Consider the following 57671-nt stretch of genomic DNA (forward strand, 5'->3'; position numbering starts at 1 on the left):
AGTGCGGCGCCGATGTAGCGCTTCTCGATCGCCGCACCGATGACGGCCTTGCCACCACTGCCAGCCATATCCGGGCTGCCGGCCGCCGCTCGATCGAGATTGCCGCCGATGTCACCAGCAAGTCGTCTCTGGCGGATGCGGTCGCCCGCACTGAAGCCGATTTCGGGGCTCTCTCGCTTGCCGTCAATGCGGCCGGAATCGCCAACGCCAATCCCGCCGAGGAGATGGAAGAGGGCCAGTATCAGACGCTGATGGACATCAACCTGAAGGGTGTCTTCCTGTCCTGCCAGGCCGAAGCGCGGGCCATGTTGAAGAATGGCCGCGGGTCGATCGTCAACATCGCCTCCATGTCGGGCGTTATAGTCAATCGCGGTTTGAGCCAGGCCCACTACAATGCCTCGAAAGCGGGCGTGATCCATATGTCGAAGTCGTTCGCCATGGAGTGGGTCGGGCGCGGCATCCGCGTCAACACGATTTCGCCGGGCTATACCGCAACGCCGATGAACACCCGGCCGGAGATGGTACATCAGACCAAGCTCTTCGAAGAGCAGACGCCGATGCAGCGCATGGCCGGTGTCGATGAGATGGTCGGTCCGGCGGTCTTCCTGCTTTCGAATGCCGCAAGTTTCGTGACGGGCGTCGATCTGCTCGTCGACGGCGGCTTCTGCTGCTGGTGATACGATGCGCAAGCTGATCGCAGGCAACTGGAAAATGAACGGTCTCATCTCCTCCCAAGCTGAGATCGAGGCGCTGAAGGGACTAACGGGCGGTGCGACGTGCGATATCGTCGTCTGCCCGCCCCTCACGCTGATCGATCGCGCGGTGGAGCGGGTCAGGGATTCGAACCTGGCCATCGGCGCACAGGATTGCCATGCGCAGCAGTCAGGTGCGCATACGGGCGATGTCTCTGCTGAAATGCTTGCCGATGTCGGCGCGCGCTATGTCATCCTCGGGCATTCCGAGCGCCGTGTGTCTCACGGCGAAGATGATGAAATTGTCCTTGCAAAGGCGGTTGCCGCTCATCGGGCGGGCCTGATCGCGATCGTGTGCGTCGGTGAAACGCGGCACGAGCGTGATGAAGGGCGGGCGATCGAAGTTGTTGGCGGACAGCTCAGAGAATCCGTTCCCGAGGGAGCAACGAGCGCCAATCTCGTCATCGCCTACGAACCCGTATGGGCGATAGGAACCGGGCTGGTGCCGACCAACGAACAGATTGAGGAGGTCCATGCCGCGATCCGGCAGATGCTCGAAGAGCGGCTGGGCGATGACGGCCATTCGGTCAGGATCCTCTATGGCGGTTCGGTCAAGGCATCCAATGCCGAGGCGATTTTCGGGCTTCGCAATGTGGATGGAGCGCTGGTCGGCGGTGCTTCGCTGAAGGCATCGGAATTTGCCGGGATCATTTCTGCAGCCGTTTGAAGTCTGGTGAGGAGGCAAGTGTCGCCGGTTTGCAAAACGGCGCTCACGCGGGCTCCAGTGAAAGGATAAAGAGAATGCAACGCTTCGAAAACAAGACCGTGGTCATTACGGGTGCAAGCCGCGGTATCGGTGCGGCGATTGCCAAACGCTTCGCGCGCGAGGGCGCCAATCTCGTGGTCTCCGCCAACGAGGAAAGTGTGCATGGCGTTGCCGAGCAGATCAAGGCCGACGGCGGAAAGGCGATCTCCTTTGTTGGCGACGTTACCGACAAGGCAAGCGTCAAAGCTCTCTATGACGCCGCTGAGGAGGCCTTCGGCGCTGTCGACGTCTCAATCCAGAATGCCGGTGTCATCACCATCGCCCGCATCGAGGACATGACCGAGGGCGAGTGGGACAAGGTCATGGCGGTCAATACCAAGGGCGTGTTCCTCTGTGCCCAGGAAGCGATCGCTCGCATGCGCAAACATGGTCGCGGCGGACGTATCATCAACACGGCTTCCGGCCAGGCACGCGATGGCTTCATCTATACGCCGCATTATGCTGCCTCGAAGATGGGCGTCGTCGGCATCACCCAAAGCCTTGCCAAGGAAGTCGCGACCGACGGCATCACCGTCAACGCCTTCTGCCCGGGCATAATCGAAACCGACATGTGGGCCTATAACGACCAGGCATGGGGCAAGCTGCTCGGCAACTACGCACCCGGCGAGCTCATGAAAGAATGGGTCGAAGGCATCCCGATGAAGCGCGCCGGATCGGGCGAAGACGTCGCCGGCCTAGTCACTTTTCTTGCAAGCGATGACGCGGCCTATATCACCGGCCAGACCATCAATGTCGATGGCGGGCTGATCATGTCCTAGCGCTGTTCGACAATAGGAAACGGTGCTTTCATCACCGAGAGGCAATTCTCGCGACGTGATCTGTACCCAACCTCTTGCAGAACAAGCCATTCGTCATTTACATAAGCAGTGTTCTCAGGGCGGGGTGCAATTCCCCACCGGCGGTATCGAGGCAACTCGGAGCCCGCGAGCGCCTTCGTGAAAGCGAAGGGTCAGCAGATCCGGTGAGATGCCGGAGCCGACGGTCACAGTCCGGATGGAAGAGAGCAACGCAGAGGACGCCGCTCGGCATGCGGCGTTTCATATGCTTGTTCGCCCAAGGGATAATGGTGGCTTTTGACAGGCCATGAATGCCGCTCACGCGGCTAACCCTTGAAAGGCAGAGAAATGGCAATTTCCAAGATAGAAGATGCGATCGCCGCGATTGCGCGGGGCGAGATCGTGGTTGTCGTCGACGACCGCGATCGGGAAAACGAGGGCGACCTCGTCATTGCATCCGAAGCGATCACCCCGCAGGCAATCGCCTTCATGATGAATTATGCCCGTGGCCTCATCTGCGTGGCCATGGAAGGTGAGCGGTTGGACGAACTGCAGATCCCGCAGATGGTCCCCAACAATACCGAACTCCTGAAGACGGCGTTCACCGTCTCGGTTGACTATATCCCTGAAACGACAACCGGTATTTCAGCCGCTGACCGCGCCGCAACCGTTCGCGCGCTCATCGGCGAGGATTCCCGCCCTGAGGATTTTGCGCGGCCCGGTCATATCTTCCCGCTGCGTGCGCATCCGAACGGCGTGCTTTCGCGTCCGGGCCATACGGAGGCGGCTGTGGACCTCGCAAGGCTGGCTGGCCTGTCACCCTCGGGTGTCATCTGTGAAGTGGCCAATGATGATGGCACGATGGCGCGTCTGCCGGAGCTTGAGCAGTTTGCCGAGCGGCACGGCCTTCACTTGATCACCATCGAGGATCTCATTGCCTATCGGGGCGTGAGCGCGGCTGGTAGGGCTGCCTAGCTGCCGGTTGAGCAGTAAGCAGAGCGAGCTCAGTCGGCTCAAGGAAGGCCCGAACATTCGGGCCTTCGATATTTTCCAACCCGTCAGACGACGAGTGCCAGCACCGGCCCCTGATCGTCCGCCTTGCCTTCCGGTTCCTGGTCAGCCGTGGCTTGCTGCGTGTCAGAGGCCAGCAGATTGAGCTCCCGACGTTCTTTCTCCGATACGATCGCGAGATCGATGACCTTCTGCAGATTGGCGGCGTGGCGGAAGGTGGGATCGTCCTGCTTGCCGGTCCTGACGGCTTCTGCAAAGCGCTGATAATTGGTCAGCACTGCCGGCACTTCGATATCACGCCAGGTGGCGCTTTCAATGTCGTCGCCGAAGCAGCCGCGAAGATCCGAACCATCCGGGCGGTGGATGACTTCGAGGCTGCCTTTTTCGCCATAGATGCGCAGCTTCAGCTCGTTCAGATGGCCGGTCGCCCAGCGGGTCGCATGAATGACGCCGAGCGCGCCATTGGTGAAATCGACCGACATGGTGAAGCTGTCATTGGCATCGAGCATGTACTCGCCAATCTGCCCGCCGGGTGCCTTGTTGAAGGTCTTCAGCCGCGCAAAGACGTGATCGATGTCAGTCGCCGCACCATAGGCGGCAAAATCCAGGATATGGATGCCGACATCCCCGAGCACGCCGTTCGATCCGTGGCCGGTAGACAAACGCCAGAGCCAGCGCGATTCCGTGCGCCAGTCGCCCCAGGCCCGCGATACCAGCCAGCTTTGCAGATAGGACGCTTCCACATGACGAATAGTGCCGAGTTCGCCGGCCAGTACCATCTCGCGGGCGCGCTGCAGCGGTGCGACATTGCGATAGGTAAGGTTCACCATGTTGATGACGCCGGCGGCCTCCGCGGCTTCCGTCATTTCCAAGGCATGCGCATAGTTTTCCGCCAGCGGCTTCTCGCAAAAGACGTGCTTGCCGGCGGCGATCAGCGCGAGGCTTGTCGCGTGGTGGACGCGGTCAGGCGTTACATTTGTGGCTGCGTCGAATTCGCCCCAGGCGATCGCCTCGTCGAGCGTGCTGAGGCGTTTTTCGATGTTGAAATGATCGGCGAACTCATCGAGCCGCGCCCGATCCGTATCGACGGCGCCGACCACCTCGACACCGTCGATGGCGAGGAAGTTGGCAACCTGGTTTTTGGCCATCATGCCCGTACCAAGAACGAGTAGACGCATTTCTATTCTCCTCAGCGGTAACCGGCTTCGCCGGCCTGATGCAGTCTCGGGCCGCGTTCGACGATCGGCTCCAGTGCTTTTTCTACCGGCACATTTGGAGCATCGGTGATGCTCTTCAGATCGCCTTGCGGGTTATAGGCCCACTTCACGCCATTGATCAGCACCTTCTGCACCGTTGCATCGTGATAGGTCGGGTAGGTTTCGTGGCCAGGACGGAAATAGAAGATATTGCCGGCGCCACGCCGCCAGGTCAGGCCCGAGCGGAAGACTTCGCCGCCCTGGAACCAGGAGATGAACACCGTCTCCAGCGGCTCCGGCACGGAAAACTGCTCGCCGTACATTTCCTCGTTTTCAAGTTCGAAATGCTCGCCGATACCGGCTGCGATCGGATGGCGCTGGTTGATCGTCCACAACCGCTCGCGTTCACCGGCCTCGCGCCACTTGAGTGCGCAGGGAGTGCCCATCAGCCGCTTGAAGATCTTCGAGAAATGGCCGGAATGCAGCACCAAAAGGCCCATGCCTTCCCAGACCCGCTTGGCGACGCGCTCCACGACGACGTCGGAGACAGCACCATGATCCTTGTGACCCCACCAGGTCAGGACATCGGTCTCGGCAAGCCGGGCTTCGGTGAGGCCATGCTCGGGCTCCTGGAGTGTCGCCGTCGTCGCCGAAATCGCCGGATCCGTGTTCAGCGCCTTGGCGATGGTCGTGTGCATGCCTTCAGGGTAGATGCCCCGGACGATCTCATTGGTTGTCTCATGGATGTTCTCTCCCCATACGACGGTGCGAATGGCCATGACTATGCTCCTTTGCAGCATGTAGCGGACCGGAACCGATGGGAGGCGGTCAGATCCTGTTGGTTTGATGGGTTGTTCAGGCAGCGCCCTTGAAAGGAACCCTTTCGAGCGCGCGTCCGGATTGGTCGAAGCTGTGAATGCGGCCGTTGATCGGCGATACGCCCAATTGTTGGCCGGGCTGATGGCTGGACACGCCGGTTTCTCGAACGATGAGCGGCTCTGCAGAGCCGATGTCGAGGTAGACGAAACTGTCCGAGCCGAGGATTTCGGAATGGATGACGGTACCGGTCCACGCTGGGGCCTGATCGGCGAATTCGATATGTTCGGCCCTGACCCCGATCGTGTGGGCATTATAGGGTGCTGCAAACGGACCGGAGAGAAAGTTCATCTTCGGCGAGCCGATGAAACCGGCAACGAAGATCGAATTCGGGGTCTCGTAGAGTTCGATCGGTGTTCCGACCTGTTCGACAACGCCATCGCGCAAGACACAGATCCGGTCGGCCAAGGTCATGGCCTCGACCTGATCATGGGTGACATAGATCATCGTCGTGTCATGCATGCCGCGGTGAAGCTTGGCGATCTCCAACCTTGTGGCAACGCGCAATGCAGCATCGAGGTTCGACAATGGCTCATCGAAGAGGAAGACCTTCGGGTCACGAACGATCGCGCGGCCGATGGCGACGCGCTGGCGCTGACCGCCCGAAAGCTGGCGCGGCAGCCGCTCCAGATAGGGTGAGAGCTGCAGCATGCCGGCCGCCTGTTCGACGCGCGCCTTGCATTCTTCCCTGGTCCGGCCGGAGAGCTTCATGCCGAAGGCCATGTTCTCGTAGACCGACATGTGCGGATAGAGCGCGTAGGACTGGAAGACCATGGCGATGCCGCGCTTCGACGGGGAAAGACGATTGACCGGCTCGCCATCGAAGGAGAGCGTGCCTGACGTTATGTCCTCAAGTCCCGAGATCAGGCGCAGCAAGGTGGACTTGCCGCAGCCGGACGGGCCGACGAAGACCATGAATTCGCCCTTGCGAATGTCCATGCTGACGCCCTTGATGACTTCAAACGCGCCGAAGCTCTTGCGGATATTATCGAGTCTAATCTGTGCCATGTCGCGCTTTCCTCAGCCTTTGACGCCGCCGGCCGTCAGCCCGGAAATGATCCGGCGTTGAAAAATAAGAACAAGGATGACGACGGGCACGGTGACGATGACCGATGCCGCCATGATATTGCCCCAGGGGATTTCGAACTGACTGCCGCCTGAAAGCAGAGCGATCGCCACCGGCACTGTCCGCTGCGCATCCGATGAGGTGAAAGTCAGAGCGAACAGAAACTCGTTCCAGGCCGTGATGAAGGCGAGCAGGCCGGTGGTGACGAGCGCTGGCCACATCAGTGGCATGAACACCTGCGTGATGATGACCCAGGGGGAGGCGCCATCGACGATGGCCGCCTCTTCGATCTCGATCGGCAGATCCCGCATGAAGGTCGTCAGCACCCAGACCGTGAAAGGCAGCGTGAAGATCATGTAGGAGAAGATCAATGCGAAGGGGGTATTGAAGATGCCGATCCAGCGGATGAGCTCGAAAAGCCCCGCCAGGACGGCGATCTGCGGAAACATCGAGACGGACAGGATGGTCAGCATCAGGAGCGCTCGGCCCCGGAAATGCACACGGGCAAGTGCGTAGGATGCGGTCACGGCGAGCAGCAGAGAGGCGGCAACCACGAGGCAGGCAATGAGCAGCGAATTGCCGAGGCTGCGGATGAAGCTTCCCGTCGTCAGCACGCCTGCATAGTTTTCCAGCGAGATCGAACTTGGCCAGTAGGTGACCTCGAAAAGGGCGGTGCCGGCTTTGAAGCTCGTCAGGATCGCATAGTAGAACGGGAAGACTGCGATGACGACGATGACGGCGACCAGCAGATAGAACAGGGTATTCTTGGTGGCTGTGAGCAGCATCAGTGTTCGCGCCCCCCGAGTTTGACGCGGCCGAGCCATATGTAGAGCACGGTGACCGAGGCAATGATGAGAAACAGAACGGTGGAGGCGGTCGCGCCATAGGCGAACTTGTCGAAATCGAAGAGGTTCTCGCGCGCCATCACCGACATGGTCTTGGTCTGGGCGTTGTTCGGCGTCAGCACGTAGATGAGATCGAAGATGCGCATGGCGTCGAGCATGCGGAAGATTACGGCAACCATGATGGCCGGACGTATCAGCGGCAGGGTCAGACGCCAGAACACTTTGACGGGATTGATGCCGTCGATCTTGGCAGCCTCGTAGATGTCGGCTGGAACCATTTGCAGGGCTGCGAGGATCAACAACGCCATGAACGGCGTCGTCTTCCAGACGTCGACGATCAGCACGGCAATCATCGCGGTATTGGGATCCGCCGTCCAAGCGATTTTCTGACTGATGAGCCCGAGGCCGAGAAACATGTCGTTGAGGATGCCGAACTGGTCGTTGAGCATCCAGGCCCACATCTTGGCGGAAACGATGGTCGGGATCGCCCAAGGGATGAGGATGGCGGCGCGCACGATGCCGCGGCCAACGAATTGTGCGTTCAACACAAGAGCGACGATGAGGCCGAGCGCGGTTTCGATCGTCACCGACAGCAGCGTGAATTTTGCCGTGTTCCAGACCGCGCCCCACCAGGCGGGATCGGCCAGCAGTCCTCTATAGATCGTGCGGCCGCTCTTCAGGGTGACCCAGGAAAGATAGTTGTCGAAGCCGATGAACTTGGCATCGCCGAGGTTCGTCAGCGACGCGTCGGTGAAGCTGAAGTATATGGTGCGGAACAGCGGCCAGCCGGCAACGATGGCCAGGATCAGCAGGGTCGGAGCCAGGAAGATCCAGGCGGACCGGACGCGTTCTGCGCTCAGATCCGAAGAGATCGCTTTTGTGTGCGCGCCCGTGCTCAGATTTTGGGAGACTGCAACTTCACTCATGGAATATCCGCTTCACGAGACAATCGACGACGGCGTTATCGGAAGCGGCAGCGGCGGGAAATCCGACGCTGCCGCCTCGATCGGTTACCAGCCGCTGCCTTGCAGCGTCGTCAGATCGGCTTCGAGAAGCTCTAGGTTTTCTTCGGCTGTCCCGCTGCCGGAGAGCGTATTGTGGACGGCAGTCCAGAACTTGGCGGAAACCTCGTTATACTTGACCTTGGCAACAGCCGACGGCCGCGGCACGGCGTTCTCGAAGATCGGCTTCCAGTTCGGCATGAAAGGCTGCGCGGCGGCAATATCCTTGTCGTCATAGAGCGCCGATAGGGTCGGCAGGTTTGAAAGTTCGATAGCGCGCTGCTTCTGGCTATCCTTCGAGGTCAGGAACTTGACGAGTTCGATCGCCGCATCCGGGTTCTTCGAATATTTCGAGACGGCGAGGTTCCAGCCGCCGAGCGTCGAGGAGGGCTTGTCGCCTTCTGCGGCAACGGGAAGCGTCGTCACGTCGAACTTCCCTTTGACCGGGCTGTCGGCGCCGTTGCCCAGCGCATAGGCGTAGGGCCAGTTACGCATGAAGACGGAGTTGCCGGTCTGCCAGACGCCGCGGGATTCTTCTTCCTGATAGGCAAGCACGCCGCTCGGCGAAATCGTGCCGATCCAGCCCTTGGCGCGATTGAGTGCTGCCGCAGCCTTCTCGTTGTTGATTGAAATCGTGCCGTCGGTCTCGATGATCTGGCCGCCGCCCGAGGACTTGACCCATTCCAGTGCATCGCAGGTCAGGCCTTCATAGGCATTGCCCTGGAAGACATAGCCCCACAGGTCCTTCTGACCGGCGGCGCGTTCCTTTTCCTGGATTTCCTTGGCGGTTGCCTCCATCTCGTCCCAGGTCTTCGGCGGCTGTTTGCCGTATTTTTCAAGAAGATCCTTGCGGTAGAAGAGGGCCGGCGCGTCCGTGTAAAGCGGCATTGCGACCAGGCGGCCATTCACGGTCTGGGAGGCAACGATCGCCGGGAAAAAGTCGCCGACGACGTCCTTGGTGGCATCCTTCAGGTCGACGAACTGGTCTGCCAACTGCGGGGCCCAGATAACATCCGTCTGGTAGACGTCGACATCTGTGTTGCCGGCTGCGAGCCAGAGCCGATACTGCGAAAACTGTTCCGTGGATGAGGACGGCATGGTGACGATCTTAACGGTATTGCCGGTGGCCTTCCCGAAGGCATCGAGCTGCTTACGGAGCAGATCGAGGTTTTTGCCGGTAGAGCTCGCTGAAATGCTGATCTCGGCGGCATAAGACGGTACCGACGCGCCGATAAGCGCAGCCGCGACAGCGGCCGCTGTGAAACGAAACTTCATTTTCTCCTCCCAAAGACCAAATTGAAATCGATTTGGCTGTGAAAACCTGTCAGAAGGTCGATACCCTGTCAAGGCGGATTCTGGGCTGCTACCGGTACTTGTTTAGCAATACAAAATGTCGTTATAAATCAATGGTGAAGTCATGAGTCGTGATTTCCTGAGCCTGGTGGCGGTCATCTAGGCGGCGAATAAAATTGAAATCGATTTGAGAAAATATAGTCGACGGCATAGAATGTGGAATTTGCGAGGCCGATGGTATAGATGCCCGGCAGCGCAGGCGATGAAAGTCTTTTCGGTCAATGAAACTCAAAGAGTTCGCAAAACAACTTGGATTATCTCCCACGACTGTCAGCCGCGCGCTCAGTGGCTATCCCGAGGTAAGCGAGGTGACGCGCGCCCGCGTCGTTCAAGAGGCCGTGCGGCTGGGCTATAGACCGAACGTCAATGCGGTCAGGCTGAAAACCGGCCGGGTTGGCGCTATTGGCGTTGTCATGGGGCGCGCCGGCGAGTTTCACTTTGCGGAATTCATGGCGGGCATGGCGGAGCGTCTTGTCAGGGAAGACACCGATATTCTGGTCATTCCGATGGCTAATCCAGAATCCGATGCAGAGATGCAGCTTTACAGGCGGCTGGCGGAAAGCCAAAGGGTGGATGCAATGATCGTGCATTCGCCTCGACCCAACGATCAGCGCATCGCTTTGTTGCATGAGTTGGGAATGCCGTTTCTCGTTCATGGCCGTTCAGATATCGACGTGCCGCACCCCTGGCTCGATATCGACAATGAAGGGGCTGTGCGCCGTGCGACTTCGCATCTGATCGATCTCGGTCATACGAGGATTGCGATGATCAATGGCCGCCAGGGTGCGACCTATGCCCTGCATCGTGACATCGGTTACCGCAGCGCCTTGCAGAGCCACGGGATCGAAGTCGATCCGCAATTGATCGCCAACGGCAATTTCACCGACGAACTCGGCTTTCGCTTTGCACGCTCATTTCTCGAGCAGCCGAAGCGGCCGACGGCATTTGTCGCCGGATCCATGATGACGGCGCTCGGCATTTATCGGGCCGCGCGTTCGCTGGGGCTGCAGGTCGGCAGCGATGTCTCGGTCATCGCTCACGATGACGTCTTTCCCTATCTGACGGCCGACAACATGGCCCCGTCTTTGTCGGCTACCCGGTCGTCGATGCGTGCGGCTGGTACGCGTTGCGCCGATCTTGTCCTCCAGCTTCTTGCGGGGCGCTCGCCGACGGAGATCCACGAATTATGGCCGGTTGAACTCATCCTGCGCGAGTCCACCGGGCCGGTGCGAGCGCTTCAGACCTGAGCGATTGACGTTTGCGAAGCATCGCTGACGTCGTCTGGTCGTCAGTTGCCTCAGGCCGAGATGATCTGGGAGGTCGAGCCGGACCGAAGTGAGCGTTGCCAGGATTGGAAGATCGGTGAAGGAAAGGCCAAAAGCTCGCTCCTCGCGGCCGCCATATTGTCAGCGTTTCACGAAGCTTTGGCTTCGAAGGCTGGCGCGAAATCGCCCAGCGATTTCGCCTTCAGGATCATGCCTTCGATATCCTGTTCGACGATCGCTTCAAGATCGGCAAAGCTGTCGATGACGTAGTAGATCGGTTGGAGGATATCGATCCGGTAGGGCGTTCTCAGCACGCTCATGAGATCGAATGGCCGAAATTCGCATGCCGTGCCTTCCATTGCCGCCTTGGCTTCGCTTGGCGATGAAACGATCCCTGCGCCGAAGCAGCGGCGGCCTTGCGGCGTATTGATCAGGCCGAACTCGACGGTAAACCAGAAGATACGGAACAGATGCCAGGAATAGCCTTTGCCAAGGCGGACGGCGGCTTCGCCGAAATGTCGCACGAAATTGGCATAGCTCTGGTTGGTCAGCATCGGACAATGGCCGAAAACTTCGTGGAACAGATCCGGCTCCTCGATGTAGTCGATATGTTCGCGACGGCGCAGGAAGGTTGCGAGCGGGAATTTGCCTTGCGACAGAAGTTCATAAAAGCGCGAGGGCGGAATGAGCGCCGGTACACCTTCCGCCCCGAAGCCGGTGGTCTCGTTCAGGCGCCTGTTCACATCGAGAAGCTGAGGCACCTTGTCGGGCTTGAGCCCCAGCATTTTAACGCCATCAAGATATTCGCGGCAGGCCGTATTGGCGAGCAGCTTCATCTGGCGCCGGTAGAGTTCGCCCCAAATTGCATCCTCTTCGGAGCTATAGTCATATAGACCATCGGTCCCGGGCAATTTTGCGGTGTAGCTGCTTTCCTTGGTCATGATCTGATCCTCCCGGGGACGGCGTCCGCGCCATTATCCCCCGGATTTGGAGGATTTTCTTTTCTTTCGTGGTGGCTGTCGCCATAATGGTGGCAAATATTCCCGAGCAGGGTGCCAAAAATGAAAGAATCTGGGAATTTTCGCCGTAAACTTCTGCAACTCGTCCAGGCCGACGGCAGCCTCTCGCTGGCAGACCTGGCGGAAAAGGCCGGCATGTCTCAGAGCTCGGCCTGGCGGAAGATCCAGGAGCTTGAGGCTGACGGTGTCATCCGCAAGCGCGTGACGCTGCTCGATCCCGGAAAACTCGATCTCAAGCTTTGCGTCATCGCGCATGTAACACTGGAAGATCATCACGAAGAGGCGGTCGCATCCTTCGCTTCGGTGGTGCTGGAGCGGCCAGAAATCATGGAGTGCTACGCCTTGTCAGGCGCCTTCGACTACATGCTGAAGATAAGGGCGAGAGACGTGGAAGGCTACGAAGCCTTCATGACCCGCTACCTCATGCGCAACCCGCATGTGCGCACGGTTGTATCGAGCTTCGTGCTGCGCGAGCTGAAATTCTCGACCGAGCTGCCGCTCTGACGCTTGGTGCCGGATCACCGCGTGCTATCGCCATGTCAATGACCCGGCATGTGTATCGGAAAGCCTTCGAATGTTTTCAGCGTGTCGAGCACGATCGAGGTCTTCACGTGCTGCACCGACTCGTGGGGTAACAGAACGTCGTTGACGAATTTCGAGAGGTCGGCGAGCCCGCGGGTCGCTACCTTCAGGTGATAGTCCATTTCACCGGTCAGCGCATAGGCTTCGAGAACTTCCGGCAATCCGTTGATCAGCTGCGAAAACCTGCGAGCATTGTCCCTGTTGTGGGTCGCAAGGGTCACGGAGATGACCACCAGCATATCCAGACCCAGCTTCTGTTGATCGAGATAGGCCCGGTAGCTGCGAATATATCCCTCGGACTCCAGTCTGGTGCGCCGGCGCGAGCATTGCGAGGGGGAAAGCGCGATCCGCTCGCCCAACTCATTGTTCGTCAACCGGCCATCTTTTTGAAGCTCCTGGAGCAGGCGTAAATCCAATCTGTCGAGCTGTTCATCCATTGCGCAAAACCTCAAGAATCCTCACGAAATGTGCATAATCTTTTCCTCCTCCGTGAAGAATGCAAGAACTTTGCATGCGTTTTGCGCCACACTTTGCATATCGAAGTCCAGTTCCCAGGAGGAGAAAATGGGCCCTTTTCCGCATGATGCGCCGCCCTCGGAAATCACCACCGACAACCCGGCCGGCACCGATGGATTCGAGTTTGTCGAATTCGCCCATCCTGAGCCGGAGAAACTGGGTGAACTCTTCACGCGCATGGGCTACGTCCCAGTCGCAAAGCACAAAACGAAAGACATCACCGTCTGGCGTCAGGGCGACATCAACTATGTCCTGAATGCAGAACCCGGCAGCCATGCCGCTCGGTTCGTCGCGGAGCATGGTCCCTGCGCTCCGTCGATGGCATGGCGCGTGGTCGACGCCAGACACGCATTCGATCACGCCGTGTCAAAAGGCGCCGTGCCCTATGAAGGCGACGACAAGGCGCTCGACGTCCCGGCGATCGTCGGTATTGGCGGCTCGCTGCTCTACTTTGTCGAGACCTATGGCGCAAAGGGATCGGCCTACGATGCCGAGTTCGATTGGCTTGGCGAGCGTAATCCGCATCCGCAGGGGATCGGTTTCTACTATCTCGACCATCTCACCCACAACGTCTTTCGTGGCAACATGGACAAGTGGTGGGATTTTTATCGAAACCTGTTCAATTTCAAACAGATTCACTTCTTCGATATCGATGGGCGTATCACCGGTCTGGTGAGCCGGGCGATCACGTCGCCCTGCGGCAAGATCCGCATTCCGCTGAATGAATCGAAGGACGACACGAGCCAGATCGAGGAATATCTGAAGAAGTACAGGGGCGAAGGCATCCAGCACATCGCCGTTGGAACGGAAGATATCTACGAGGCTACCGACGGGCTTGCCGACAATGGTCTGCGCTTCATGCCAGGCCCTCCGGAGACCTATTACGATATGTCTTATGAACGCGTGAATGGGCATAGCGAACCCGTCGAACGCATGAAGAGGCATGGCATCCTCATCGACGGCGAGGGCGTGCTGAATGGCGGCATGACGAAAATCCTTCTCCAGATCTTCTCCAAGACGGTCATCGGCCCGATCTTCTTCGAATTCATCCAGCGCAAGGGCGACGAGGGCTTCGGCGAGGGCAATTTCCGTGCTCTCTTCGAGTCGATCGAGGCCGATCAGATCAAGCGTGGTGTCATCGGGACTGCGGCGGAGTAAACTCTTGGGGCTGTCCCGCGCGTCTGAAGAGATGCGCGGCGCTGCAAGAGTTTTCGGGGGGAGGAGTTGAGCAATGGACCAGACATCGATCCAGGCTTCCGAGGGTGAAGCAGTGATTGCGAACAAGCTGAAATATATGCCGGGGTTCGGCAACGATTTCGAAACGGAGTCGCTTCCCGGCGCCTTGCCGCAAGGCCAGAACAGCCCCCAAAAATGCAATTACGGTCTCTATGCCGAGCAGCTTTCCGGCTCGCCGTTTACCGCCCCGCGCGGGACGAACGAAAGGTCCTGGCTTTATCGCATTCGCCCGAGCGTGCGCCACACAGGCCGCTTTTCGAATGTTTCCTACCCGCTCTGGAAAACCGCACCTTGCCTGGACGAACATTCGCTTCCCCTCGGGCAGCTTCGCTGGAACCCCATTCCCGCGCCGACCGAGAAACTGACGTTCCTTCAGGGCGTTCGGACAATGACGACGGCGGGCGACGTCACGACCCAGGTGGGCATGTCGGCCCATGCCTATGTCTTCAATGAGGACATGGTGGATGACTACTTCTTCAACGCCGATGGTGAACTGCTGATCGTGCCGCAGCTCGGTGCCATCAGGGTGTTCACCGAAATGGGCATCATGGATGTCGAACCCCTGGAAATATGCCTCATCCCGCGCGGCATGATGTTCAAGGTTCTGAGAGGTGGCGAACAGCCGGTCTGGCGCGGATATATATGCGAGAATTACGGCGCGAAATTCACCCTGCCGGACCGAGGTCCCATCGGCGCCAATTGCCTGGCGAATCCGCGCGATTTCAAGACACCCGTCGCCGCTTTCGAAGACAAGGAAAAGCCTTGCCGCGTTCATGTGAAGTGGTGCGGAAAATTCTATGTCACCGATATCGGTCATTCACCGCTCGACGTGGTGGCCTGGCACGGCAACTATGCGCCCTTCAAATACGATCTGCGGACGTTTTCGCCTGTTGGCGCGATCAGCTTCGATCACCCTGATCCGTCGATTTTTTCGGTGCTGACCGCCCCGACCGAAGATGCAGGCACGGCGAATGTGGATTTCGTGATCTTTCCACCGCGTTGGCTGGTGGCCGAGCACACTTTCCGTCCACCCTGGTATCACCGCAACATCATGAGCGAGTTCATGGGCCTGATCCATGGCCAATATGACGCCAAGGAGGAGGGTTTCGTCCCCGGCGGCATGAGCCTGCACAACATGATGCTCGCCCACGGGCCAGACGCACTTGCCTTTGAAAAGGCATCCAACTCCGAGCTCAAGCCGGTGAAGCTGGATCACACCATGGCTTTCATGTTTGAGACCCGGTACCCGCAGCAATTGACGAAATATGCGGCGGAGCTTGAAACATTGCAGGACAATTACCTGGAGTGCTGGGACGGCCTGGAACGCAAGTTCGATGGAACCCCCGGTATCAAGTGAGGCATCACGTAAATAGGTCAGACACCCTCCGGTACGGGAACGGGATATGAAGCTCGCGACGTTAAAAGACTCCACGAGAGATGGCCGGCTTGTCGTCGTCTCCCGCGACCTTACCCGCTGCTCCGAAGTCAGTCACATTGCCCGCACCCTGCAGGCAGCTCTTGATAATTGGGAGCAGGTGGCTCCGAGGCTCGAACAAATTGCTGAGGGCATCGAGGCAGGAGCACAGCCCACGATCCGGTTTCACGAGCACGATGCCGCATCGCCTTTGCCGCGGGCCTACCAGTGGGCCGACGGTTCTGCCTATCTCAACCATGTCGAACTGGTGCGCAAGGCGCGTGGCGCCGACATGCCGGCGAGCTTCTGGACCGATCCGCTGATGTATCAAGGTGGTTCGGACGGCTTCCTTGCGCCGCGAGATCCGATCGTGGTGGGTGACGAGAGCTACGGGATCGACATGGAGGGCGAGGTTGCCGTCATTACCGGCGACGTCGCCATGGGGTCCGGCGCGCAAGCTGCGCGCAATGCCATCCGCCTGGTAGTGCTCGTCAACGATGTGTCGCTGCGCGGCCTCATACCGGACGAACTCGCCAAGGGATTTGGTTTCTTCCAGTCCAAACCGGCATCGGCATTTTCTCCGGTCGCGGTGACACCGGATGAGCTCGGGGAGGCCTGGGATGGCGGCAAGTTGTGTCTGCCGCTGCTTGTGAGCCTGAACGGCACGGCATTCGGCAAGGCGAATGCCGGCATCGACATGGCATTTGATTTTGGCCAGCTCGTCGCGCATGCCGCCAAAACCCGCAATCTGGTGGCTGGAACGATCATCGGCTCGGGAACAGTTTCCAACAAGCTGGATGGCGGGGCGGGCAGGGCGGTCGGCGACGGAGGGGACGGCTACTCCTGCATTGCCGAGATACGGATGATCGAGACGATCGAAACCGGGGCGCCGATGACCCCATTCATGAAGTTCGGGGATCAGGTCCGCATCGAGATGAAGGATCATGCCGGCCATTCGATCTTCGGGGCGATCGAGCAGACCGTCGTGAAATATCGATAATTCCTTCAGCCGGAATCGTCCTTTGAGGAGCAAGCTGCAGTGAACAACGTCGTTCTTTATGACTACTGGAGGTCATCGGCGAGCTATCGCGTCCGCATTGCGCTCAATCTCCTGGAGATCGATTACGAAACAGTGCCGATCAACCTGCTGGAGGGAGCGCACAGGAAGCCGGAATATCTGGCACTGAACCCGCAGGGGCTCGTCCCGACATTGGTGATCGATGGGAAAATTCTGACTCAATCACTGGCAATCATCGAATATCTTTCCGAGCTTCGGCCGGAATGTGGGTTGCTGCCAGCAGATAGTTCCGATCGCCAGAAAGTGCGCGCCTTTGCATACGCGGTCGCCATGGACATCCATCCGATATGCAACACGCATGTCGTGGCGCATCTGATGACCGTAACGGACAAGAGCGACGCCCGCGAGGAATGGATGAAGCATTTCATCTCGGACGGACTTCGCAAGCTGGAGGCGATGGTCGATCCGGCCGGCGACCGGTTCAGCTTTGGACATACGCCGACGATGGCGGACCTCTGTCTGGTTCCACAGGTCTACAATGCCCGCCGCTGGGGAGTGGACATGTCCGACTTCAAGCGGATCGTCGAGATCGATGGCAAATGCGCCAAATTGCCAGCCTTCCAGGCAGCCCATCCTGACCGCGCGAAACCCTGACGCAAAGACCGGTTTGCGGGAGTGCGTGAGCACGACCGATGAGCCCACATCCCATCTCGATGTGCTCCTCGAGCCGACAGTCGGTTAAGCTTACGAACGTCCGCTCGCATAAGCGTTCTCACGCGCAGAAGAGGGGCGGACGATATCGCCGGCGTGGTGATATACTCGCTTGCGGAGGAGGTCTCGTGCTGGCCATCGAGGGGTTTGCGCGGTGACACAGGGCTTGGCCACGGCATTCCGCCGCGGCCCAGGAAGGGAAGGAGACAACGCATGAACAATGTAGCGATCCACCCAATCGTGGATTCAGGATACCGGGCGACCGATGCGTCATTTGTCGGCGGCACGCTCGTATGCAATTGCGCGAGCAATCCGGTGAAAGTCCGCGTCAAGGGCGACATTGCCCATAACCATGCCTGTGGCTGCACGAAGTGCTGGAAGCCGAAGGGCGCGGTCTTTTCAGTGGTTGCCGTGGCGCCGACTGCCAACGTCGAGGTTCTGGAGAACGGAAACAAGCTGGCGGTCGTCGATCCGTCTGCGCTCATCCAGCGCCATGCCTGCAAGGATTGCGGGGTCCACATGTACGGGCCTGTCGAGCGCGACCATGCTTTTCAGGGCCTCTCCTTCGTTCATCCAGAACGGTTCCAGGAGAAAGGCTGGGCGGCACCCGGCTTTGCCGCCTTCGTATCGTCGATCATCGAAAGCGGATACGATCCCGGCAAAATGGGCGACGTACGTTCGCGCCTCAAGGGGGTTGGGCTTGAGCCTTACGATTGCCTTTCGCCCGGCCTGATGGACCTGATCGCCACTTGGACAGCGAAAAAAGCGGGGGTTCTCGCGGCCTGATGTGGCGCAGATCCGCCGGATGCCGTCGCGATCCTCGCGGCGGTGCTCCGGCGCGAGATAGATTTCATGATATTGCACCGGGCAATTCGGCGAGTGCTCGGTATTTCACCCGTCGGCGTTCTTCGCGTGGATATGCTCCCCGCTATCATAAGCCGCGCATCCCCTGAGGAAAATATCTGCGCACATTCTCGCCCTCGAAGCGATCTCCTCGATATTCGGCGGCGGCAGCTGGCGCAGCATGGTGGCGCGTTGGGGCTCCATGATCATCATGCCGCGCAGCATGCCGCAAGCGGCGTGCGGGTCCTCGAGTTCTATCAGCCCGTGTTCCACCTGACGGCGCAGCCAGTTTTCCATCGACGCGTTGGTGCGCATGATCGCCTTGTCGTAGAAAGAGCTGGCGAGCTCGGGAAAGCGGTCGGATTCGCCGATGACGAGGCGCGTAATCGTGATCGTGTCCTGCGAAAGCGTCAGCATGCCATAGGCCATCAGCATGCGTTCCAGCCCCTGGCGGAGTTCGGCCGTTGCTAACGTGCCGGGATCGAGCGCCATGAGAAAGCGTTCCGTGCGATTCGAGACCATTTCGGAAAACAGATCTGCCTTGGTGGGGAACAGGCGATAAAGCGTCTTCGTCGAAACGCCGGCTTCCTGGGCGATTGCGGCGATGCTGACCGCGGCATAGCCATTCTCGTGAAACTGCTTGTTGGCGGCTTCGATGAGCACGCCGCGCGTATCCTCGTCACAACGCACCTGCGGCCTGCCACGTGGCTTCTTCTCGATTTCGTGATTTTGGACCATCGTGATTTTCCAAATTCTTGTTGACTTCTCTTTTTTAACTCATATTTTGGAAAATATCAAGTTTCCTAAATTGGACTTGAGCCGAATTTCAAGGCCGCAGCCGAGACGACGGCGACCTTCCACAAGGAGAGTGACGATGTCCGCCAAGAAGCTGTATGCCCTGAACAACAACGCCGCCGCGGCCGATGGGCCGGTCACCGAAACGACAGCGGAAGCCATGCCCGCGAGCCTCGATGCCGGCAAGACGCCGCGTGTCGCTGAGCCCGTCGCTCCGGCTGCGGAAGCACCGGGTCGTAAACGTGTTGGCCGTTCCCTGCTGCTCGGTGTGGCCGCCATCGCCATCATCGCTGCGGCTGCCTATTATGGTCACGATTATTGGACGGTCGGGCGCTTCGAAGTCTCCACCGATGATGCCTATGTCAAGGCAGACAGCACGACGGTCGCTCCTAAGGTCTCAGGTTACCTTTCAAAGGTCCTCGTCAGCGACAATGAAACAGTGAAGGCCGGCCAGCCGCTTGCCCGCATCGATGACCGCGATTTTCGTACTGCGCTTGACCAGGCGAAAGCCGATGTCGCTGCTGCCGAAGCCACCGTCAATGCCAAGCAGGCTTCGCTCGACATCCAGCAGTCGACCATTGCCGCCGCTCGCGCCACGCTGGATGTCGACAAGGCCAACGAGACCTTCGCCGAGCAGAACAACAAGCGCTACACCAACCTTGCCACCAACGGTTATGCCCCGGTCCAGACGGCCCAGCAGGCAGCGTCCGCGATTGCGGCTGCCCAGGCAACGATCGTTCGGGATACGGCGGCTCTCGACGCCGCAACCAAGCAGGTCGAGCTTCTGAATGCCGAACTTGCCCAGGCCAAGGCAACGCTTGCCCATGATCAGGCCGTCGCACAGCAGGCCGAGCTCAACCTCTCCTATGCGACGATCGTCGCTCCGATCGACGGCACGATCGGCAACCGTACGCTGCGCGTCGGTCAATATGTTCAGGCCGGCACGCAGCTGATGGCTGTGGTGCCGACGACGGCTGCTTACATCGTCGCCAATTACAAGGAGACACAGCTGACCGATGTCCATGCCGGCCAGCCCGTCGCTATCGAGGTCGACATGTTCCCGGGCCGCACCTATCACGGCCATGTCGACAGCCTGTCGCCGGCAAGCGGCCAGGAATTTGCGCTGTTGCCGCCCGACAACGCCACTGGCAACTTCACCAAGGTCGTTCAGCGTATCCCGGTAAAGATCGTGCTTGATGGCGATGCTGCCGAAAAGGGCGATCTGCGCCCCGGCATGTCCGTCCTGCCGAGCATCGACACCAAGGTCGATGCTACCGGCAACTAAGCGAAGGGGCAGGAGATCGTGTCATGTCCAGTATCGCAACAACATCAGGTGCCATCCCGCAGCCGGGTGCCAGCACCAAGGCCAGCACAAGGGATTGGATCGCCGTTCTCGCCGGCATGATCGGCGCCTTCATGGCGATCCTCAATATCCAGATCACCAATGCCTCGCTTCTCGATATCGAGGGCGGCATCGGCACAGGTGTCGATAACGGTGCCTGGATCTCCACCTCCTACCTGATCGGCGAGATCGTCGTCATCCCGCTGACGGCCTATTTCAGCAACGTTTTCTCGTTCCGCCGCTATATCCTCGTCAATTCCATCCTCTTTCCGCTCTTTTCGATGGCCTGTGCCTTCGCCCATGATCTCGGCACGATGATCCTGCTGCGCGGCCTGCAGGGCTTTGCCGGCGGCGTGCTTATCCCCATGGCCTTCACCATGGTGCTGACCAAGCTGCCGAAGAACCAGCAGCCGCTTGGCCTTGCCGTCTTTGCCTTGTCGGTCACCTTCGCCCCGGCCATCGGCCCGACGATCGGGGGCTACCTGACGGAGAATTACGGCTGGCAGACGATCTTTTTCATCAACACCATCCCGAGCCTCCTCATGGCGGCGGCTCTCGCTCTGACGCTTGAAAAGCAGCCGATGCAGCTTCACCTCCTGAAGGAGGGCGACTGGGCCGGCATCGTCACCATGGCAATCGGCCTTTCGGCGCTGCAGACCGTGCTGGAAGAGGGCAACAAGGACGACTGGTTCTCCTCGCCCTTCATCGTCAAACTCGCCATCGTGGCCTTCGTCTTCCTGGCCGCCTTCATCTGGATCGAGCTCACGGTCAAGAAGCCGCTGGTAAAGCTGCGCCTGCTTACTCAGCGCAATTTCGGTATCGGCGTGCTGGTCAATGTGCTGGTTGGCGTCGCACTCTTCGGCACCGTCTACATCCTGCCGCAATATCTTGGTCAGGTTCAGCGGTATAATGCCGAGCAGATTGGCAACGTACTCGCCTGGACCGGTCTGCCGCAGCTCCTGCTCATCCCGCTGGTGCCTGTGTTGATGAAGCGGTTCGACGCGCGCTACATAGGCTTCCTCGGCATCTCGATCTTCGCGATCAGCTGCTTCATGAACATCACACTTTCGGCCAACAATGCCGGCGACCAGTTCTGGATCCCGAATATAGTGCGTGCCATAGGCCAGGCACTCGTTCTGACGCCGATCACCGCCATCACCACGGCCGGCATCGCACCGGCAGACGCTGCCGCCGCCTCTGGCCTCACCAACATGCTGCGCAATCTCGGTGGTGCGGTCGGCACGGCTTCGCTCGGCACCATCCTGACGAAGCGCGAGCAGTTCCACTCGAACATCATCGGTCAGTCGATCACCTTAACCCGTGACGAGGTGCGCGACCGCCTGACCCAGCTGTCAGGCTACTTCACCCAGCACGGTGTCACGGATCCGGCCGTGGCATCGCAGAAGGCGATCGTCGCCCTTGGCCAGATCGTCAAACGTCAGGCACTGATCATGGGTTTCAGCGATACGTTCGCCGTCATCGGTGTGGTGCTCGCGCTGGCAGCAGTTGCTCTGCTTCTCACGAAAAAACCGCAGGCCGGCGGAGGCGCGGGCGCCCATTGAGATGCCGATCTCAATCCTGCCAGCCCAATCATCTGCTGCAGTTTGCACCCGGTCGGAGACGACCGGGTGCACTCAGCTAAGTACCTCGGCATCAGTTTTGCGCCTTTCCGGCAGGGCGTCAGCAGATGGCACGGAGCCTTTCAGCAACGGCAGCAATTGGTTCCCCTGCCGCTTGATCTCCGAGAGATAAGGCGTGTCTGACAGCACGAAATGAGTGATGCCGAGGGCCTGGTACTTCCGCAGCGAGCGTGCGACATCCTCGGCGGACCCCACGAGCCAGGTCGTGCCCGCGCCGCCGCCGCCGAATTTGCCAGGCGCGGTGTATAGATTGTCGTCGAGCACTTCACCGCGCTGATGAAGATCGAGCAGCCGCTGCTGCCCTACGGCGACAGCCCGTTGGTGATCGTGCCAGCCGACACCGCTATTGTCAGCCATCTCCGCAACCTTCGCTTCGGCATCGGCCCAGGCCTCTTCGGTGGTGTCGCGGACCAAGGTTGTAATCCTCAGCCCGAATTGAAGCGGCGGCAGGTCGCGGTCGAGATCGCGGCTCAGCCGCTTCAAACGGTCGATCCGTTCGCGCACGCCATCTAGCGGTTCGCCCCAGAAAAGCTGCACGTCGGCTTCGGTGGCCGATACGCGCTCGGCCGCCTCCGATGCGCCGCCGAAATAGAGCTTCGGATGGCGACGCTCACCGCGGGCCTCGATGCGCGGCACCACGGTGGATTCGGTGACCCCGAAGTGCTCGCCTGCATAGGTGACGTTTTCCTCCGTCCATAGTTTTCGCACCAGCCGCATGAATTCCTTTGTGCGCGCATAGCGATGCGCCTGATCGCCTTCACTGTCGCCATAGGCCGCCAGATTGTCCTTGCCGGAGACGATGTTGACGCGCACGCGCCCACCGGTGAGGTGATCGAGCGAGGCTGCTGCCGAAGCGAAATTCGCAGGCCTCCAATAGCCGGGACGGATCGCAATCAGCGGCTCGAAGGTCGTCGTCCGCGCCGCAAGTGCGGTTGCAACGGTGAAGGTGTCCGGACGGCCCCAGCCTGTGCCGATGAGCGCACCCTTCCAGCCGTGCTCTTCGAGAGCCCTGGCATGGCTCGTCAGCGTTTCCAGGCTGTTGTGGCTTTCAACGGCGGAATCGCCGCGGTGGCCGGGTTTGATGGCATTGGGGATATACCAAAGGAATTCCGGATTGCTGGTCATGCAATATACCCGCGGTTCTCTATTATCGAATTATCTGGAACGGGGCGGCTGGCGTTTTCTGCGAGCCACTCCGTATCTCCTTGGCGATGGATTACCCCGCCGCCCTGCTTTCTTCGCTTTCTTTCACCCTCAGAGCCAAGCCGTTCGGCGGGCGGTGAAGACCGAGATTCTCGCGCAGTGTCACGCCCTCATATTCTTCACGGAAAAGGCCCCGCTTGCGCAGGATCGGCACGACCTGATCGACAAAGTCAGTCAGTCCGGTCGGCAGGATCGGCGGCATGATGTTGAAGGCGTCGGCCGCGCCATTGTCGAACCATTCCTGCATCGCGTCCGCCACCTGTTCCGGCGTGCCGACCACCGTGCGGTGGCCGCGTGCAGTGGCGACCGCCAGATAGAACTCGCGTAGGGTCATGTTGTTGCGGGAAACCAGATCGGTGACCAGCTTGAGGCGGCTCTTGTTGAGTTCGGTGCTGTCTGGAAGCGGCGGGGCCGGATCGTCCAGCGAATAACCGGAGAGATCGACGCCCTTATAGTGGCGTGACAGGATATTCCAGGCGACCGAGGGGTGGACGAGCGACTGGATATAGTCGTAATTCGCCTTGGCCTCAGCCTCCGTACCGCCGAGGACCGGGAAAATGCCAGGGCTGATCAGCAGCTCGTCCGGGCTGCGCCCGTAGCGGGCAAGACGTCCTTTGACGTCCGAGTAGAATTCCTGAGCGTCTTCCAGTGTCTGATTGGCGGTAAAGATCATCTCGGCGGTGCGTGCGGCGAGCTCGCGCCCGGGCTCCGATGCACCGGCCTGGACGATGACTGGATAGCCCTGAACCGGGCGGCCGACATTCAACGGTCCGCTGACACTGAAGAACTGACCCTTGTGGTTCAGCTGATGCACCTTGTCAGGATCGAGGTAGACGCCGCTTTCCTTGTCGCGGATGAAGGCATCGTCCTCATATGAATCCCATAAGCCCTTCACCAGATCGACGAATTCTTCGGCCCTTGCATACCTGTCGGCATGAGCCGGATGGCCGGGGATAGAGAAATTCTTGGAGACGTCAGCGCCCGTGGTGACGACATTCCAGGCCGCACGTCCCTTGGAAATATAATCCAGCGAGGCGAATTTGCGGGCGAGCAGATAGGGGTCTTCGTAGGTGGTGGAGGCGGTCGCGACGAAGCCGATATGGCTTGTGGCCTGCGAAAGCGCCGCCCACAGCGTGATCGGCTCGAAATGGGCGCCCTGCGCTGTGCGGCGCAGGGCTTCCGGATCCTTTGCGCGTTCCCAGCCGGCGGGGCTGTCGGCAACGAAAACGAGATCGAACTTGCCGCGTTCCGCCGTCTGAACCAGGTCGCGATAGTGATCGATATTCAAGCCGGCATCGGCCTGCGCATCCGGGTGGCGCCAGGCGGCGATATGATGGCCCGTTGCCATGATGAACGCGCCAAGCCGTATCTGTCTTTTCTGACTTGCCATGATGACGATCTCCGTTGGTTTCAGGCGGCGCGGCGGCCGGGGGCATCAACCCCGAGCCGGCTCAGAAGCCGGGTTCGGAACTGTGCGAAGCGCGGGTCGCCGTGGTCGCGAGGCACGGCCAGGTCGATGCGCAGATCCTCCACCAAGCGGCCCTCATCGAGCACCAGGATCCGGTCGGCGAGTGAGATCGCCTCATCGACATCATGGGTGACGAGCAGGACGGCGGGGCGGTGTTTTGCACAAAGCTCCCGCAAGAGATCATGCATCTTCAGCCGGGTCAGCGCATCGAGCGCGCCGAAGGGTTCGTCAGCCAGCAGCAGGGCCGGCTCGCGCACCAGCGAGCGGGCAAGTGCCACTCTCTGCTGTTCGCCGCCGGAGAGTTGGTTCGGCCAGGCAGTTTCGCGTCCTTCGAGACCAACTTCGGCGAGCGCCTTGCGTCCTGCTTCCTGTCCGGTTTCACCCTGCAGGCCGAGCGTAACGTTCTGAATGACCGTGCGCCAGGGCAGCAGGCGGGCATCCTGAAAGACCACCGAAAGCTTTTCGGGGGTCTCGAGCGTACCCGTTCCCTTGACCTCATGATCGAGGCCGGCAAGGGCTCTGAGAAAAGTGCTCTTGCCTGATCCGCTTTTCCCGAGCAGGGCCACGAATTCGCCCTCACCGATATCGAGATCCACACTGTCGAGGATGGTCTTCGCCGCAAAACGTCGCACGAGATTTTCGACGCGGACCGCGGGTTTCAGTTGGCCAGAGTGCGGCGCCATGACAGGACCCTCCGTTCGAGCAGGCGGACGAGACCGTCCGAGACGAGGCCGAGCAGCACATAGACCACGAGGCCGACGAGAATGACGTCGGTCTGGCCATAGGTGCGGGCAAGATCGATCATGTAGCCGAGGCCGCTGGTGGAATTGATCTGCTCGACCACAACAAGCGACACCCAGCAGAGCGTGACGGCAAAGCGCAGGCCGAGGAGGAAGCCGGGCAGGGCGCCGGGCAGTACCACCTGGAAGATGAAGTCCTTCTGGCTCATGCGCAGCGTCTCGGCGAGCTCGACGTAGCGGCTGTCGATGCTGCGCAGTGCGTTGTGGGTGTGGATGTAGATGGGGATGATGACGGCAAGCACGATGGTCGTGACCTTCATGCTTTCGCCAATCCCGAACCACAGAATGAAAAGCGGGATCAGCGCCAGCGTCGGGATCGCGCGTTTGATCTGGATTGGCCCGTCAATCAGCGCCTCGCCGATGCGTGATAGGCCGGCGATAACCGCGAGAGCCGTGCCGATGACGAGGCCGATGCTGAGGCCCAGCAGTGCGCGGGTCGCAGACGTCACGAAATTGTCCTGCAGGCGACCCTCGGCGATCAGCCGACCAAAGGCCTCGATGACCGTCCAGGGGGCAGAGAGAATGCGCGGATCGATCCATCCGAATGTTGATCCGGCGATCCAGGCAAGCACCAGCAATGCCGGGCCGATCTGAAGTCCGAACGGTATCTCGCGTCCGGGACCGAGCCTGCGGCGAGCGCGGGAGGCTGCGTGTTTTGCTGTGGTTGTTATGCCGGCGCTCTCGCGCGGCGCTCGCCGTGAGGTCTTGACGTTATCTGCATCCCAGGTGGTTGCCATGCTTGCGATCTCCTCTCTTCGCTATGGAACGGCGCGCGTGATCACTGGCTTCTTGGCAGGGCGCCAGCAGCGATTTTTTCGAAGCGGTTGTCGAAGATCTGTTCGACGTCGAAGGGCTTGTAGCCAAGCTCGTCAGCCAGGAGGTTGATGGTTTCCTGATGGCGCTTCTTCACGTCTGCCCAGCTATCCGGAATGACCTGGGTGCCTGAGAGCTTGACGAGAAATTCGGCATCCTCGCGGCTGAGACCCTGCTGGCCAATATAATATTCCTTGATCCAGATCTCGGGGTTCTGATCGACCCATTCGGTTGCCCGTGCCCAGAGGCGGACGTATTCGGCCAGGGCGGCCGCCTTTGCGGGATCGTCCAGCACCCACTGCGGTGCATAGAGGTGGGAGGGGTCGTCACGAAGTCCGTGCTCGATCAGGCTCGCGCCATCGGAACCATACTGGCTGACGTAGCGACGGATATTGACGCCGCCGAGCGGCGCAATATCGACCTGCTTGCTGGCGAGCGCCTTCGGATAGACGTCGCCGGTGCTCGGCAGTTCGACCAGTGTGGCGTCTTTCTTCGTCAGGCCCGCGGCATGAAGCGCACGAAGCACAAGTGTACCCTGGGCCTGGCCGGGACTGAAGGCGATGCGCTTGCCGCGGAAATCTGCGAGCGACTTGACATCGACGCCAGGCGCGATGCCGAAACGGTAGATTGGATTGGCAGTCGGCTCCTTCCGTTCGCGATAGGCGATGTTGCGGACCGGCAGGTTGTTCCAGGTTGCAAAGATCGACGGGATTTCGGCTACGGAACCGACATCAAGTGCATGCGCGCGGAAGGCTTCGGATGTCTGGGGGCCACCGCTGAGATTTGCCCATTTGACCTCGAATGTGAGTTCCTTGACGAGGCCGGAAACCTCGAGAGCCTTCTGTGTCACGGGATCGCCGATCGTCAGAACCGTCCCGGGCGGCACTTTGTCGAGCAGCGGTGCGCTTGCCTCTGCCGCTGCATCGTTGCTGAACATGCCGAGGGAGAGGAGGCCGAGCGCAACCGCTCCCAGAGTTTTTGCCAATGTCATCGTTGATGTTTCCCGTTTAAGGTTGCAATGTCAGGAGGCGATAACGGGAAGAGTGTCGAATTCTCTATTAAATCTATAGACTATTTATTCCTTTCGTTCGCCTGTTCGTGAAAAATCGTACCAATTGTGCCGGTGACGCGGACGCACGCATTGTTTGCTGAAGACGTGACGATTCCTGCGTGGGCGAGAAGAAGCGGCCCGCCGTCGTGATGAGGTCGAGGTCAGAACAGTGAAACCCATGCAATGCCGAGGCCGCCTCCTCGCGGATCATTGCAACCGGATCGCCTGTTAGCTTTCCAGAAACCTTGTCTTGCTTCGGGACGGCTTTGAAATTCTCGCACCGTGAGACTTGGTTACATTCCTTTACGTTCCGCTGTTAAAGTCACAGCCGAAATATCTGCTGAAGCGACTTAACAGTTGGGCTGACGATGCTTGGTGCCGAGATCCTTGCATTTCTGAAGGCGTGTCCAATGGCGGTGCTCGTGTTCGACACCGCTGGCCGCGTCATCTTTGTCAATGACGAAGCCGGACATCTCCTCCATCTCGAAAGTCAGCCTGCCGGAGTCGATATTGCCGAGCTTATGCCCGAGTGGTCCTTGCTCTCAGGCGTCTCTACCGCCTTCGTTGACGATCGTGCCGGTCATCGTCGATCATGTCGGGTACAGGTCATAAACTGGTCCACGGGTGCAGAGACGGTCACAGCCGTTTTCCTCGAGCCTGTCGATGACGAGCGTCCCGCAGGTTATGCGGCGCGCGAGGCAAATCTGCGCCTGCGCTATGTCATAGAGATGCTGCCGGAGGCGGTCTGTGTGTTCGACGCCAACGATCGCTATGTTCTCTGGAACCAGAAATATGCCGAGCTCTATGCTGATATAGCCGAGCACCTCAGGCCTGGCGCTGCGTTCGAGGATATTTTGAGGACCAGTCTCGCAGGGGACAGGATGCGCGAGCTCGTCGACGACAAGGAGGCCTGGTTCAGCGCTCGCATGCAGAAATTCCGTCAGCCGGTTTCGCAGGAGGAACAGCGGTTGCAGGACGGCCGCTGGCTGCGCCACGACGACCGGCGCACGCCCGACGGTGGCGCCATTGGTATGCGCATCGACATTACCGGCCTCAAGCAGCGAGAAGACTGGCTTCGCCAATTGTTCGATGCCAATCCCATGCCCATGCTTTTGTGCGATGGCGAGAGCCTCGCCATCCTCCAGGCCAACCAGGCGGCCGTCGATTTCTATGGCTTCCAACCAGCAACGCTATTGTCGAAGCGGGCCTGTGACATGCATGTCGACGGCGAACTCCAGGCATTTGAGAAGATCCTCCTCCATCTCGATGGTGACCGTGATGCACGGACGATCTGGCGGCAGGCGACGCTGGACGGATCGGAGCGCCATGTGCTGATCTATGTTCGCCAGCTCCACGAAGGGGCCGAGCGCCGGCTGCTGCTCACCGTGGCGGACGTCAGCGACAGAATTCTTGCCGAGGCCGAGGCCAACCGTTTGGCACATCACGATATTCTCACGGGCCTGCCGAACAGGATGCAATTCTACAAAGCGCTCGAAAAAGCCCTTGCGTCGGAGGACAGGGAGAGAGTCATCATCTGCTGCCTGGATCTGGATGGGTTCAAGCCCGTCAATGATACGTTTGGCCATGCTGCCGGCGATGAAGTGCTAAAAAATGTCGCCAACCGGCTGCAGATGCATGCGCAGGGCCATCTGGTCGCCCGCCTCGGCGGTGATGAATTCGCCATCCTGATGAGGGGGCAAAGAGGTGAGGCGATTGATCTCGCCGAGCGCTGTATCGACGCCTTCGAACAGCCTTTTGCCATCAATGGTCTTGCCATCCGTCTCGGTGTCAGCATCGGCATTGCCGCGGTTGACGGAGTGGATGGAGAAGCGCTCATGCAGGAGGCGGACCGGGCGCTCTATCGTGCCAAGGCCGATGGCCGCAACACCTGGCGGATGACACCTCTCGATCTGCCTGTTCCGAAGCGGGCATAGGCCTGATCGGCCCGTCAGTTCTCCTGTTTTGCAGCAAGCAGCCAATCACGAAGCGTTTTTGCCTCGCGCGAGAGGCCCTTTGCCTCGATGAGCCAGTAAGCCTTGTCCATATCGATAGCCCGGTCGAAGAGGGAAACGAGCGAACCTGCCGCGATCTCTTCTGCGATCAGGGCGGTCGGGCAAAGGCCGACGCCCTGGCCGCTGATCAACGAGCCGATCATGAGATTGAAGTCGGCAAAAATAGGTCCGGCTTTCGGCGAGGAATGGATGCCGGCGCCTGACAGCCAGCGCGCCCAGGCATCGGTCGTCTCGTCATGTAGGATTTCGCAGGCAAGCAGGTCGGCTGGCTTTTGAAAGGGGCCATGCCGGGCAAGGAATTCCGCCGAACAGGTTGGCCTGGTCTCGGCATCGAGGAGCTTTATGGCGCCGGAACCCGGCCGCACGCCGTGGCAGACGAGGAGATCGGCACCTGCCGCTTCAGGCGTCCTGGCATCCAGCGCGTAGACGATGTTGATCCGGATTTCGGGGAAAGCAATTCTCAGCCTCGGCAGTTGCGGAATGAGCCATCGCACCGCCATGGAGGGAATGCATGCAACGCTGACCGGGCGGCTGTTGGCTTCCAGCCTCAACTGCCCGGCGGCGACTTCAATATGGGTCAAGGCATGCGTGACGGCCGAGCCGAATTCCCTGCCGGCGGCCGTCAACGTCACGCCACGGCTATGACGCAGAAACAGGGGAATGCGGAGCCAAGTCTCCATTGCCTTCACATGCTGGCTTATGCCGGCGGGTTTCAGGTTCAATTCGGCAGCTGCCCTGACGAAGCTTTCGTGGCGCGCGGCTGCTTCGAATGCCCGCAGTGATGCGAGAGGAAAGTTTCTCATGGCAGGATGACTAAGCAAAACTTGTCCCGAGAGCAAGGAACAGCTCAGTTGCCCGATGGCGTGGCCCAGCTAAGAGTGCTCGGCGATTATTGCGTGTCATCGGGGGCAACACCCGAAGGCCGCCAGCGGAGCGAAAATATCAGGATGTCGAAACAGTCGATCGTGCCAGTTCCTTCCGACGCAACCGAACGGCGGTCAGCACCGCCCGTGGTCGTCTACCCAGTCGAAACTCTGCCATCCGCCGATCTCGGTCTGCTCGAGGCGGCCCGCCAAACGCTGACGAAGGTCGGCGAGGTAATCGTGCCGCCGCGCGAGGCAGGCAGCTTTCACGTTCCGCAGGGTCATTTCTTTCGCATCGTCAGTATCGACGGCCCACAGGTCGGTGACCTCAATCTGTGGAACGCTGCGGACCTCTCCGAACGGTTTTTCAGCGGCAAGACACGGGCATTGCGCGCAACCCATGTCGGTGTCGGCGATCGTCTCTGGAGTACGCTGCCCTACCTGCGCCCCATGGCGACGATCACCTATGACAGCCTTGGCTGGTACGGGTGGGATGATGACGGAGCTGGCGTTCATGATGTCATCGGCACGCGCTGCGATCCCTATACCAACCGATTGCTGAAGGGTAGCGACTACCATTACTGCTGCCATTCGAACCTGACGCGGGCGCTTGCGGCCGAGAGCGGCATGCCGCTCGAGCAAGCGGAAATGCACGTGCATGACGTCCTCAACGTCTTCATGTGCACCGGCTTCACCAGGGATACGCACCAGTATTTCATGAAGGCAAGTCCGGTACGGCCGGGAGATTTCATCGAGTTCTTTGCCGAAATCGATCTTCTTGGTGCCCTGTCGGCATGCCCGGGCGGCGATTGCGGCGCAAGCCATTCGAGCGATGTGGCCGCCTGCTATCCGTTGAAAGTCGAAATGTGGAAGCCTGATCCCGCAGCACTTGCCGGTTGGACACCGCCGGTGAGAAATCCCTATCCGAGAACGCATCGATAACAAGCACGTCGAGAAACTCCTTCATGAAGGAGCGGTCAGACGATCAGGATTGCCCTGAAATCGTTGACATTGGTGCCGGTCGGACCGGTTTCGAAGAGGTCGCCGATCGCCTTGAAGCCGGAATAGCTGTCGTTGGCGTCGAGCACATGGCGCGGGTCGCGACCGGCGGCGCGTAGCCGCTTGACGGTCCCCCCGTCGGCAAAGGCGCCGGCATTGTTTTCCGAACCGTCGACACCGTCGGTGTCGGCGGCAAGCACGTGGACGGCGCTATAGCCATCGATGGCCAGAGCCAGAGCGAGCGCGAATTCGCCGTTGCGTCCGCCTTTGCCGCCCTTTGCGCGCAAAGTCACGGTCGTTTCGCCGCCCGAGAGGATGACGACGGGTTTCGTGAAAGGCCGGTCGCGACCCGCAACCTCGCGTGCGATTGCCGCATGTACCAGCGCCACGTCGCGCGATTCCCCTTCGACGGAATCCGACAGGATCGCCGGTGTGATGCCCTGCGAGCGGGCGAGTTCGGCGGCTGCTTCGAGCGACATGCCGGCCGACGCGATGATGTGGTGCTCGTGACCGGCAAAGACCGCATCGTCCGGCCGTGGCGCATCGGCCTTCGGAGAATTCAGATGATCCATGGCAGCCTGCGGCAGCTTGAGGCTGTATTGCTGGATAATTTGAAGCGCATCATGCCGGGTCGAGCCATCGGGAACAGTCGGTCCGGAGGCCACGTGAGCGGGGTTGTCGCCGGGAATGTCCGAGACGATCAGGCTGACGACGCGGGCCCTGGTCGCAGCCGCCAGCCGTCCGCCCTTGATCGTCGAGAGATGCTTGCGCACGACGTTCATGGCCGAGATCGGCGCGCCGGAAGCCAGAAGCAGCTCATTGAGTAGAATCTCGTCCTGTAGCGTAAGCCCTTCAGGCGGGGAAGGCAGCAGCGCCGAGCCGCCGCCACAGATCAGTGCGATGACAAGGTCATCCTCGCTCAATCCGGCGACGGTTTCGATCAACCGTCTGGAAGCGGCAAGGCCGGCAGCATCGGGCACGGGATGGGCGGCTTCGATGATCTCGATATTGTCCGTTTCGCAGCCATAGCCGTAGCGGGTGACGACCACGCCTTCGAGCGGCCCATCCCACACACTTTCCAATGCGCGCGCCATCTGCGCGGCACCCTTGCCTGCGCCTATCACGACCGTCTTGCCCTTTGGTTTTTTTGGCAGATGCGCAGTGATGCCGGTCAGCGGATCGGCAGCGCGCACGGCTGCGGAAAACAGGCTGGTCAGGAATTCGCGGGGGGAGAACTGGGTCATGATGATCTCTCTGGAGATACGGCAGGAGGGGGGTAAGCTTCCGCTTTGCTAGCGATGACAATCGACATATCGCTTGTCAATGGAAGAGCCGTCCCCATCCGTTCGGTGTGATTGATAATGGTCCCGATGCGGCTATCTATTGAAGAGAAAAGCAACAATCATTTGGAGAATTTGCAATGGTCAACGAACAGCAGTTGATCTCGAAGATTACCTGGCGCCTCATGCCATTCCTCGGAATCCTTTACCTCATTGCCTATATCGATCGTCAGAACGTCAGTTTCGCCAAGCTGGAAATGGTCGATGCGCTCGGCATGAGCGAATATGCCTATGGCCTCGGAGCTTCGCTCTTTTTCATCGGCTATTTCCTCTTCGAAGTGCCGAGCAACCTGTTCCTCGACAGGTTCGGCGCACGCGTCTGGTTCGCGCGCATCCTAGTCTCCTGGGGCATCGTCACCATACTGCTCTCCTATACGCAGAACGCGACGATGTTCTATATCCTGCGCTTCCTGCTCGGCGTCTGCGAGGCGGGCTTCTTTCCGGGCGTCCTCTACCTTCTGACGCTCTGGTTCCCCTCGGATTTTCGCGGCCGCATGGTTGGCCTCTTCATGATTTTCAGTGCGCTCGCCAACGCCATCGGCGCGCCAGTTGGAGGCATGCTGCTCGATCTCGATGGTTTCCTCGGCCATGCCGGCTGGCAATGGGTCTTTCTGGCGACAGGCATTCCGGCCGTCATTGCCGGTGTCATCACCTTCTTCTATCTCTATGACCGACCGGAAAATGCAAATTTCCTCAGCAAGGAGGAGAAGAGCTGGTTGGCAGATCGTCTTGCGTCCGAAAATTCCGGCATGGATCACAATGCCGAGAACGGCTTCAAGGCGCTCGTCGACCCCCGTGTCCTGCTGATGGCGCTTTGCTACATCGCCTTTCCGCTTGCCGCCTACGGCCTCAGCTACTGGCTGCCGACCATCGTGAAAGCCTTCGGCGTCAGCAACACCGTGAACGGCTTCCTCAACATCATTCCCTGGATCCTGGTGGCCATCGCCCTCTGGGCGGTGCCGGCTGCTGCGGACAAGGTGAAGACCAAGACGCCCTACATCGTCATTCCCGCCCTCATCGGTGCGGCCTGCCTGCTGCTCTCGGCGCTCGTTCCGAACAATACGCTGCAGTTCATTTTCCTCTGCATTGCCGCGGCGGGCATCTTCGCGCCACAGCCGGTCTTCTGGAGCCTGCCGTCCCGCTTCCTCAAGGGGGCGGGTGCTGCGGCCGGCCTCGCGGCCATCAATTCTGTCGGCAATCTCGGCGGCTTCGTCGCTCAGAACGTCGTGCCCTGGATCAAGGACGAAACCGGGAGCACGATTGCACCGATGTTCTTCCTCGCTATCTGCCTTGCCGCCGGTGCGTTGCTCGTCTTTGCTGTCGCCATGATCATCGCGCGCAAGGAACATGACGCCGTGCCGCGCGGCGTCTGAGACTTTGCAAATGTCGAAGCCTCGGCATCATAGATACCGGGGCTTCGTTCTGCCAACGCTGCCGGGCGGCCAAGTGCTAGGAGGAAATGTCCTCGAGCTTGCGCCCACCGGTCTCGATCATCTGCGTTGCTGCAAGCGCGCCGATCACAGCGACGATCCCGAACATGATGAAGACCGACTTGATGCCCTGTGCGCCGACCATGTAGCCGACCGTCGTCGGGCCGACGGCCGAGGCGATGCGAAGCCATGATGTGGCAAGGCCCGTTCCGACCGCACGCATGCGCGTCGGGTAGATTTCCGGCGTGTAGAGATAAAGCACGGCGTTGACGGAGCCGACGACGCCATAGGCAAGTGTCGCCAGCAGAATGAGCGACCAAAGGCTGTTTGCACCACCGCCGGCGAGTGCGGCCAAGAGTACAGCGCCGATCAGGAAGGAGACGACGGCCCAGGTGCGCCGCCCGACACGGTCGATGCAGAAGGCGCAGACAAGCAGGATCACGACCTGTGCGACATTGGTCATCGAGGCTGCCCTCAGCGCGCTGCCGAGTTCCAGCGAATAGACGGTGTGATAGAGCGTCGGCATCCAGTTGTTCAGGCTGTTGGCCACGAAGAACGAGCTCGCCCAGAGGATCCAGGCGACGACGGTGCGCATCCGGAACGTCGGTGACAATAGTTCCCGCCAGCGGCTGCGTGGTTGAGGGGCCGCCGTCTGACTTTGCCCTCCGAGCGCCAGCGTTGCTTCCTTATAGGCGCGGTCGTCGAAGGAATAGTCGGGATCCTTGCGCCGTGCGCTTTCCTCGGCCTGGCGGATCACTTTTTCAGCTTCGTCGAGGCGGCCCTGGCCGATCAGCCAGCGCGGTGATTCCGGCAGCCGATAAAGCAGATAGGCAATCAGCAGACCGGGAATCCCGCCGAGCAGGAACAATGATTTCCAGCCGAAGATCGGCACGATCACTGTGCCGACCTGGCCCGTTACCATCAGGCCTATCGGAAAGATCAGCTCGTAGAGCATGAAGTTGCGACCGCGACCCTTGGCGCGCAGGAGATCGCTGATATAGGTGGCGGCAACGGGCATTTCGCCGCCGACACCAATGCCCTGGATCAGACGGCAGATGAACAGCATATGGAAATTGCCGGCCATAATGCAGGCGACACTCATGACCGACATCAGTGCGGTGGCGGAGGCGGCCATTTGGACGCGGCCGAGCGTTTCTGCAAGACGGCTGAAGATAAGGGCGCCGACGAGCTGGCCGATATAGCTTGCCGCAATCATCCAGCCGATCTGAGCCGGCGTCAGGGCCCAGAGCTTGATCAGGATCGGTAGAACGAAGGCCAGCGAAAGCGCATCGAAGGCGTCGAGGAACGTAGCGCTCCCCATGATGATACGCGCCCGGCGATGCCAGGGCGTAAAAGGGATCGCTTCGAAACGGGCCGTCAGAAACGCGGCGCGGCCTGCCAGTCGTGTCTGTTGCGGGCCGTCGTGCGAAACATCGCCTGCAGCCGACCCGGCAACCAGTATGCTATTGTTGTCGTGCATATCATCCTCCCAGATCGGCACGTTTTAACAGGCCGGCGGCATCCCCCCTGCCGCCAGTTTCACTCTATTGGACGACAGCTTCAATCATCTTGCCGATCGCCTTTGCGATGACGTCGCTACATTCGATTGGCGTCAGATGCCGGGCGCCTGGCAGGATCGTCAGGGAAGCCCTAGGGATTGCGTCCGCAAGCTGGCGTGCGCTCTCGATCGGGGTCGCATAGTCTTCTTCCCCGACAATGACCGAAACAGGGAAGTGAAAGCTGGAAAGCGCACTGCGAAGATCGGCATCGCCGAGCATGATGCAGGTCGCCTCATAGGCATCGAGATCGTTGCGGACAAAGATCTCCATCATCTCCTGGATCTTGCGTGGATTTTCCGCCCTGAAACGGTCGCCAAACCAGCGGGTCGCCTGGAAGGCGGCCATCGAGGCGAGGCCTTCGGCCCGCGCTTTCTGAGCCCGTGCCCGCCATTCTTCAGGTGCCTTTTCTCCGTACCAGGCGGTGGTATCGATAAGGACCATTGCCGAAACGCGTTCAGGGTGGCGCGCGGCAAAAGCCTGCGTGATGCAGCCTCCCATCGAACAGCCAGCAACGATCACCTTATCCCAGCCGGCCTTGTCCAGAACCTCGGCGACGTCATCGGCGTAGCGTTCGATGGCGTAGGAAAGGGGCGCACGGCTGCTCCAGCCATGCCCTCGACAGTCGATGCAGATGATCTCCGCCTGACCCTGCAGGCCTGAGATGACGTCCGTCCAGATACTGCCGTCAAGGGCAAGCGAATGGATCAACAGCAGGCGCGGCTTTCCGGGCGTGCCATAATGCCGGAAGGCGATGGTCGCCTCATCCGAGACGGTCACGAACTCGTAGTGACCGTCCATCTCACGTGTTTCTTGCTGCAACATCTGCTGTTCCGATCAGCCGGCCATGGCCAGCTCGTTTTCGCCGACAAGCGGCACGTTCCAGGCGTCATAGCCGTAGAGCCACGTCGTATCGTCGTTACCGCCCGACATCCATGTGTTGGCACTGGAGATGGCCTGAATGCGAGACGTACGCGGCTTGCGGTTCGCCTCGTAGCGGCGGAAGGCGCCTTCGATATCGTCATTGTCGACGGCCTCAAGGCAGCGCGCCAGCACGGCGGCGTCCTCGATCGAGGTTGCCGCACCCTGGGCCATGTAGGGCGTCATCGGATGGCAGGCGTCACCGAGAAGTACAACGCGGCCATCGCTCCAGCGCGGCAGCGGCTCGCGTTCGAGAATTGCCCATTTGTGGCAATCCGGGCAGGCGTTGAGAACCATCTGCACTTCCGGATGGAAGCCTTCGTAGGCGGCTCTCAATTCCTTGACGTCGCCCTTCGCTGACCAGGATTCAGCCGTCATCCAGTCGGCGGATTCGGGAACGCTGGTGACGAAATAGAGCGAGCTGCGGTCTGCGGCCGTGTAGTAAATGACGATGTGCCGGTCGAGGCCCCACCATTTCGTTCGCGAAGGCGCGATCGTGCCACCGTTCATCAGGCTGGCATCGAAGACTGCGCGGTAGGCAATACGCCCCTTGTGCAGCGGTGCGTCGGGACCGACGATGATTTCGCGCACCAGCGAGTGAACGCCATCAGCGGCAATGACCGCATCGGCTTCGACCTTGGTGCCGTCGGCGAAGGACAGGCTGACGCCGTCGTTCTTCTGATCAAGACCGACGAGCTTCTTGCCGAGATGGACGATCTCGGGTGGAAGCACCGAGTAGAGTGCTTCGTGCAGATCGGCGCGATGCATACAGAGGAACGGCGCACCATAGAGGCTTTCCGGCATCGGCAGCTCGCGCTTGATCTCGCCGGTGTCCCAGACGCGGTTGAGGTGGGAATAGGGTTCGAAGGCAGTCTTCTTGAGACGGTCGAGTACGCCGATGCCGCGCAGAACATGCGACGAATTCGGCAGCATCTGGATGCCGGCGCCGACGCGCGCGAATTTCGGCGCCTGTTCGTAAACCTGGACGTCGATGCCGACTTTACGCAGCGTCGCCGCAGCGGCAAGCCCGCCCATGCCGGCGCCAATGATCGCGATCTTCGGTTTGCTCTTGGCCATGTCGTCTCCTCCTGATGTGCTCAAGTTGGGAGAAGCTTAGAAGCGTGACTTCTGCATGTAAAATATTTATATTGTTCAACACTTAAACTCAAAAAGTTCTAGGTGATCCGATGGAACTCCGGCATCTCAGATATTTCGTGGCGGTTGCCGAGGAGGGCAGTTTCAATCGTGCTGCCGAGCGTCTGCACATCCAGCAGCCACCATTGGGACAGCAGATCCGCGATCTGGAATATGAGCTGGGCGTCCAGTTGTTCGACAGGTCTCCGCGCAGCGTCGCACTGAACAGTTCCGGCGAGCTCTTCCTCGAAGAGGCGCGCGATATCCTGAGACGGGCGCAATTGGCGGTCGACAATGTGCGGCGCTTCAGCAAGGGCGAAAGCGGCAGGCTTTCTGTCGGCTTTACGAGTTCGGCTTCTTTGCATGTGCTGGCACCGCAGTTCCTCCAGCAGTTTCGCCGGGCCTTTCCACTTGCCGAGATTGTTGTCGAAGAGAGCGAGACCTATGAGTTGATTCTGGCCCTTCAGCAGCAGCGCATCGATGTTGCGCTGCTGCACATCGATGCGAAGCGCTTTCCGGAGCTGACCGCACGGGCTCTATCCGAAGAGGATATGCTGGTCGCAGTCCCGCGCAGCCACCCCTATGCGAAGGCGGAAGATAAACCCATGACGCTCGATATGCTCCATGGTGTCGATATGGTCGTTTACCGGCGCACGGACGGGCCTGGGATATTCGAACGACTTACCGAAACTTTCCGTAGCGCCGGCGTTACACCACGGATCGTCGATGAGGTTTCTCGAATCATCGCCGCCATCAATCTGGTGGCCGGTGGCCGTGGCCTTACGGTGGTGCCGGCGTCCATGCGGGTGCTTCATCAGGAATCTGTGGTCTATCGGCCGCTATTGCCCGGTGAACTCCCACCCCTGCCGCTGTATGTCGCCCATCGGGCCGATGCGCGGCTTGCTCTCATCCGCAATTTCATCGATCTCACGGAAAAGATCGCATTCAGCTCATCCGGGACCGGTGAGGTCGCGCGAACCTAGCGGATTTCAGGCCGGTTCATCCTGCAGCGAGCGGCCGACGAGCGTCAGGAGCTCGTCCCTCACGCCGGGCGCTGCGGCGATGACCGGGCCGCCGGTTAAAAGCGTGCCCTCGCCGGGGAAGGCTTCGGTCCAGCCTCCGGCTTCACGGATCATCAAGAGCCCTGCCATGCAGTCCCAGGCGTTGATATGGGGTTCATAATAGCCGGCCAGCCTGCCGCAGGCGACCTGTGCCAGCATGAGCGCACCGGAGCCATTGCGGATAAACATGCCGCCCGCCTCCAGCAGCAGGTGGATGAAGATCGACACCTGCTTCAGCGGAACGCGGAAATTGGCGCCGACACCAAGAAGCCCGGTACCAATGCTGGTGGTCTTATCGACGTTAATCGCCTTGCCGTTCAGAAAGGCACCTTCTCCTTTCCTCGCCACGAAGAGATCGCCCGATGTCGGCTGGCAGATGAGGCCAAGCACGGTCTCATCGTCCTTCATAACGGCGATCGAGATGCACCACTGGTCGATACCGTGCACGAAACAGCTCGTGCCATCGATAGGATCGACAACCCAGAGATAGCCCGAGGGGCCTTCCGCCAAACCTTCTTCTTCCCCAAGCACGCCGTCATCGGGAAAGGTGGCGGTGATGCGGTCACGAATCATCGCCTCCACGGCCTTGTCGGCCTGGCTCACAACATCCTGACCGTTCAACTTGTGGCCGGTTTCCAGCGAGGAGAGATCGGAAAAGTAGGAGAGCGCTTTTCCCGCCGCATCGAGGATTACATCCCTGGCAAGGACAAAGCGGGCGTCATCAGGAAATTCGCAAAGCATGAGATACTTTCAAAGAGAATCAGGGTCTGAAGCTCTGGCGGATGATGAGCTCTGGAATGACCCGTTCATAGCCCGGTGACAAGTCCGGATTTGCCAAGCGCCGTTCCATCAGTTCGACGGCGCGCATCGCCATGACGAGCGGGTCCTGCCGGAAGGTCGTCAGCTGATAGCTGAGCCAGGACGCCTCGGGAACGTCGTCGAAACCGATGATGGCAACATCTTCAGGAATGCGCAGCTTCATTTCCTGCCGCACATGGTCCATCAGCCCGAAGGCGATCTGGTCGTTGGCGCAATAGACAGCGTCGGGGCGTACTTCTTTTGAAAACAGCGCGCGGCCCGCAGCAGTGCCGCTCTCATAGTCCGAATCCGCGCCGCGGCCGATGAAGACCTCGGCGCCGAGCCCCTCTGCCGTCGACAGAAAGGCGCTTTCGCGCTCGATGATGCTGGGCGTACCGGTGTTGGAACCGGCGACCGCCAGCCGGCGCCGTCCGGCCTCGAAGAACATGGTCGCCGCCTTGCGGGAGGCCTCCGAATTGCCGGCGCGCACATGGTCTGCGTCCGGCTCGGAACGACCGATAACTATGAGTGGCTGCCCGTTGCGCTGGGCAAGCTCGAGGAAACTCGCCGGCGGCGAGCCCGACAGGATGATGATTGCCTCGGCGCGATGGCCGATCAGCATCTTCTGGGCGGCCAGCAGTTCGTCCTCGGTCTGGCCGGTGTTGATGAGGATCGGAATGCTGCCGCGCTGGATCAGGAACTTGGCAAGGGCGGCGGCGAGATGGGCGCGAAACCCGATCTCCGGTTTCGTGGCGACAATGCCGACGAGGCGGCTCTGATTGGCAAGCACGCCGCGCGCAAGATCGTTGACGTGGTAGCCGAGTTCCTCCGCCGCACGCAGCACCTTCTCCCGCGTCGCGGGCGCAACGCTTGCTCCAGGTGTGAAGGTGCGCGAAACGGCCGAGCGGGAAACGCCGGCAAGCTGCGCCACCTGTTCGGCGCTGACGAAGCGCATGCGCTCCTTCTTTGGCGCCTTGCCGTCGTTCACCGGACTATCAGTCATCGGCTTTCCCTCAATGTCTTACGCACGACAAATTCCACCTTCTGGAATCAGCAGTCAGCATTGAAAACGGGTGTTGGGCGAGCCGCCTGCGTTCATTTCCATGCCGTTGCATAGGTACAACCATGTCGCACAGCCATGCAATTGACCAGGCCGACAACTAACGGCGGTTCTTTGCAGGCGAATGACAGATGAGGGTGTTCCAATTGGCGGGAATGGGTGGCAACTGGCGTGTCGCCGGCAGCTTTGGTCAATGCTGGAAAAGCATGGCCGGGATTGCAGTGCAATCCCGGCCGAAGGGGGGCGAGAGGCAGCGGCGATAACCGTGGATCAGGTCAACGCCGCTTTGGGCATCAGGCGATTCTCGAAGCCGTTAGTCGCAGACCCGCACGGTTTCGGTATGATAGCCGCCATCATAGCGGTTGCGGACGTCACGATCCTCGTACCAGCAGCGCGGAGGCGGCGGACCCGCATCATAATAACGGGGACCGTCGACATAACGGGGGCCGCTGTTGACGATGGCGCCGCCGATCAGGCCGCCAACGACACCCGCTGCCAGGCCGCCGGCGATGGCGCGGCCGGTATTGTCGTGGTGATGATGGTCGCGGGCGGCAGCAGGCTGAATAGCCGAGCCCACAAGGGCCGTCGCAATCAACAGACTGCTAACAATTCTCTTCATAACATTCTCCTTAGTCGCAAATCGCCCCTATAGAACATAAAATGCTCCACGGCGGCGTTTGTTCGTTCAAATCTTGCACCTTTTGAGGCAAGCCGACCAATAAACGGCGCGCGGAAACCCAAATTCTGTGTTTTGCACTGAAATTCTCAGGACGAAATCCGCCGGGTCAAACGCGCAATCGCAACTGGCGGCATCAGGTCGCCGATTCCGTTACTGTTTCTTCCAGCACGTCCTCGGGAATATCGTCGAAGGAGGCGTAGTTGAGGTTATAGAGCTTCGAGTAGAGCTTGCCGTTCTTCATGAGCTGCTGGTGATTGCCGCTCTCGACGATCTCGCCATTCTGCAGCACGATGATGCGATCGGCTTCGCGGATCGTTGCCAGCCGATGGGCGATGACGAGGCCGGTACGGTTTTCGAGCAGCTTCACCAGTGCCTTCTGGATCAGCATTTCGGTATAGCTGTCGATATTGGCTGTCGCCTCGTCGAGCACGAGGATCTTCGCGTCCGCCACCAGTGCGCGGGCAAAGGAGAGAAGCTGGCGCTGGCCGAGCGAAAGATTGCCGCCGCGCTCGCCGAGCATGCTGTCATAGCCCTGAGGCAGGCGCATGACGAAGTCGTGCGCGCCGACGGCCTTGGCGGCCTCGATTACCTGTTCGCGGGTGGCTTCCGTCTTGTGATAGCGGATATTCTCGAAAACGGTGCCGGTGAAGAGGAAGGGTTCCTGCAGCACCATGGCGATCTGCTGGCCAAGCGAATCCTGTGTCAGTTCGCGCACGTCATGACCGCCGACAACAACCTGTCCCTGCTGCACCTCGTAGAAACGGTGGATCAACGACATGCAGCTCGACTTGCCCGAGCCGGTCGGGCCGACAAGGGCAACCGTCTCGCCGGGATTGACCCTGAAGCTTACGTGCTTGAGCACCGGATGCTTCGGATTATAGCCGAAGACGACATCGCGGAATTCGACGGAGCCGTCCATGTCGGGCGAAAGCACCTTGGCATCGGGAGCATCCTTGATGTCGACCGGCACGTCGAGCACGTCGGTCAGCCGCTGGCCTGATGCCATTGCGCGCTGCATGACCGAATATTGCAAGGTCAGAGAACGGATCGGGTCGAAGAAGCGCTGGATATAGAAGAGAAAGGCGACAAGCACGCCGACGTCGAGCGCCTGGTTCAACACGCGCGCACCACCGACGACAATGACGAGCGCCATCGCGATACCGGTCAGCGTATCGACAATCGGCACCATAATCTGCGCGTAACGGGCTGCGGTCAGATGCGTCAGCAGGTTGGCATGCGCCTTGTCGTCGTAAAGCGTGAAGTTGACCTCCTGCCGGTCCATGCTCTGGACGGCGCGCACGCCATGGATCGCTTCGGCCAGAGCGCCGTTCGCCACCGAATTGGTTTCATGCGCCGCCATGAAGGATTTGCGGGCGAGCGGCAGCCAGAACAGGCGCACGACGAAGAGAACCGGCAGTACGGACAGCGTCAGCAGGCCGAGCTTGAAGTCGAGATAGAGCATCACGAAGACGATGCCGAAGAGCAGGAAGATATCGCCGACGGACAGCACGCAGGTCTCCAGGAATTCCTGCATCGAGTTGACGTCGCCCTGCAGGCGAGACATCAGCCGGCCAACCTCGGTCTTGTCCATGAAGGAGAGGGAAACGCGCTGGAGATGGGAGAACATTGCCTTGCGGATATCGAAGAGCACGTTTTCCGCGACGCCGCCGACCAGCGTTTCCTGAAAATAGCTGGCCCCGTAGTTGATGAGGATCGCGATCAGGAACGCGCCGATCGCCAAGGTCAGTGCGGAACCATTGTCATCGGGCTGCATGCCATGGTCGATCGCGTAGCGGATGATCAGTGGAATGAGAAGCTGCATGCCGGTAAAGACCAGCACCGAAATCACCGACAGGACGACATCACGCCGGTAGGGATGCACGAACGCCCAGATTCGCTTGACGATATTGGAATCGAAGACTTTGCCGAAGATTTCCTCTTCGACACGCTGCGAACCGACGACCGCCCTTGGCGGACGTCTGCCATCCTCGCGAACGTCCGGACGCTCGGTTTCCAGTTCCTCGGCCATCTTGTTTCCTCCTGCGCCGGTTTCTTACGCGCTCAAAGCGTCGTCGCCCGGTCGCACCTGCAAATCGTACAGTGCCTTGTATCGGCCGCCGAGCGCCAGGAGCTCGTCATGCGTGCCCTGCTCGACGATGCGGCCGTCCTCGATGAAGAAAATCTTGTCGGCATGCATCAGCGAGCTCAGGCGATGGGCAACGATGATCGTCACCCGATCGGCGGCGTAGCGGCGCATGGCGCTGCGAATGCGCTGCTCCGTTGCCGCATCGATTGCTGCGGTCGAATCGTCGAAGACCATCACGGCTGGCTTTAGCATCAGCGCACGGGCGATCGAAAGCCTCTGGCGCTGGCCGCCCGAAAGCGAGACGCCGCGTTCGCCGACGACCGTGCCGTAGCCGGTCGGCAGGCCGAGTACGTAATTGTGGAGCTGTGCACTTTCGCTGGCGCGCTCGATACGGCCTTCCTTGGCCCAGGGGTCGCCATAGGCGATGTTGTTTTCGATCGTCGTGGTGAAGAGGAAGGAATCCTGCTGTACGACGGCGACGGAGCGGCGCAGCGACTGCAGCTTCGCCTTGCGGATATCCTGCCCATCGATGGTGATCTTGCCGGCAGTCGCATCATAAAAGCGCGGGATCAGATGGGCGAGCGTCGACTTGCCGCTACCCGGCGGGCCAACAATGCCGATGGTCTCGCCACGCCTTGCTTCGAAGCTGACGTCATGGAGCACTTCATGCATCGGCGAGGCCGGATAGGCGAAGCTGACATTCTCGAAGCGCAGCGTGCCGTCCGTGACCGCCAACTCCTTGGCATCCGGCGCATCGCGCACGGCAATTTCGAGGTCCAGCAGTTCGAAGAGGCGCGTGCCACAAGTCGAGGCGCGGGCGAAGGCGTTGACCATCAGGCCGAGCTGGCGCACCGGCATCTGCAAGATGGTCATGAAAGTCAGAAACGAGGCCAGCGTACCAACGGTGATCTCGCCGGAATGCACCTTGCCGCCACCGATCCACAGCACCAGGCCCATCGCCACAAAAAAGGAAAAGGTCATGGCACTGGTATTGATGACGCGGATACCTACGCGCTGGTGGGCAAGTTCCAGCGCATTCTTCGAGGCTGCTTCAAATTTCGAAAGCTCGTGATCCTGTGCTGCGAAGGCGCGAACGACACGAATGCCGCCGAGATTCTCTTCCATGATACGCGTCAGCACCGACAGCCGCTGCTGCAGGTCGAGCCAGGTGGCACGCAGGCGAAGCTGGGTGATTGAGGAGCGCCAGCCGACAAAAGGCACGAAAGAGAGCGCCAACAACCCAAGCACGACGTCAGTCGACAGGAGCATATAGGCACCGATGCCGATCAGCATGGAGAGAAGGAAGACGCGCACGAGCGCCGTCGAGAAATACATACGAACGCCTTCCAGATCGAGCAGGCCGACAGTGATGAGGTCGCCCGAATGCACGGTGTCGTGGAAGGAAAAAGAGAGACGTTGGATCTTTTCGTAGCAGGCAAGGCGCAACTCATAGCCCATATGGTGGCCGACCGCCTCGCTGTAATAGTTCTGGATCATCGTAAAGATGCCGCGGAGCACACTGGCGCCGAGCAGCAACAGCGCCGTCGTCAAAAGCGCATCCTGTGCCTGCTGCCCAAGCGTGCCGCCGTGAAGCGCCACCTGCGTATGGTCGACCGCCTGGCCGAGTAACCGGGGAATCAAGAGCTGGAAGGTTGAGGCGATCAGGGTCGCGCCGATGGCAAGACCTGCTTGCCAAGGATGGCGGAAGGCCATGACGGTGATGCGGAACAGTGTGTAGAGGCCCTTGCCCCACCCTGCCGCGGTTGCAAGCGCCATCGAAGCCGAAGGCTTCGTCGCGCGTATGGACGCATCGCTGCTCACGGTATTTTTCCAATAGATGTGTGCTCGGACCAAGCGAGCCCGGAAAGACGGCAAATCCATGAAGGGATTGATAGCGCACCCACATTTGCCGATTCCGACAGGGGGTTCAAGTAAAGAATTCACCAGTTGGTTATTTTTACGTGAGCCTTCCTCGCGTTGAACGGTAACGCTACCGCCACGCTCAGCTGACTACGTGCCTCAGGCGGATTCGTCTGCCGGAAAACGAAAGCCTCGGCGCTGTGCATCGCCAGTGGAAATCCATGTTGCGCGCATGTATGGTCCGCTCGCCAACCAGCACGAAGAGGGCGTTCGATGTCATCCACGGTCCGGATCGCAAATCAGTTTCTCACTGTCGACGTTTCCTCGCTCGGCGCCGAAATGCAGGCGCTGACATCAAGCGACGGCCGCTCCTGGGTCTGGAACGGCGACGCCGCCTTTTGGACCGGCCGTTCGCCGATCCTGTTTCCGATGGTCGGCAAGGCGCCGAACGACGTTCTGAAGGTTGCCGGTCACAGCGCCCCTATGGGCCAGCACGGCTTTGCCCGTCGCAGTGAATTTGCGCTGGCATCCTCGTCCGAAGCGAGTTGCCGCTATGAGCTTGCTGCTTCAGAGGCAACGAAGGCGGTTTATCCCTTCGATTTCCTGCTGGCCGTTATCCATAGTGTCGAGGGTCGGGCTTTAACCGTTGCCGCCGAAGTTACCAACCGCGATATCAGGCCGATGCCTTTCGGTCTCGGTTTTCATACCGCTTTCCGCTGGCCGCTGCCGGATGCTGCAAACAAGCCGCACACGGTCACGCTAGACAATGGAGCCGAGCCGGCGCTCGTCCGCCTTGAGGGCGGCTTGATCTCGCCGAAGAAACTTGCTTCACCTTTTGCTGCAGGCAGGCTTGTGCTCGACCATTCCATGTTCGAGCAGGATGCCATGATCTTTCCGGAAGGTGCGGGCCCCGGCCTGCGTTATGGAGTTGAGGGCGGTCCGTCCATGCATTTCAGCTTCGAGAACCTGCCCAACCTGGCGCTCTGGACCAAGCCCGGCGCGCCTTTCCTCTGCGTCGAGCCCTGGCACGGGACGGCTGCCGAAAATGGCGGTTCTGACGACCTTGAGGGACGCCCTTACACCAAGGTGCTTGCACCGGGCGAAACGTCGCGCTTTTCCTACACGGTCGAAATCCTCGCCTAGGCGGGGGCTCGTTTTCTGTTTTGGATCAGGGTGTTGGCCAGGTGGTAAAATAAACCTCTTGCAACATTGAGCTTTTCACGCTTTCATACACGACTAGTTTAATAGACTATGCGGCTGGGATGAGGATCTTTTCCAGCCAGGCCGGTTTCCAATGGAACCCGAGCCGGTGGTGAACGTTTTGCGTGGCCGCGTGAACCTGCCCAACGCATGACCTCAGAGGTCCTGCGTTGAAACCTTGATCGAAACACATGCGGATGAGCCGCAAGGGAGTTGAGATGACGGTTCAGGGACTTTTTTCGAGTAAGGCGAGTGCGGCGGCTCAGATTTCCGCCGTGCCGCGTATTGCGATCGTCGGCCGCGGCTTTTCCGGCATGATGATGGCGGTGGCGTTGATGCGCACCGTGCGCACGCCTTTTCACCTCCAGCTTTTCGATCCGAACTCCACGGTGAACGGCGGCCAGGCGTTGGCGTCTGCAAGGTCTTCGACCATCCTCAATACGCGTGTGCGTGATCTCTCCGTTTCGCTTGGCGATCCCGATGATTTCAACGACTGGCTTTGTAGCAACGCCGAATTCCGCGCCGCCGTGCCGGCCGCAATTCCCGGCTTCCGGCAGATCTTCGTCCCCCGTGAAATCTTCAGCGACTATGTCTACCAACGCTTTTCAGAAGCACTCGCCGCCCGCCGGGATATCACCGTCCAGGTCTGTCACGATCCGGTCGTGGCAATTCGCAGGAGCCACGGCAGCCGATTCGTGCTTGAAAGCGCAAATCCATCCAATCCGCTTTTCGATACCGTGATCCTCGCGACAGGCTACGGCCTGCCTCGACCCGAGGTCGACGAGCCGGAGGTGTCGCCGGTCAGGGCGCAGCGTCTCGTCGCCCGGCCGCATACGGTGATGCTCGGCAGCGGTATCAGGGTCGTAGACCAGCTGCTGCAGCTTCGTGACGCCGGTTATACCGGCCAGGTGACAATCATTTCGCGACATGGTTTCCTGCCGCAGAGCCACACGCCGAATTCCGCCGATCCGGTTTTTCCGGCCGAAGCGCTGCCGCAAAACCTGCCGGACATCGTTAGTTTCATCCGTCAGGCCTGCCGCGAAGCGGAAGAGGAGGGGCGAAGCTGGCAGTCGGTCATGAACGGCCTTCGCAAGCATGCCCGCTCGCTCTGGCGGTCGCTGCCGGCGCGTGAGAAGCGGCAATTCAACCGGCATCTGCGGGCGATCTATGACAGTCACCGCAACCGCCTGCCGGAGGCGATGCATCTGCGCCTCCAGCGGGAACTTGCCGAAGGTCGTACGGTGCTCAGGCGTGGCCGCGCCGGGCGTAGAGGTCTCAGCGGCCTTTTCTTCACGCCCGCCGGTTCGTCGAGCGAAGAAGTCATCCATGCCGAACGTATCGTCGATTGCCGCTGCCATGCGCCTGATCTTTCCGCTCCGCTGATGCAAAGCTTGCTGGCGGCGCGCCTTGCCATGCCTGACGAGCTCGCGCTTGGCCTGGCTGTCAATGCCCGCGGCGAAACGTTCCTGGACGACGGCTCGTCGATCGATGGGCTATTTGCGGTCGGTCCGCTTGGTCTCGGCAGCCTGCCGGACATCGATCTCGTGCCCGAAATCGTTACGCAGGCCTACGCGGCCTCCGATCGAATTGCGGAGCGCTTCTATCCACGAAGCCAGGCGGTTTAGCGAAATTCGTCACTTCCTTTGGAACCATCTGCCTGAGCCGGCGTTATGCTGCGCTGGTAATTCGTTTAGAGGGGCAGATGGAAGCCGTGGATCGATATGACGCGTCTCTTCAAGGCGAGGGGCGTTTTCGTCTCCTTGTCGATGCGATCACCGACTATGCGATCTACATGCTCAGCCCCGAAGGTTATGTGACGAGCTGGAATTCCGGCGCTCAGCGTTTCAAGGGCTATCGCGCCTCGGAAATTCTCGGCCAGCATTTTTCCCGGTTTTATCTGGATGCCGATCGGGAGGCTGGATTGCCCGCGCGGGCGCTCAGAATCGCCGCGACGGAAGGGCGCTTCGAGGGTGAAGGCTGGCGACAGCGCAAGGATGGTACACGCTTCTGGGCGCATGTGATCATCGATCCGATCCGCGATGCCTCCGGTGAGCTGATCGGCTTTGCCAAGATCACTCGCGATCTGACGGAGCGCAAGGCCGCCGAGAACGCGCTAAAGCGTAGCGAGGAGCAGTTTCGTCTGCTCGTCCAAGGCGTCTCCGATTATGCCATCTACATGCTGGATCCTGAGGGCCACGTAGCAAGCTGGAATTCCGGCGCCGAGCGCATCAAGGGTTATACCTCGGAAGAGATTATTGGCCGGCATTTCTCCACCTTTTATACCGACGAGGACCGCCTCGGCGGATTGCCGGAGCGGGCCCTGGCAACTGCCAGCCGGGACGGGCGCTTCGAGAGGGAAGGCTGGCGAGTACGCAAGGACGGCTCGCGCTTCTGGGCGCATATTGTTATCGACGCAATTAAGGATGATTTCGGCGATATTATTGGTTTTGCCAAGATCACCCGCGACATCACCGAGAAGATGGAGACGCAGCGTGCGCTGGAGCAAACGCGCGAAGAGCTTTTCCAGGCACAGAAGATGGAAGCCATCGGCCAGTTGACCGGTGGCGTCGCGCACGATTTCAACAACCTCCTGATGGCGGTGCTGGGGAGCCTCGAAATCCTCAAGAAGCGCATGCCACAGGATCCTGCTCTGTCGCCGCTTGTCGACAATGCCATGCTCGGTGCGCAGCGTGGTGCGGCGCTGACCCAGCGCATGCTCGCCTTTTCCCGCCGACAGGAGTTACAGGTCGAAAAGATCGATGTCTCCGCGCTTTTGCGCGGCATGATGGACATGGTCTCGCGTTCCCTCGGTCCGATCGCCACGCTTGAGACCGAGTTTCCCGAGAGCCTGCCGATGATTGCGACTGACCCGAACCAGTTAGAGGCGGCGGTGCTCAACCTCGTCGTCAATGCCCGCGACGCCATGCCTGGTGGCGGGCCTATTCGGATCAGAGCCACTGAGGAACTCGTGCCTGACGGCGGTACAATGCCGGCCGGCCACTATGTGTGTGTCGCCGTTGCCGATGAGGGCGAAGGCATGAGCGACGAGACGCTGAATCAGGCGGTGACTCCGTTCTTCACGACCAAGGGCATCGGCAAGGGAACGGGTCTCGGGCTCTCGATGGTGCAGGGGCTTGCTGCCCAGTCCGGCGGCAGGCTCGTGCTGAAGAGCCGGCTCGGTGAAGGCACGACAGCTGAGCTGTGGTTTCCTGTTACGGGAGCCGAAAGCATCGTAAAAGAACCTGAACAATCCGTGCCGGAAGCCGCAAATTGCTCACGGTCGCTGCGCATCCTTGCCGTCGACGACGACGGGTTGGTTCTGATGAACACCACGCTCATGCTGGAGGATCTCGGCCATACCGTAATCGAGGCGATGGCCGGTGCTGACGCGCTCGACATTCTTCGCATCGAAAACGTCGATCTGGTAATCTCCGATCACGCCATGCCGCGCATGACAGGGTCGCAGCTTGCTGTGGCTATTCGCAATGAATGGCCCGATATGCCGATCATACTCGCGACCGGTTTTGCAGAGATTCCCGAGGGCTCCGGCATCACCGACATACAACGGCTCGGCAAGCCCTTCTCGCAGGCGCAGCTGGCAGAGGCGATCAATCGCATTGCCCAATAAACGCCTCGCTAAGAGGCTCTGCGGATTCTGATCTCGCTCCGTATGATATAGGCCAGGAGCCCCGCCACCATGAGCGCCAGCACATACCAGGTGATGGCGTAAACAAGGTGGTTGTTGGGGAAATCGAGTACTGTCAGTCCACCCACGGGCACGCCACCGGCATTGGGCGTCGCGTCCGCGTCGATGAAGAAGGGGGCAACGTTCGAAAGACCGCGCTTCCCGGCAATGGCCGTGACATCGCGCGAATACCACCGATCGGAAGCCGGATTATTGGAACGGAGCAGCATGCCCTTCGGCTCTGTCATGCGCATCAGTCCGGTGACCCTGGCCTGTCCGCCGAGCTCGCTTTCCGGTCGCGAGGCCGGATCGCGGCGATCAGGCGGGACAAAACCGCGATTGACGAGGATCGCGCTTCCATCCGCGAGCCTGAGCGGCGCCAGCACCCAATAGCCGCTGCCGAGCGCTGTCGAGGCCGTGACCAGCGTTTCCTTGTCGTTCTCGAAAATGCCTGATGCCGTTACCCGCCGGTATTCATCATCGGCGGGATTGACCTTGTTCCAGTCGGCTTGTGCGGGCGGCGCGACGGGTTCGGCATGGACGCGCGCATCGACGCGGGCGATCAGATCGAGCTTCCAGGAAAGGCGATGGACCTGCCAGGTGCCGAGGGCGATCAATGCGGCGACGAGAGCCAGAAGCCCAAATCCCAGTATCGCCAGAGTGACGGGCGAACGCGGGCTGTCCGGATGGTCGGAAGAGATATCGGTCATCGATAACCGCAACGGGCGGCGTTGCCGCCGCCCGCTCCTTTGCCGTTACGGCATGTTTTTCATCATCTCAGGGCTCATGGGCATCATGTTCGTATTCAGGTGATACATGACCCAGAGCGAGCCCGAGAGCGCGATGGCGACGATGATGATCGTGAAGATCAGCGCCATGATCGTCCAGCCGCCTTCCGACTTCGTGTTCATGTGCAGGAAGAAGATCATGTGAACGACGATCTGCACGGCGGCGAGCGCCATCACCAAAATGGCAGTTACGGTATGGTTCTCGAAGACGCCGCCCATGACCAGCCAGAAGGGAATGGCGGTCAGGATGACGGACAGGACGAAGCCCGTCATGTAGCTCTTGAAGGTGCCGTGACCAGCCTGATGTCCGTGGCTGTGGCCGTGATGAGCCTCGTGGGCATCCTCATGTACGGGTGCTTGCGAACTCATCCGAGAACTCCCATCAGGTAGACGAAGGAAAAGACGCCGATCCAGACGACGTCGAGGAAGTGCCAGAACATGGAAAGGCACATGAGGCGTCGGCGGTTGGCTTCGATCAGACCATGCATGGATACCTGCACCATCAGGGTCACCAGCCACACGAGGCCGAAGGTCACGTGCAGACCGTGTGTGCCGACCAGTGTGAAGAAGGATGACAGGAAGGCGCTGCGCTGCGGGCCGGCGCCCTCATGGATCAGGTGCACGAACTCGTAGAGTTCGAGGCCGATGAAGGCTGCGCCGAAGAGGCCGGTGATTGCCAGCCAAAACAGCGTTTCCGCCTTTGCGTTTCGCTCCATCTGCAGCATCGCAAAGCCGTAGGTGATGGAGGAGAGCAGCAGCATCGAGGTGTTGATGGCCACCAGCGGCAGATCGAAGAGATCGGCCGGCGACGGACCGGCCGCATAGTTGCGGCCGAGCACGGCGTGAGTGGCAAACAGCACCGAGAAGATCAGGCAGTCGCTCATCAGGTAGAGCCAGAAGCCCAGATTGGTGCTGTTCTCCGGATGATGATCTTCGGTGAGGTAGAATTCAGGCTTCTCGGCCGTGTCGATAGTATGATCGCTCATGGTCTCTTACACCTGCTCGGCAAGCAATTGTGTGCGCTTGCCTTCCGTTTCGGTGACTTCGTCCGAGGGGATGTAGAAGTCGCGTTTGTAGTTGAACGTGTGGCCGATCGCGACGACGAACATGGCGACGGCGGAGAGCACGACCATCCACCAAATGTACCAGATCAGGCCGAAGGCGAGCGTAATGCTGAAGGCCGACAGGATCGCGCCAGTGCCGGTGTTCTTCGGCATGTGGATCGGCTTGAAGCCGCCGAGCGGGCGCTCGTAACCGCGGTTCTTCATGTCATACCAGCTGTCATGATCATGCACGACCGGCGTGAAGGCGAAGTTGTAATCCGGCGGCGGCGAAGAGGTCGACCATTCCAGCGTGCGGCCATCCCATGGATCACCGCTGTCATCACGCAGTTCTTCGCGCTTCCTGAAGGAGACGACGATCTGGATCAGGAAGGACGCGATGCCGAGAGCGATCAGCCCGACGCCGAAGGCAGCAATGATGAACCAGATCTGCAGCGACGGATCATCGAACTGGCTCATGCGACGGGTGACGCCCATCAGGCCAAGGATGTAGAGCGGCATGAAGGCGAACCAGAAGCCGATCTGCCAGAACCAGAAGCTCATCTTGCCCCAGAAGGGATCGAGCTTGAAGCCAAAGGCCTTCGGGAACCAGTAGTTCACGCCGGCGAACATGCCGAACAGGACGCCGCCGATGATCACGTTGTGGAAGTGCGCGATCAGGAACAGCGAGTTATGCAAGACGAAGTCTGCAGGAGGAACGGCAAGCATGACGCCGGTCATGCCGCCGATGACGAAGGTCACCATGAAGCCGACCGTCCAGAGCATCGGCACCTCGTAGCGGATACGGCCGCGATACATGGTGAAGAGCCAGTTGAACATCTTCGCCCCGGTGGGGATCGAAATGATCATCGTGGTGATGCCGAAAAACGAGTTGACGGAAGCGCCCGAACCCATCGTGAAGAAGTGGTGCAGCCACACGAGGTAGGACAGGATCATGATCACGCAGGTGGCGTAGACCATCGACGCGTAGCCGAACAGGCGCTTGCCGGAGAAGGTCGCAACCACTTCCGAGAAGATGCCGAAGGCCGGCAGGACGAGGATGTAGACTTCCGGGTGGCCCCAGATCCAGATGAGGTTGATATACATCATCGGATTGCCGCCGAGGTCGTTCGTGAAGAAGTTCGTCCCGGCATAGCGGTCGAGCGACAGGAGAGCGAGCGTTGCGGTCAGGATCGGGAAGGAGGCGACGATCAGGATGTTGGTGCAGAGTGCCGTCCAGGTGAAGACCGGCATCTTCATGAAGGTCATGCCCGGCGCGCGCATCTTCACGATGGTGGCGATCAGGTTGATGCCCGATAGCGTGGTGCCGACACCGGCGACCTGCAGGCCCCAGATATAATAGTCGACGCCGACGCCGGGACTATAGGCGGCACCCGAAAGCGGCGGATAGGCGAGCCAGCCGGTCTGGGCGAATTCGCCGATGAAGAGCGAGATCATGATGATGATCGCGCCCGCCGTCGTCATCCAGAACGAGAAGTTGTTGAGGAACGGGAAAGAGACGTCGCGCGCGCCGATCTGCAGCGGCACCACGAAGTTCATGAGGCCGGTGACGAAGGGCATCGCCACGAAGAAGATCATGATGACGCCGTGGGCGGTGAAGATCTGGTCGTAATGGTGCGGCGGCAGGTAGCCTTCATTGCCGTTGAAGGCGATCGCCTGCTGGCCACGCATCAGAAGCGCGTCGGAGAAGCCGCGCAGCAGCATGATGACGGCCAGAATCACGTACATGATGCCGATCTTCTTGTGGTCGACACTGCAGATCCAGTCGCGCCAGAGCGGACCCCAGAACTTGAAATAGGTGATGACGCCGAGCACCGCGATGGCGCCGATGACGACGCCGATAAACGTCACGACCAGAATCGGCTCGTGATACGGGATCGCGTCGAGGGTTAACCGGCCGAAGATGAACTTCAGGAGGTCAGGATTGGAAAACATGGAACAACCCGTTCATTATGTCTTACGACGCAAAGCGCCAGGTTAATTGTTATTGTTGAGCTGCGCAGGCGCAGGGCCGCCGCCATTGCTCATGCCGGGCATGGAATGGCCATCATGCTGCATGTCCATTCCGGGCATGTTCTGCATGCTGTTGCCATCGGTGCTTTCGGCAGGCTCGCTGCGTGCGGGAGCGCCTGTTGCAGGTACCGTCGCCGCGGGCGCGACGATGCCCTCGTCAGCATGGCGATTGTCGTAGGTCAGCTTTTCGCGGTTCGCTTCGCTCTCCTTGCCGCCGCCGCCCATCATGTCGATGTGCATCATCTCGTTCATGCACATTTTGCCGGGTGTGGCGCACATGTTGAGGATCGCGTCGTAGAGATCGGCGTCGGCGCCGGCATAGTAGCGCACCGGCTCCTTCTCGCTCGGCTTTTCGAGCTTCAGATAGGCGTCGCGGTTGAGCATCGTGCCGCGCTGCTTGACCTGCGCCACCCAGGCATCGAAGCCCTCCTGGTTCAGGCCGTGGAATTTGAAGCGCATATTCGAGAAACCTTCGCCGCTGTAATTGGCGGAGAAGCCGTCATATTCGCCTTCCTTGTTGATGACGGCGTGCAGTCTCGTCTGCATGCCCGGCATGGCGTAGATCTGGCCGGCAAGGGCGGGGATGAAGAAGGAGTTCATCACCGACGAGGAGGTAATCTTGAAACTGATCGGGACATCAACCGGTGCTGCGAGCTCGTTGACGGTCGCAATGCCGAGGTCCGGGTATAAGAACAGCCATTTCCAGTCGAGCGCCACGACCTCGACGGTCAGCGGCTTGGTATCTGCCGGAATGGCGCGCTCCGCGTCGATACGGTCAAGCGGCCGATAGGGATCAAGCTTATGCGTCGAAATCCAGGTGACCGCGCCGAGCGCGATGATGATGGCGAGCGGTGCTGCCCAGATCACGATTTCGAGACGCGTGGAATGATGCCATTCGGGCGCGTAGTTCGCGGCCGTATTTGAGCGCCGGTAACGCCAGGCGAAAAACAGTGTGAGGAAGATCACCGGAATGATGATCAGAAGCATCAGCACCGTCGAGACGATGATGAGGTCGCGTTGCTGGGCAGCAATATCGCCCGAAGGCGACATGACTACCAAGTTGCATCCTGCCAAAAAAAACAGCGGCAAGATTAATAGAAGGCGGGAAAACTTTGGCAGTTTTTGCACGTCTCTAAGCTCTTTTTGTTTCGTTCAATTGCCGACTAAAGCACTGGCACAAGCAGCGATATGAGGTCTTTGGTCGCAGTGCAACATGCATTTTGCACCGCGGGAGAAGTCAGCTTCCACGGCGCCCCTAAAATCCTGATAACAGTAAGAAGGAATTTCTCCGGCGCCGCCTTGTGTATAGCTGAAAAGCAGGGCCTTGCCCAATAAAACTCTGGAATAGGTTGGGATAGGTATCACGCGATTTTGACGTCGCATCGTTTTTTGAGAATTCGACGTCAACTATTTGCGCGATCAGGACTTGATAAGCTGCAAATATGGAACAAGATCAGCTTGAGGTGCTTTGTAAAAAGCACCTTGAACGAGGGAGGCGTTTCATATGGCCACTGTAGCCCATTTAGGACCATCATCTTCATCGCTGGAACGGGATGCGCGGCGCATCCACGATGACAAACCGGTTTCGCCCGGCAGCATCGCGGTCGGCGTGGTGATCGGTCGCATGTCTGAATTTTTTGATTTCTTCGTTTACGGCCTCGCGTCCGTACTCGTGTTTCCACAACTTGTATTTCCCTTCGCGCCGGATCGGCTGACGGGCACCCTCTATTCCTTCGCGATTTTCTCGCTGGCGTTTCTCGCCCGTCCCGTCGGCTCGGTTGTCTTCATGACGATCGACCGCTTCTATGGACGCGGCACCAAGCTCACCATCGCACTCTTCCTGCTCGGTGGTTCTACGGCATCGATTGCCTTCCTGCCGGGCTATGATGAAATCGGCTACTGGTCGATTGCGCTGTTGGCACTTTTCCGCCTGGGCCAGGGTTTTGCGCTCGGTGGTGCCTGGGACGGTCTCGCTTCCCTGCTCGCACTTAACGCGCCGCCGAATCACCGCGGCTGGTACGCAATGATTCCGCAGCTCGGCGCGCCCATCGGTTTTGCGCTGGCGAGCATCCTGTTCGGTTACTTTGTCGCCAATCTTTCCTCAGAGGACTTCCTCTCGTGGGGCTGGCGTTATCCGTTCTTCGTGGCCTTCGCGATCAATGTCGTCGCGCTTTTTGCCCGTCTTCGCCTCGTCATGACCAAGGAATTCGGCACGCTGCTCGAACAGCATGAGCTCGAAGCAGCACCAATCCTCGACGTACTGCGCGTCCACGGCCGCGATATCCTGATCGGCGCTTTCGTGCCGCTTGCAAGCTTTGCCATGTTCCACCTCGTCACGATCTTCCCGCTCAGCTGGATGAACCTTTATGGCAACCAGCCGATCGGCGCCTTCATGGTGGTTCAGGTCGTTGGCGCCATGGTCGGTATCTTCGCGATCATTGCGTCGGGTGTGATTGCCGATCGTATCGGCCGGCGTAAGCAACTGGCGATCTGCGCGGTGCTGATCGCGATCTTCAGCTTCGTTGGTCCATTCCTGATCGGCGCCGGCAATAGCGGCCACGATGCCTTCGTCATCATCGGCTTCGGCGTGCTCGGCCTTTCCTTCGGCCAGGCGACCGGTTCGATCTCCTCGCGCTTCGGCCGCGGCTATCGCTATACGGGTGCTGCCTTCACCTCCGACCTTGCCTGGCTCATTGGCGCAGGCTTCGCACCGCTTGTCGCACTCAGCCTGTCCAGTGAGTTCGGCCTGACCTTCGTCGGCTACTACCTGCTGTCGGGTGCGATTTGCACGCTCGCTGCCCTCGCCTTCAATAGGGCGCTGGAACAGCGCGAGTAGGGCACCGAAGGACTCAACGAAAAGGCCCGCCGGGGAAACCCGGCGGGCCTTTTCGTTTACAATCTATTTTCGGAGTTTCACTGCGCCATCTGCGGCTGCTTGGCTGAACGTGCGGCGGTCAGTTCGGCAGTCGTATGGTTGAGCCGGTCCGCGAGCACACGCATGATCTCCACGGCCATCTCCGGAAAATCGCTCAGAAGCTTGAGGAAATGTTCCTTGCTGATGCGCAGGACTTCGAGCGGTGAGGTGGCGCGCACGGTCGCGGTACGCGAGACGTCGCAGAGAATCGCGATTTCGCCGACAATGGAATTGACCTCGACATCGGCGACCTTGATTTCGCCGGCAGGCGAGGAAACGATGATATCGGCCGTGCCTGACAGAACGACGTAGGCGGCGTCGCCGACATCGCCCTGACGGAACAGGTTTTGGCCTGGGTGGTACGTCATGCGGTCCGAGGTGAAGGCCAAGAGCTTGAGTTTCGCTGGTGCGATCCTCGAAAAGATCGGCACCCGCCGCAGCATTTCTACTTCATCTCTCAACAGCATGAGTGCTACACCCCCTGCCGCATGGTCCTTGATCATGCGCTAAAAACCAACTCCAAGCGCCTTGCAGGCGCCGTCTCTGCCGCCCCAATAGAGTATTACGATAACAGTTCCTTGAACATACCGTTTTTCTCGGAAAGTTCCGGATAGTTGCCCGCCTCGGCAAGATCGCCGCGATCGAAGAGCAATATTCGATCGAAGATTTCCGCCAGCTTGGCGTTGGACAACACCCAGATAATTGCCGGGCGTTTGCCTTCCTCGTGAAGGTCTTCAATGATGTTGTGGGTAATCTGGTCCTGGATGCGCTGGTCGAGCGCCGGGATCGGCCGGTTGAAGATAAAGTAATCGGAACGCTTGAGCAGCGCCCGCGCCAGATTGAGTTTCTGTCG

51 protein-coding genes, 1 pseudogene and 1 riboswitch (2 of these 53 running past the window's edge) are annotated in these 57671 nt (G+C 59.9%); of the genes and pseudogenes, 21 read left to right on the top strand and 31 right to left on the bottom strand.

From position 1 onward, the window contains the following. The 4 genes from FHX06_RS13255 to ribB all read left to right on the top strand — a co-directional run. Positions 1-677: the 3' portion of an SDR family oxidoreductase gene (locus FHX06_RS13255; RefSeq protein WP_183879590.1), read on the top strand. Its footprint begins 112 nt before the window's first position; only the last 677 of its 789 coding nucleotides appear in the window; its start codon lies off the left edge, out of view; its stop codon occupies positions 675-677. Between the two features lie 4 nt (positions 678-681). Further along, on the top strand, positions 682-1419 hold the full coding sequence (tpiA, locus tag FHX06_RS13260) for a triose-phosphate isomerase (protein ID WP_113014543.1): 738 nt from the start codon (positions 682-684) through the stop codon (positions 1417-1419). A gap of 74 nt (positions 1420-1493) precedes the next feature. Further along, entirely contained in the window at positions 1494-2276 is a 783-nt protein-coding gene (locus FHX06_RS13265) for a glucose 1-dehydrogenase (protein ID WP_112971686.1), read from the top strand. Positions 2277-2382: 106 nt separating this feature from the next. Continuing rightward, positions 2383-2527: riboswitch (FMN riboswitch) on the top strand. 115 nt (positions 2528-2642) lie between these two features. Beyond that, a complete protein-coding gene (gene ribB / locus FHX06_RS13270; protein WP_112546492.1) occupies positions 2643-3269 on the top strand; it encodes a 3,4-dihydroxy-2-butanone-4-phosphate synthase in 627 nt (208 codons plus the stop codon). An 83-nt stretch (positions 3270-3352) separates the two neighbouring features. Here the strand turns inward: ribB and FHX06_RS13275 are convergent, their stop codons facing one another. The 6 genes from FHX06_RS13275 to FHX06_RS13300 form a co-directional block, all read right to left on the bottom strand. Continuing rightward, complete coding sequence (locus FHX06_RS13275) at positions 3353-4483, bottom strand: Gfo/Idh/MocA family protein (RefSeq protein ID WP_183879592.1); 1131 nt, start codon at positions 4481-4483, stop codon at positions 3353-3355. Positions 4484-4494: 11 nt separating this feature from the next. After that, a complete protein-coding gene (locus tag FHX06_RS13280) occupies positions 4495-5280 on the bottom strand; it encodes a ThuA domain-containing protein (protein ID WP_113144697.1) in 786 nt (261 codons plus the stop codon). A gap of 76 nt (positions 5281-5356) precedes the next feature. Continuing rightward, on the bottom strand, positions 5357-6385 hold the full coding sequence (locus FHX06_RS13285; protein WP_183879595.1) for an ABC transporter ATP-binding protein: 1029 nt from the start codon (positions 6383-6385) through the stop codon (positions 5357-5359). 12 nt (positions 6386-6397) lie between these two features. Further along, positions 6398-7228 carry a carbohydrate ABC transporter permease gene (locus tag FHX06_RS13290; RefSeq protein WP_113208279.1) on the bottom strand — a complete coding sequence of 277 codons (831 nt, stop codon included), beginning with the start codon at positions 7226-7228 and terminating at the stop codon, positions 6398-6400. Further along, on the bottom strand, positions 7228-8214 hold the full coding sequence (locus FHX06_RS13295) for a carbohydrate ABC transporter permease (RefSeq protein WP_183850001.1): 987 nt from the start codon (positions 8212-8214) through the stop codon (positions 7228-7230). The genes FHX06_RS13290 and FHX06_RS13295 overlap by 1 nt, the downstream gene beginning before the upstream one ends. An 84-nt stretch (positions 8215-8298) precedes the next feature. Beyond that, on the bottom strand, positions 8299-9564 hold the full coding sequence (locus FHX06_RS13300; protein WP_113116674.1) for an ABC transporter substrate-binding protein: 1266 nt from the start codon (positions 9562-9564) through the stop codon (positions 8299-8301). A gap of 299 nt (positions 9565-9863) precedes the next feature. On the opposite strand from FHX06_RS13300, the gene FHX06_RS13305 reads away from it, so the two are divergent. After that, positions 9864-10889: a substrate-binding domain-containing protein gene (locus tag FHX06_RS13305; protein ID WP_183879597.1), complete on the top strand. Its 1026-nt coding sequence runs from the start codon at positions 9864-9866 to the stop codon at positions 10887-10889. Positions 10890-11056: 167 nt separating this feature from the next. Here the strand turns inward: FHX06_RS13305 and FHX06_RS13310 are convergent, their stop codons facing one another. Beyond that, complete coding sequence (locus FHX06_RS13310; protein WP_183879599.1) at positions 11057-11848, bottom strand: phenylalanine 4-monooxygenase; 792 nt, start codon at positions 11846-11848, stop codon at positions 11057-11059. A 120-nt stretch (positions 11849-11968) separates the two neighbouring features. On the opposite strand from FHX06_RS13310, the gene FHX06_RS13315 reads away from it, so the two are divergent. After that, a complete protein-coding gene (locus FHX06_RS13315; RefSeq protein ID WP_112972690.1) occupies positions 11969-12430 on the top strand; it encodes an Lrp/AsnC family transcriptional regulator in 462 nt (153 codons plus the stop codon). A gap of 35 nt (positions 12431-12465) precedes the next feature. Here the strand turns inward: FHX06_RS13315 and FHX06_RS13320 are convergent, their stop codons facing one another. Then, positions 12466-12945, bottom strand: a complete 480-nt coding sequence (locus tag FHX06_RS13320) for an Lrp/AsnC family transcriptional regulator (protein WP_113014537.1) — start codon at positions 12943-12945, stop codon at positions 12466-12468. A gap of 127 nt (positions 12946-13072) precedes the next feature. Between FHX06_RS13320 and hppD the strand changes: the two genes are divergently transcribed. From hppD to gfa, 5 genes are all read left to right on the top strand, one after another. Further along, positions 13073-14182, top strand: a complete 1110-nt coding sequence (gene hppD, locus FHX06_RS13325; protein WP_113202186.1) for a 4-hydroxyphenylpyruvate dioxygenase — start codon at positions 13073-13075, stop codon at positions 14180-14182. Between the two features lie 73 nt (positions 14183-14255). Further along, a complete protein-coding gene (hmgA, locus tag FHX06_RS13330; RefSeq protein WP_112972687.1) occupies positions 14256-15617 on the top strand; it encodes a homogentisate 1,2-dioxygenase in 1362 nt (453 codons plus the stop codon). A 46-nt stretch (positions 15618-15663) separates the two neighbouring features. After that, the gene (locus FHX06_RS13335; protein WP_183879601.1) at positions 15664-16674 is read left to right on the top strand and encodes a fumarylacetoacetate hydrolase family protein; all 1011 of its coding nucleotides are present in this window, start codon (positions 15664-15666) and stop codon (positions 16672-16674) included. Positions 16675-16713: 39 nt separating this feature from the next. Next, entirely contained in the window at positions 16714-17346 is a 633-nt protein-coding gene (maiA, locus tag FHX06_RS13340; protein WP_183879603.1) for a maleylacetoacetate isomerase, read from the top strand. Between the two features lie 270 nt (positions 17347-17616). Then, positions 17617-18189: an S-(hydroxymethyl)glutathione synthase gene (gene gfa / locus FHX06_RS13345; RefSeq protein ID WP_112972684.1), complete on the top strand. Its 573-nt coding sequence runs from the start codon at positions 17617-17619 to the stop codon at positions 18187-18189. Positions 18190-18294: 105 nt separating this feature from the next. On the opposite strand, the gene FHX06_RS13350 is transcribed toward gfa, so the two are convergent. Next, positions 18295-18984, bottom strand: a complete 690-nt coding sequence (locus FHX06_RS13350; protein WP_183879605.1) for a TetR/AcrR family transcriptional regulator — start codon at positions 18982-18984, stop codon at positions 18295-18297. Positions 18985-19120: 136 nt separating this feature from the next. Here FHX06_RS13350 and FHX06_RS13355 point away from each other — a divergent pair, with 136 nt between their 5' ends. Then, entirely contained in the window at positions 19121-20326 is a 1206-nt protein-coding gene (locus FHX06_RS13355) for an HlyD family secretion protein (protein WP_183879607.1), read from the top strand. A gap of 23 nt (positions 20327-20349) precedes the next feature. After that, a complete protein-coding gene (locus FHX06_RS13360; protein ID WP_113202181.1) occupies positions 20350-21945 on the top strand; it encodes a DHA2 family efflux MFS transporter permease subunit in 1596 nt (531 codons plus the stop codon). Positions 21946-22083: 138 nt separating this feature from the next. Here FHX06_RS13360 and FHX06_RS13365 read toward each other — a convergent pair. From FHX06_RS13365 to FHX06_RS13385, 5 genes and pseudogenes are all read right to left on the bottom strand, one after another. Further along, positions 22084-23148 (bottom strand): annotated as a pseudogene (locus FHX06_RS13365) (LLM class flavin-dependent oxidoreductase); the annotation flags it as partial. Between the two features lie 91 nt (positions 23149-23239). Then, complete coding sequence (locus FHX06_RS13370; protein ID WP_183879611.1) at positions 23240-24616, bottom strand: LLM class flavin-dependent oxidoreductase; 1377 nt, start codon at positions 24614-24616, stop codon at positions 23240-23242. A 20-nt stretch (positions 24617-24636) separates the two neighbouring features. Beyond that, on the bottom strand, positions 24637-25377 hold the full coding sequence (locus FHX06_RS13375) for an ABC transporter ATP-binding protein (RefSeq protein ID WP_113210084.1): 741 nt from the start codon (positions 25375-25377) through the stop codon (positions 24637-24639). Continuing rightward, positions 25353-26231: an ABC transporter permease gene (locus FHX06_RS13380; protein WP_113145192.1), complete on the bottom strand. Its 879-nt coding sequence runs from the start codon at positions 26229-26231 to the stop codon at positions 25353-25355. Before FHX06_RS13380 ends, FHX06_RS13375 begins: the two co-directional genes overlap by 25 nt. A gap of 41 nt (positions 26232-26272) precedes the next feature. After that, positions 26273-27298, bottom strand: a complete 1026-nt coding sequence (locus tag FHX06_RS13385) for an ABC transporter substrate-binding protein (RefSeq protein WP_113210085.1) — start codon at positions 27296-27298, stop codon at positions 26273-26275. Positions 27299-27726: 428 nt separating this feature from the next. On the opposite strand from FHX06_RS13385, the gene FHX06_RS13390 reads away from it, so the two are divergent. Next, the gene (locus tag FHX06_RS13390; RefSeq protein WP_183879619.1) at positions 27727-29292 is read left to right on the top strand and encodes a diguanylate cyclase domain-containing protein; all 1566 of its coding nucleotides are present in this window, start codon (positions 27727-27729) and stop codon (positions 29290-29292) included. Between the two features lie 14 nt (positions 29293-29306). Here FHX06_RS13390 and FHX06_RS13395 read toward each other — a convergent pair whose 3' ends face one another. After that, a complete protein-coding gene (locus FHX06_RS13395; RefSeq protein WP_113210087.1) occupies positions 29307-30173 on the bottom strand; it encodes a LysR substrate-binding domain-containing protein in 867 nt (288 codons plus the stop codon). A 144-nt stretch (positions 30174-30317) separates the two neighbouring features. Here FHX06_RS13395 and FHX06_RS13400 point away from each other — a divergent pair, with 144 nt between their 5' ends. After that, positions 30318-31175: an urea carboxylase-associated family protein gene (locus FHX06_RS13400; protein ID WP_113014523.1), complete on the top strand. Its 858-nt coding sequence runs from the start codon at positions 30318-30320 to the stop codon at positions 31173-31175. Between the two features lie 35 nt (positions 31176-31210). On the opposite strand, the gene FHX06_RS13405 is transcribed toward FHX06_RS13400, so the two are convergent. Beyond that, complete coding sequence (locus tag FHX06_RS13405) at positions 31211-32476, bottom strand: glycerate kinase (RefSeq protein ID WP_183879621.1); 1266 nt, start codon at positions 32474-32476, stop codon at positions 31211-31213. 176 nt (positions 32477-32652) lie between these two features. Here FHX06_RS13405 and FHX06_RS13410 point away from each other — a divergent pair, with 176 nt between their 5' ends. Continuing rightward, the gene (locus FHX06_RS13410) at positions 32653-33945 is read left to right on the top strand and encodes an MFS transporter (RefSeq protein WP_113210089.1); all 1293 of its coding nucleotides are present in this window, start codon (positions 32653-32655) and stop codon (positions 33943-33945) included. 76 nt (positions 33946-34021) lie between these two features. Here FHX06_RS13410 and FHX06_RS13415 read toward each other — a convergent pair whose 3' ends face one another. The 3 genes from FHX06_RS13415 to FHX06_RS13425 form a co-directional block, all read right to left on the bottom strand. Then, on the bottom strand, positions 34022-35482 hold the full coding sequence (locus FHX06_RS13415) for an MFS transporter (RefSeq protein WP_183879623.1): 1461 nt from the start codon (positions 35480-35482) through the stop codon (positions 34022-34024). Positions 35483-35546: 64 nt separating this feature from the next. Continuing rightward, the gene (locus tag FHX06_RS13420; protein ID WP_113210091.1) at positions 35547-36383 is read right to left on the bottom strand and encodes an alpha/beta fold hydrolase; all 837 of its coding nucleotides are present in this window, start codon (positions 36381-36383) and stop codon (positions 35547-35549) included. A gap of 12 nt (positions 36384-36395) precedes the next feature. After that, positions 36396-37556, bottom strand: coding sequence for an FAD-dependent monooxygenase (locus FHX06_RS13425; RefSeq protein WP_112546126.1), 1161 nt, complete (start codon positions 37554-37556; stop codon positions 36396-36398). Between the two features lie 110 nt (positions 37557-37666). Here FHX06_RS13425 and FHX06_RS13430 point away from each other — a divergent pair, with 110 nt between their 5' ends. Continuing rightward, positions 37667-38596, top strand: a complete 930-nt coding sequence (locus FHX06_RS13430) for a LysR family transcriptional regulator (protein ID WP_113210093.1) — start codon at positions 37667-37669, stop codon at positions 38594-38596. A 6-nt stretch (positions 38597-38602) separates the two neighbouring features. On the opposite strand, the gene FHX06_RS13435 is transcribed toward FHX06_RS13430, so the two are convergent. The 5 genes from FHX06_RS13435 to FHX06_RS13455 form a co-directional block, all read right to left on the bottom strand. Then, positions 38603-39415: an inositol monophosphatase family protein gene (locus FHX06_RS13435; RefSeq protein ID WP_113145202.1), complete on the bottom strand. Its 813-nt coding sequence runs from the start codon at positions 39413-39415 to the stop codon at positions 38603-38605. Positions 39416-39434: 19 nt separating this feature from the next. Next, complete coding sequence (locus tag FHX06_RS13440; protein WP_113145203.1) at positions 39435-40475, bottom strand: LacI family DNA-binding transcriptional regulator; 1041 nt, start codon at positions 40473-40475, stop codon at positions 39435-39437. A gap of 370 nt (positions 40476-40845) precedes the next feature. Continuing rightward, on the bottom strand, positions 40846-41151 hold the full coding sequence (locus FHX06_RS13445; protein WP_112546130.1) for a hypothetical protein: 306 nt from the start codon (positions 41149-41151) through the stop codon (positions 40846-40848). A gap of 193 nt (positions 41152-41344) precedes the next feature. Beyond that, positions 41345-43240 (bottom strand): ABC transporter ATP-binding protein, encoded by a 1896-nt coding sequence (locus FHX06_RS13450; RefSeq protein ID WP_112546131.1) that lies wholly within the window; start codon positions 43238-43240, stop codon positions 41345-41347. 24 nt (positions 43241-43264) lie between these two features. Next, a complete protein-coding gene (locus tag FHX06_RS13455; RefSeq protein ID WP_183850033.1) occupies positions 43265-45118 on the bottom strand; it encodes an ABC transporter ATP-binding protein in 1854 nt (617 codons plus the stop codon). Positions 45119-45430: 312 nt separating this feature from the next. Between FHX06_RS13455 and FHX06_RS13460 the strand changes: the two genes are divergently transcribed. The 3 genes from FHX06_RS13460 to FHX06_RS13470 all read left to right on the top strand — a co-directional run bounded on the left by FHX06_RS13460 (position 45431) and on the right by FHX06_RS13470 (position 49985). Next, positions 45431-46300, top strand: a complete 870-nt coding sequence (locus tag FHX06_RS13460) for an aldose 1-epimerase family protein (protein WP_113210094.1) — start codon at positions 45431-45433, stop codon at positions 46298-46300. Positions 46301-46575: 275 nt separating this feature from the next. Next, positions 46576-47982 carry an FAD/NAD(P)-binding protein gene (locus FHX06_RS13465; protein WP_113210239.1) on the top strand — a complete coding sequence of 469 codons (1407 nt, stop codon included), beginning with the start codon at positions 46576-46578 and terminating at the stop codon, positions 47980-47982. A 77-nt stretch (positions 47983-48059) separates the two neighbouring features. Continuing rightward, positions 48060-49985 carry a PAS domain-containing sensor histidine kinase gene (locus FHX06_RS13470; protein ID WP_183879625.1) on the top strand — a complete coding sequence of 642 codons (1926 nt, stop codon included), beginning with the start codon at positions 48060-48062 and terminating at the stop codon, positions 49983-49985. 8 nt (positions 49986-49993) lie between these two features. On the opposite strand, the gene FHX06_RS13475 is transcribed toward FHX06_RS13470, so the two are convergent. From FHX06_RS13475 to cyoA, 5 genes are read right to left on the bottom strand one after another with little or no spacing between them, the layout of a single operon-like run. Beyond that, complete coding sequence (locus tag FHX06_RS13475) at positions 49994-50752, bottom strand: SURF1 family protein (protein WP_113210096.1); 759 nt, start codon at positions 50750-50752, stop codon at positions 49994-49996. A 45-nt stretch (positions 50753-50797) separates the two neighbouring features. After that, positions 50798-51199, bottom strand: a complete 402-nt coding sequence (gene cyoD / locus FHX06_RS13480; protein ID WP_112968984.1) for a cytochrome o ubiquinol oxidase subunit IV — start codon at positions 51197-51199, stop codon at positions 50798-50800. Continuing rightward, positions 51196-51816 (bottom strand): cytochrome o ubiquinol oxidase subunit III, encoded by a 621-nt coding sequence (cyoC, locus tag FHX06_RS13485; RefSeq protein ID WP_112546136.1) that lies wholly within the window; start codon positions 51814-51816, stop codon positions 51196-51198. The genes cyoD and cyoC overlap by 4 nt, the downstream gene beginning before the upstream one ends. A 6-nt stretch (positions 51817-51822) precedes the next feature. Then, positions 51823-53826: a cytochrome o ubiquinol oxidase subunit I gene (gene cyoB / locus FHX06_RS13490; RefSeq protein ID WP_112546137.1), complete on the bottom strand. Its 2004-nt coding sequence runs from the start codon at positions 53824-53826 to the stop codon at positions 51823-51825. A gap of 42 nt (positions 53827-53868) precedes the next feature. Continuing rightward, positions 53869-55032, bottom strand: a complete 1164-nt coding sequence (cyoA, locus tag FHX06_RS13495) for a ubiquinol oxidase subunit II (protein WP_113014511.1) — start codon at positions 55030-55032, stop codon at positions 53869-53871. Positions 55033-55408: 376 nt separating this feature from the next. Here cyoA and FHX06_RS13500 point away from each other — a divergent pair, with 376 nt between their 5' ends. Further along, a complete protein-coding gene (locus tag FHX06_RS13500) occupies positions 55409-56740 on the top strand; it encodes an MFS transporter (protein WP_112546139.1) in 1332 nt (443 codons plus the stop codon). A 77-nt stretch (positions 56741-56817) separates the two neighbouring features. Here the strand turns inward: FHX06_RS13500 and FHX06_RS13505 are convergent, their stop codons facing one another. Both FHX06_RS13505 and FHX06_RS13510 read right to left on the bottom strand, forming a co-directional pair. After that, complete coding sequence (locus FHX06_RS13505) at positions 56818-57285, bottom strand: cyclic nucleotide-binding domain-containing protein (protein WP_112546343.1); 468 nt, start codon at positions 57283-57285, stop codon at positions 56818-56820. Between the two features lie 95 nt (positions 57286-57380). Beyond that, a protein-coding gene (locus tag FHX06_RS13510) for an ABC transporter transmembrane domain-containing protein (RefSeq protein ID WP_113114512.1) crosses the window boundary here: on the bottom strand, positions 57381-57671 show its end. The gene runs 2424 nt beyond the window's last position; only the last 291 of its 2715 coding nucleotides appear in the window; its start codon lies off the right edge, out of view — the gene reads right to left on this strand; it ends in the stop codon at positions 57381-57383.

The sequence above is a fragment of the Rhizobium sp. BK512 genome, from assembly GCF_014194915.1.
Classification (GTDB): Bacteria; Pseudomonadota; Alphaproteobacteria; order Rhizobiales; family Rhizobiaceae; genus Rhizobium.

Bases quoted from the DNA above. Each gene is read 5' to 3' on its own strand.
- FHX06_RS13410 (WP_113210089.1), top strand. From the start codon at position 32,653: ATGGTCAACGAACAGCAGTTGATCTCGAAGATTACCTGGCGCCTCATG.
- FHX06_RS13380 (WP_113145192.1), bottom strand. From the start codon at position 26,231: ATGGCAACCACCTGGGATGCAGATAACGTCAAGACCTCACGGCGAGCG.
- FHX06_RS13460 (WP_113210094.1), top strand. From the start codon at position 45,431: ATGTCATCCACGGTCCGGATCGCAAATCAGTTTCTCACTGTCGACGTT.
- FHX06_RS13375 (WP_113210084.1), bottom strand. From the start codon at position 25,377: ATGGCGCCGCACTCTGGCCAACTGAAACCCGCGGTCCGCGTCGAAAAT.
- gfa (WP_112972684.1), top strand. From the start codon at position 17,617: ATGAACAATGTAGCGATCCACCCAATCGTGGATTCAGGATACCGGGCG.
- FHX06_RS13475 (WP_113210096.1), bottom strand. From the start codon at position 50,752: ATGACCGATATCTCTTCCGACCATCCGGACAGCCCGCGTTCGCCCGTC.
- FHX06_RS13355 (WP_183879607.1), top strand. From the start codon at position 19,121: ATGTCCGCCAAGAAGCTGTATGCCCTGAACAACAACGCCGCCGCGGCC.
- FHX06_RS13470 (WP_183879625.1), top strand. From the start codon at position 48,060: ATGGAAGCCGTGGATCGATATGACGCGTCTCTTCAAGGCGAGGGGCGT.
- hppD (WP_113202186.1), top strand. From the start codon at position 13,073: ATGGGCCCTTTTCCGCATGATGCGCCGCCCTCGGAAATCACCACCGAC.
- FHX06_RS13430 (WP_113210093.1), top strand. From the start codon at position 37,667: ATGGAACTCCGGCATCTCAGATATTTCGTGGCGGTTGCCGAGGAGGGC.
- FHX06_RS13465 (WP_113210239.1), top strand. From the start codon at position 46,576: ATGACGGTTCAGGGACTTTTTTCGAGTAAGGCGAGTGCGGCGGCTCAG.
- FHX06_RS13285 (WP_183879595.1), bottom strand. From the start codon at position 6,385: ATGGCACAGATTAGACTCGATAATATCCGCAAGAGCTTCGGCGCGTTT.
- FHX06_RS13425 (WP_112546126.1), bottom strand. From the start codon at position 37,556: ATGGCCAAGAGCAAACCGAAGATCGCGATCATTGGCGCCGGCATGGGC.
- tpiA (WP_113014543.1), top strand. From the start codon at position 682: ATGCGCAAGCTGATCGCAGGCAACTGGAAAATGAACGGTCTCATCTCC.
- FHX06_RS13320 (WP_113014537.1), bottom strand. From the start codon at position 12,945: ATGGATGAACAGCTCGACAGATTGGATTTACGCCTGCTCCAGGAGCTT.
- FHX06_RS13435 (WP_113145202.1), bottom strand. From the start codon at position 39,415: ATGCTTTGCGAATTTCCTGATGACGCCCGCTTTGTCCTTGCCAGGGAT.
- FHX06_RS13505 (WP_112546343.1), bottom strand. From the start codon at position 57,285: ATGCTGTTGAGAGATGAAGTAGAAATGCTGCGGCGGGTGCCGATCTTT.
- FHX06_RS13290 (WP_113208279.1), bottom strand. From the start codon at position 7,228: ATGCTGCTCACAGCCACCAAGAATACCCTGTTCTATCTGCTGGTCGCC.
- FHX06_RS13385 (WP_113210085.1), bottom strand. From the start codon at position 27,298: ATGACATTGGCAAAAACTCTGGGAGCGGTTGCGCTCGGCCTCCTCTCC.
- cyoB (WP_112546137.1), bottom strand. From the start codon at position 53,826: ATGTTTTCCAATCCTGACCTCCTGAAGTTCATCTTCGGCCGGTTAACC.
- FHX06_RS13445 (WP_112546130.1), bottom strand. From the start codon at position 41,151: ATGAAGAGAATTGTTAGCAGTCTGTTGATTGCGACGGCCCTTGTGGGC.
- FHX06_RS13400 (WP_113014523.1), top strand. From the start codon at position 30,318: ATGTCGAAACAGTCGATCGTGCCAGTTCCTTCCGACGCAACCGAACGG.
- FHX06_RS13415 (WP_183879623.1), bottom strand. From the start codon at position 35,482: ATGCACGACAACAATAGCATACTGGTTGCCGGGTCGGCTGCAGGCGAT.
- FHX06_RS13300 (WP_113116674.1), bottom strand. From the start codon at position 9,564: ATGAAGTTTCGTTTCACAGCGGCCGCTGTCGCGGCTGCGCTTATCGGC.
- FHX06_RS13420 (WP_113210091.1), bottom strand. From the start codon at position 36,383: ATGTTGCAGCAAGAAACACGTGAGATGGACGGTCACTACGAGTTCGTG.
- FHX06_RS13450 (WP_112546131.1), bottom strand. From the start codon at position 43,240: ATGGCCGAGGAACTGGAAACCGAGCGTCCGGACGTTCGCGAGGATGGC.
- cyoC (WP_112546136.1), bottom strand. From the start codon at position 51,816: ATGAGCGATCATACTATCGACACGGCCGAGAAGCCTGAATTCTACCTC.
- FHX06_RS13390 (WP_183879619.1), top strand. From the start codon at position 27,727: ATGCTTGGTGCCGAGATCCTTGCATTTCTGAAGGCGTGTCCAATGGCG.
- FHX06_RS13265 (WP_112971686.1), top strand. From the start codon at position 1,494: ATGCAACGCTTCGAAAACAAGACCGTGGTCATTACGGGTGCAAGCCGC.
- FHX06_RS13280 (WP_113144697.1), bottom strand. From the start codon at position 5,280: ATGGCCATTCGCACCGTCGTATGGGGAGAGAACATCCATGAGACAACC.
- FHX06_RS13310 (WP_183879599.1), bottom strand. From the start codon at position 11,848: ATGACCAAGGAAAGCAGCTACACCGCAAAATTGCCCGGGACCGATGGT.
- FHX06_RS13305 (WP_183879597.1), top strand. From the start codon at position 9,864: ATGAAACTCAAAGAGTTCGCAAAACAACTTGGATTATCTCCCACGACT.
- FHX06_RS13275 (WP_183879592.1), bottom strand. From the start codon at position 4,483: ATGCGTCTACTCGTTCTTGGTACGGGCATGATGGCCAAAAACCAGGTT.
- FHX06_RS13315 (WP_112972690.1), top strand. From the start codon at position 11,969: ATGAAAGAATCTGGGAATTTTCGCCGTAAACTTCTGCAACTCGTCCAG.
- FHX06_RS13405 (WP_183879621.1), bottom strand. From the start codon at position 32,476: ATGACCCAGTTCTCCCCCCGCGAATTCCTGACCAGCCTGTTTTCCGCA.
- FHX06_RS13350 (WP_183879605.1), bottom strand. From the start codon at position 18,984: ATGGTCCAAAATCACGAAATCGAGAAGAAGCCACGTGGCAGGCCGCAG.
- hmgA (WP_112972687.1), top strand. From the start codon at position 14,256: ATGGACCAGACATCGATCCAGGCTTCCGAGGGTGAAGCAGTGATTGCG.
- FHX06_RS13395 (WP_113210087.1), bottom strand. From the start codon at position 30,173: ATGAGAAACTTTCCTCTCGCATCACTGCGGGCATTCGAAGCAGCCGCG.
- FHX06_RS13370 (WP_183879611.1), bottom strand. From the start codon at position 24,616: ATGGCAAGTCAGAAAAGACAGATACGGCTTGGCGCGTTCATCATGGCA.
- FHX06_RS13335 (WP_183879601.1), top strand. From the start codon at position 15,664: ATGAAGCTCGCGACGTTAAAAGACTCCACGAGAGATGGCCGGCTTGTC.
- FHX06_RS13440 (WP_113145203.1), bottom strand. From the start codon at position 40,475: ATGACTGATAGTCCGGTGAACGACGGCAAGGCGCCAAAGAAGGAGCGC.
- cyoD (WP_112968984.1), bottom strand. From the start codon at position 51,199: ATGAGTTCGCAAGCACCCGTACATGAGGATGCCCACGAGGCTCATCAC.
- ribB (WP_112546492.1), top strand. From the start codon at position 2,643: ATGGCAATTTCCAAGATAGAAGATGCGATCGCCGCGATTGCGCGGGGC.
- FHX06_RS13360 (WP_113202181.1), top strand. From the start codon at position 20,350: ATGTCCAGTATCGCAACAACATCAGGTGCCATCCCGCAGCCGGGTGCC.
- FHX06_RS13500 (WP_112546139.1), top strand. From the start codon at position 55,409: ATGGCCACTGTAGCCCATTTAGGACCATCATCTTCATCGCTGGAACGG.
- FHX06_RS13295 (WP_183850001.1), bottom strand. From the start codon at position 8,214: ATGAGTGAAGTTGCAGTCTCCCAAAATCTGAGCACGGGCGCGCACACA.